Origin of the sequence: Nostoc sp. CHAB 5836 (genome assembly GCF_020829445.1) — a bacterium.
In the GTDB taxonomy this organism is placed as follows: Bacteria; Cyanobacteriota; Cyanobacteriia; order Cyanobacteriales; family Nostocaceae; genus Nostoc.
Map to the genome: position 1 here is coordinate 1 of NZ_JAIVFV010000001.1, position 57,671 is coordinate 57,671.

Below are 57,671 nucleotides of genomic sequence, written 5' to 3' on the forward strand. Positions count from 1 at the left end.
TCCATTTATATACTATACAGCACTATAGCTATATAATATATAAATTCATCTTGTATGTGGCTAAAGCCACTTATCGGCTTATCCCCATGTCTGAAGCCAGGGGCTTGCGCCTCGTTTTCCGGTCAAACGATCGCTATTCTAGCTCCTGAATCATGACGACTTCTTCCTCAAAAAAGTTCAAACCCTCGATCACTGCATCGGAAGTTTAAAATGTCATTACCGACAGTTATTTTGCCTGGATATCTAGAAAGTGCCATCGCTTACCGCCAACTAGAACAATCTCTACAGCAGTTAGGTTTTCGCACCGTTACAGTGCCACTGCGACGGCGCGACTGGCTCCCCACTATTGGAAGAAGACCCGTAACATCAATTTTGCAACAACTTGATCACACGATTAAGCATACATTGCATCAATATAATGCTACTCAAATTAACTTAATTGGTCACTCAGCCGGAGGTTGGATATCCCGCATTTACATGGGAGAAAAGCCTTATTTGGCAGGTGGTAATATCAAGCCGTTTCTCTGGGAAGCGCATCCCCTAGTTGCTACTTTCATCACCTTGGGTACACCCCATATTAGCCAAGAACGCTGGACACGCTCTAATCTAGATTTTGTCACCAACAACTACCCAGGAGCTTTTTATAAAAACGTTCGTTACGTTTGTGTGGCTGGCAAAACTATCTTTGGACAAAGGCGCCCTGGTAGTTGGTTAGCTTATAATAGTTACCAATTAACCTGTGGTAAGGGTAACACTTGGGGAGATGGAATCACACCCATTGAAGCTGCTCATTTAGAGGGGGCGGAAAATCTGGTAATTGAAGGTGTGAGGCATTCTCCGAGAAATCCTGGAATTTGGTATGGCTCACCAGAACCTTTAAAAGCTTGGGTGAAATATTTGATTTAAAAAACTTGATCTTAATACAACATTTATTAATATTTCTTAGCTAAAATCGTAATAGTAATAAATACTTAGTTAAGAACAGGAGGGGTGAGCCATGCAAAGCACCCAGTTCGATAAGATTTTGCGACGAGTAGCGACGATATTATCAGTCGTGATTCTGACTCTGTGTTTTATTTATGTATCTACGGGATTTTTGCTTGCTTTTTACTATGAACCAACAGCAGGCGGAGCTTATAACTCCTTAAAGATGATTAATACACAACTGCCATACGGGTGGTTGTTTCTGAGAGCGCATGATATTGCTGGTAACGCGGTAATTGCGATCGCTCTAATTCAAATTGTGGTGATGTTTTTAGGTCGGCAATTTCGCAAGAGTTGGCTGGCCGCTTGGGTTAGCGTGATTTTGTTGACCCTAAGTGCGATCGGGTTGGATTGGACAGCGATGATTTTAGATTGGACTCAGGAAGGATACTGGCGTTTTAGCATTGAGCTAGGAACCATCGAAGCTATTCCTTTCATTGGTGGGCAACTGCGCGACATCCTAACTGGCGGTGGAGCCATTAACACAATTACCGTCCAACACCTTTACACAATACACAGTTATCTGATTTCAGTGGCGACGCTAATTTTTGCCATAGTGCATTTGTCGGCTTTGGTGTGGCAGGAATCGGAAGCGGAGTTAGGAGTTAGGAGTTAGGAGTTAGGAGTTAGGAGTTAGGAGTTAGGAGTTAGGAGTTAGGAGTTAGGAGTTAGGAGTTAGAGTTTGGAGTTTGGAGTTTGGAGTTTGGAGTTTGTAGAGACGCGATTAATCGCGTCTGTGAATTACGAATTACGAATTACGAATTACGAATTATTCTCCCCCTCATCCTCCAGGAGCCTCACTAGTAGAAAGTTGAGATAATTGGGCGAGGGATAAATCTTCAACTTCTGGTAACTTTTCTAAAGAGAGGGGAGTGGATTGAGTAGCGCCAGATAAGCGTTTTAAAAGGCTAGGTCTGGGGTCATGCAATAGGTAAATAATCCGATCGCCAATTTCCCACTCTTGGTTAGCTGGCATTACCTGTAAGCGTTCTTCTCGTTCTACCAATAAGGTTATTAATGCCCCAGTCCGAATCTTTTCTTGGATGCGATCGCATTGAGTAGAAAATTCAAATTCATTCAGTGTAGTTGTTCCTAACTTCACTCGCCCGTCATTCAAATACTCATTCCAAGTTTTAATCGCTAAGTCTGGAATAAAAGCTTGATTAACTTTATTACTAGCTGAGATATTTGCTTGCGGATCACGAGGGAAAACAGCTAAGACGCGGGGCGGATTAAACTCCTCAGCTGCTCGTTGAGCTAAAACAAAATTCACCTCACCGTTACTTGTCATCGCCAAAAAAGTACCCATAGAGGCCAGTCCCGCCTCTTCCAAAACAGCAGCATCTAGCGCACTGCTGGCAATCACCCGGAGATTTTGGGCCTCAGCTTGGACAAGACATTGGGGGTCAGTATCAATCATCACCACGTTTTCTCCCCGTTCTTGAAAGAATCGGGCAATCAAAAGACTCAAGGGATTACAACCCACAATTACTGCCCCAGTTGCATCTTTGGAGGTGATTTGCAGCCATTTAGCTACCCAACCAGCTGTTAGCCCTTGGCAGACAACAGTCATAATAATTGTGAGGAATACTAAAGCTTTGATGGAATCACCGCCGTTAATGCCGCGCTGTGTGAGCGAAATCGCAAAAAAAGAAGCTACGGAGGCAGCAACAATTCCTCTAGGTGCAACCCAGCTTAAAAATACTTTCTGTCGCCAGTTTAGATCACTATTCCAGGTACACAAGAGGATGTTAATCGGGCGAACGACAAACATCAGTACCAAAACAGTGAATAAACTACCCCAACCCAAAGCAAACACGCTAGCAATAGATAGGTCAGCAGCTAATAAGATAAATAGCACCGAGACACTGAGAATTGTCAACTGACCCTTAAAGCTGCGTAACAGACGTTCTTCTGGGACTGAGGAGTTCGCAAATACTGCCCCTGCAACTACTGTTGTCATTACTCCCGATTCACTGCGGATCATTTGGGATAGGGTAAACAGGCTCCAAAGGATCGCCAGCACCACTAAGTTTTTTAGCTCAAATGACAGAAAACTGGCACGTTTGAAAATCAAACTCATCAGATAACCGCCAGCACCACCAATTGCCGCACCAACACCCAGGCGCATCAGTAAACCAACGATCGCATTAATGGGGTCAGCATCGCCGTTCAAAATCGTATCGAGGACAACGAAGGCGAGGATCGCTCCTACAGGATCAATTAAAACCCCTTCTCCTTCCAAAAGTGTTGCCACTTGCCGATCTACATTGATTTGTTTCAGCAAAGGGCCAACGACAGTTGGGCCTGTCACCACGATTATGGAAGCATAGAGAAAAGCTATGTTCCAAGGAAATTCACCCAGCCAATGGGCAGCCATACTTCCACCCAGCAATGTGATTAGCGTTCCTTGAGTGACCAGCAATTGCAAACTGACTGAAACCCTGCCTAATTCTCGCAGATCCAAGTTAAGTCCACCTTCAAACAAAATTATTGCCGTTGCCAGGGCGACAATAACTTCTAGCCCAGTGCCCAGGGAATGGGGATGCAATAGGCCTATACCATCAGAGCCAAACAAAATGCCCAACAGCAGTAACAAGACGATGCTGGGTACACGAAGGTATGCAGCCAGCACTTGGGCGCTAATGCCTGCAAAGACAGCGATCGCCATCTGTAGGGTGATTTCAAAAGATGCTTCCATGTTGTAGATTTTGAGCGATTTATTTCAAAATCTTTTGTAAAAAACCGTAGATGTTAACTTTACACGGTACAACATCATACCCTTTGTCCATTGCTGAATTTAGCGTTTTTTTACCGGTAGTCCCTAAATTCCGAGTTCCAGACATTGACGCACCCTGCGGCTTCTTTGAGAAGCATCTAGGGACTTTTTTGTGTGTCTCCATCATGTCTTTGTATCCTCTTCAAGCTTTGGCCTCCACTCAGTTTAGCTCCCACAAACTTTTTTTTCCAAAACTTGTTGACAACCGCCAGGAAATTGGTTAACTTATAAAAGGTCTGACTCTGATGCCCCCATCGTCTAGAGGCCTAGGACACCTCCCTTTCACGGAGGTAACGGGGATTCGAATTCCCCTGGGGGTACTTGAAAACAGTAAAAAGCGAATGCTTTTCTGTTGTGAATTTACGAATCAAAACCATCATCCAGTAACTATTATGGGGAGCATCCCAAATGTGCCATTCCCTTGATAGACCTCATCCCCTTCTCCCATCTTTGGGAGAAGGGGAACTAGAATTATGTCTCCCCTCTCCCATCTTTGGGAGAGGGGCTGGGGGTGAGGGAAAAGATTTAAGCTTGGATTGGGATGCTCCCATATTATGAATGATGATCTAACTAAGTAAGTCGGCGCGAAAAAATCAGAGTATGTTACGAAACGTAAATAGCCTTAAAATCTTTACCAATGACAAAGGACAAATGACAGCCTTAGCCAGTTAGCTTTAATTGCGCCGACCTACTTATAGATACGGCTCTTTGCTGGCTAACTCTTCTACACGTTGGTGAATAGCTCGGAGATTTAACCGCAAATCTTTACTGAGGCGATTTTCAATGATTCCCACTGGCATAGTCAGTTTAGGCCAAACTTGAATTGTATAGCACAAATTGGTGCCGATATACTCACCGAGGGAATAAGGCTCTAAGCACCAGCTACCAGAAAAGCCTTTGAAATCTCCCTCTATCATACGGAAATTAATTTCTTTGGGGAAGTATTCTTCCAAATCTAGAACTACCCGCGCACAAAAGTTGAAATTTAGTAAGCGCTGGGAGCCTACTTGTTCCAGGCGAATCCCACCACTGGGATGCTCGATGAGGCGACTCTTGGCAAGGTTGGGGATGAAGTCAGGTAAGGCTTCATAATCTGTCAGAACCCTCCAGATTTGTTCTACTGATTGGGGAATTTGGACTTTAGCACTGATTTGCCGTTGTCGCTCTGCTATTTTCTCAATTTTAACTTCTACCTTAGCAGGCAAATCCCCTTCTAGATTGATGTCATCACTAGGAGACTGCAAATCAGGGTTATCTGTTGTGTTCTGTTTTTTAGTCACTTTCAGAATTATGGTTTGCTTTCGTCAGAAAATTGGGGCAGAGTCAGGGTGAAGCAAATTTCGCTTTGTTCAGAATCCGAGATTGGGAGACTTTCAACTGCGATCGCTCCATTCAGATGCTGCACTAAAGACTTGACTAGAGCAAGTCCTAAGCCAGTCCCTGGAGTCCAACGCCCTTTTCCGCGACGGAATTTGTCAAAGATGTAGGTCGCTTCTTCTTCAGAGATGGCGCGTCCTGTATTCGTCACCTTCATGATAACTTGATCAATTTGTTGCTCAACTCGATGAGCAGCTTCAAGGCGCACTATTGTATTATGCTCTGAGTATTTACAGGCATTCGTTAATAATTCTTGCAGGATGCGGTCAAAACTCTCCAGTTCAGTTTGCAGTTTTAGCGACTTCTCTGGTAAATCTACAGAAATCTTTAATCCTTTCTCTGCAAGTTTTTTCTCAAAAGATGCTGCTATATCCTGGATTCTAGTATTTAAATCTATAGTTTCTAATTGTGGAGCCTCGTGGGGTGACTCTAGCTTTTGCAGGGTCAGCAAGTCATTAATCAAGTTGATTTCCTTTGAACATTCTTGCTCTAGGATATCCAGATATCTAGCCTGACGCTCTGGTGCTATTCCTGGCAAACGCAAATTGCGAATTGACATCAGCATATTTGTCAAAGGATAGCGCAAGCGATCGCTCATGTTACTCAAAAATTCATCTTTGAGTTCATTAAGTTTACGTAGCTGCTCAACATACTGCCGTGTTCTTTCATGCAATTTCGCTTGGAGTTCTAGACTACTCTGGAGTTTCGCCGTCCGTTCATCTACCAAAGTTTGCACTTGGCGTAATGTCTGTGACTGAATTATGGCGTTACTCAGTTGGGCACAAACCATTTCCACAAGAGTTAATTCTGCTGCTTGCCAACTGCGAATTACAGATTGCTGTAGCACTAAGAATCCTAAGATTTTACCTTGACTTTCTAATGGCACCAAAAGTACCGCAGGGAATTCCTCTATGGCAAATAATTGAGCCGCCCTCAAGATATCGTTTTCGTCTGTATAGTCATCGAAGATTACTGCTTTTCCAGAATCCATAAAGGCACGCTGGCATACACCACAGTCTGAAACTAAGAAAGACTTAGCTAAGGTGTCTAGTTCAGTAGTGCCGGACTTTTGTGTTCCCCTAGCCCATTCAACGATCACAGTCGCTTTCGCTTTGGGAATTTGTTTTTTAGCTTGAGTCCTAAATAGTGGATCTGTATATTTTAGTAATATGAGCAAACCGCGATCTGCTTGTAGAGATTCAGCAGTCGAGGCGACAACTAACTGGAGCATTTGATTAAGCTCCAAGTTGCTGCGATTCAACATAGTTAATTGCTTGATCAAGCTTTGATGCTGGTTGCTCTTTTGCACATACTGGTCTTGATGAGCAATTAGTTGAGCTTGTGCCACTCCAGAAAAAGCGATCGCGCAAGCCGACTCGACTTCTTTGAGCAATTGTTTTTCTGATTCACTCCATTCATAAGGTTGGAATTTAATCAGATTAATTACTCCATTATTATTGCCACCAAACCGGGTGGGAATTGCCAAAACAGCTTTTATCGGTAGTGGTAAATATTGACAGCCAATTACCAGACTGTTCTGAATAATGGAAATGTCTTCAATAGTTAATGGTTGGGCGGCACATTGCAGCACTGGTGAGTGCATAAGCAACTGTTCCATCGAAAACATCTCTTCGGGGTGTGGCAAGCCTAAATACTCATCAGCACACCAATTAGTAGTAGTCACTTCTGCCGATGTCTCACCCGCCACTGAAACCAAGCAGCAACAATCTACTTGAAAGACAACTCCTAGCAATTGGGCAATATCTTGCAGCATCAATGCTGTAGCGGAGCTATTGGCAATGATTTGGTTAATCTTTTGTACCAACTTGCGGGCAGGTTCTTCCTGATGCTGCATCAGCTTGACTTGGTAATGTTGTAGTCGATCTATGTTATCTATGTAATGTGGCGGCGATGATAAAGGCTTGTTCATTCTTGGCACGCTCTCGGATAATAACCCCATTGTTTTTGCACCCAACCTCTTGGCATATTCTTCACCGTTAGTTGTGTTGCGACACCTTGATAATTGACAAATCTTGGATGAAGACTTTCTCTCACCTGTTATAGCCCTTTTCTATCTCAGATGGTCAATTCCCGAATGATCAAGCAAATTGCTACATGACTAGATAAGTAATAAAATACTTAAGATATCCTATAAATGCTTCGGTTAGCTTATTTTTGATTGCTTTACGTTGAAATAATGTACTAACTTTATCCTGTCTGTAAGTACACATAAACCGTAATTTCTCTGGAGTTCCAGCAAAATTGCTCTTTAGTTCACGTAATTTTACTTAACTTACTTTATAAAATTTTGTTAACTTTAAAAAAAATCTTAGGTTTAATAAGCTACTCGTTTATCTCCGTAACTCTCAGTAAAATATTAATGAAGCTAAATTTGGGAATGCAGCCCAATTATTATTAATTAATAACCGGGCTGGATTCGTCTAAATAGTAAGACTATACAGCCAAGCTCTCGACACTCAGAGGAACCATATCGCCACTCCTGGTCAAGCCTAACAACATTGGTTGTTGGGCTGGAATTAGTTGACCTGTGAGTACGCAGCGTTCTTCCTGTTGAGATGTAGCAGGTATGCTTGCTCGAATGTCCGTTCGCGAAAATCGAGGCTTCCACTCACCTGATTTTTGCTGGACATAATTCCAAAGAATATCTCGGATCAGAGCTTGATATCCTTGATTACCAGCTATTTCTTTGAGCTTATCCTTGAGTTCCCGCTCTAGGCGGATGCTGGTAACTTCCATATCGGTGGTTGGGGTGCGGGCGATCGTATGCATCAGTTTTTCTCCTTAAAGGTACAGACGGGATAGTAATACAAGTGTAGTACATTTCGGAAAATATTCAATAGGTGAAAAAATTTTTTTTGAAACCCATTTACCCGATGTCTACTTTTTTGTGGGCTACAAATTTTAGAGCCAGTCTGGAATCAGCTCTTATGGGAGTGGAGTATTTATTGATGGGCGATGCTAGCCAAAATCATGAGCAAATCACAAAGGGTAATTAACGCCGTGTGCAACTTTCCTTCAAACCTAACCCCCAACTCCTTCCCGACTAGCGTTAGGGAGCAAAAATCAAAGCCTCTCAGGAGTGGGTGAAAGGAATGGAAGTGGAGGTTTTTGATCAGGAAGGCGTTTACGCACCCTGTTTGAGGCTGATATGCAACTGCGTACCAAACCAAAAGCACCAATCCACCCCGCAATTTCTTTAGCAGAACAGTTTTAGATAAATATACAAGCAAACCTGGAATAACAGGAGAGCATAAAGAATGCTGAAATTAACTTACACTGAAGACAGTTTTGATTTAGAATGTGTGACTCTATCGCTAGAAGAATGGGTAGCGCAGCGAGTAATTTTAGCCCTGCGAGTTGGGCAGAGTTTATGCACTGAACCGAGTACCGCTTCCTTTTTGCTTCCGATTGATTTACCAGGAGTAGAAGTACTCAGGGCTGAGGTAGAAAGAGATGAAAGAGGAATCATTGATCTCTGTGCGTGCGATGCTGAATATATGGAAGTCACCTTGCGGGGTTCTTGGCTATCAGATAGTTGTAAGAATGCTGTAGGTGTGTTTGTCACCAATATAAGCGATCGCGCTGAGTTCTTTTTGCACCAACTTTGGCAGGAAGCTCAAGAGAGCAGTGCTTCTGTCATTAGTGAATAAGGGACTTCCAGTTTAAATATATGTAGGGTGAAACGTAAAACACAGGATATGGCATTATCGAGTAGCAGGTAGTTTAACTAAAGTCAAGGTTAAAAGCGATCGCTTTTGCTAAACGCCCCCTTTAAGATCATAATTAGTGGAAATCAAAAGTAGCGATCTGACAATTAAGCAGTTAACGCACTTAGTAGGAGGTGGTTTAACTCCCCGGATGGTACGCCATTATCATCAATTGGGACTGCTACCGCAACCAGTGCGATCGCGTAGCAATTACCGTCTCTACACCCAAAAAGATGTTCTCCGGTTGCAACGGATTGTCGCACTGAAGCAGCAAGGGTTTCAGCTAAATCACATCCGCAATATTTTGGAGGTGGAACCAGCAGCTGACACAAATGTTAGCCTCATGGGACAACTCCAGCAGCAATATCGGGCGGTGATGCAACAAATTTCTCAACTGCGACAAACTGCATCAGCACTAGAAGGATTATTGGGACGCGATCGCCATTGTCAAATTATCCAAGGGGAAGTTTTGGCACAACTCAAGTTACTCGATGTCGAAACTCAAGCCGGATTAGGGGGATTGGAAAATCTCTGGAGTGGGTTGGACGCTGAAATTCATAGCCATTCAGAAGCTTTTACTGAATCGCTACAACGCTTACTACCTGATTTGTCTCACCGTTCGGAAATTGAACAGCACTTAATTTCTCAGTTAGTTTTGGCTTGTGGCGATGTCAGTTTGGTGTCCTTTATTAAATTGAGTCGGGATGCGATCGCAGCTAGTCGAGAAGCTTTATCTTCAAGCTGTCAAATTGTTGTCGATACCCAAACGGTTGCTGCTGCTTTAGATCGAACCCGATTACTTCACTTAGGATGCCACATTGAAACCTTGATTGATAGTCCCCATATTACCACTGCCACAGAAGCGGAACTTGCCTTTTGGCAACATCGAGAATGGCGAGAAAAATTGCTGCAAGTAAGTAAAGGTTGTGTATTAGTAGTTGGTTATGCTCCCTCAGTACTTCTCGAAGTTTGTAAAGCGATGTCTACGACAGGCTACGCCTACGCTAACCAGAAAATTCAGCCTGCATTAGTAATTGGAATGCCCATTGGCTTTAGCCATGCTCCCGCAGCCAAGCGGCAGCTGATGCAACAAGGGATACCTTATATTACAGTTGAAGGGACTTTGGGAGGTGGCGCTTTAGCTGCTACTGCCTTAAATGCCTTGGTTGAGTCACTGATTGATAAACCAGATTGTCATTGTTATCTCAATCAAAGTAAGTAGGTCGGCGCAATTAAAGCTAACTGGCTGTCATTTGTCATTTGTCATTTGTCATTTGTCATTTGTCATTTGTCATTCAATACAGTTCACTTAAGCATTTATTCCTTTGCGTCCTTTGCGTCCTTTGCGGTTCGTTAACAAAATTGACTTTGACAAAGAGTTTTAGCCTTAACTGAACTGTATTGATTTATCATTAGTAAGGGTTTTAAGCTTATTTACGTTTGGTAACATACTTGGGTTTTTTAGTACCAACGTACTTAATGGATAATTATATTTAAAATTATTAGTTAATAGTAGCTCTAATCCAGGGCTATTTCATTCTCATCTAGCCCGCCTCAGAATTAATTCTGAGTTTAATGGCGAAAGTCGTCTAAAGACGACTGAAAAAAGGTTATAGTCCGTTAAAACGGACTTTACCTATGAGCCAGGAACTTCAGTTCCGGGTGGTTTATGTCTACAATGAAGTAGCCCTAGCTCTAATCTTGCTGCTTTCTATAGAGAACATAGGATTTGTTACGGTAAACAACTGGTATATCCAGCCGATGTTGAATGCGAGTTACTAAATACGAAGCGTCATATTTTATCATCAATGCCTTAACCTGGTCAGTTGTCAAGTTATTGTAGCCGTCTGTAAGTAGTTTTTGATTAAACTGAGTTAATGGATCAACTCCGTTAAAGTTACCACTTAAGTCGCGCATACGTGAAAACCATTCTAATGTCCCAGCTTTAGTCTGAGCCATAAGCTTGTATTTAGCAATGGTTGGGCGCTCTGTTAGCCAGATGAAGTTAGCAAATTTAACCGGTGGAGATATGAATGTGGCATTTTTTGGGGTATTTTTTCGCACCCAAGTAGTCAGATCTTTCCACTGAGGGTCTACCTCCTGCACTTCGTTAGGAAAATTAAGTGTAGACTGAAATTGTTTCTGAAAGTCATGTAATCCTTTGACAATGCTTATACTCAGCACCAGACTACACAGCAATAACAGCACTCTTTGTTGTTTTCTCCTTGTGAAGATTTGATCCAAAGCACAAACAAATAACAAGCAGGCGTTGAGGTGCAACATTACATCACCAACGCGAAAGAGGTAATATTGTAGGAAGCTTCCTTGAGAGTCGAATGGAGCAATGACTACCCCCAGTGCATAGGGAACTAGACTAATCAGCGTAAAGTCAAATAGTCCTATACGAGCCTCGTACTCTTCAAACTGTTCAGATAGTGCTTTAGTTGGACGATTGAACCAAAGGACGCCAGCACTGCTCACAAGCATTAGAAGGAAAAATAGAGGAATTATCCACCAATGTGTAGGCCATGATAAGGGATTCAGATGGTGGGGCATCCTGAAAAAGACATATATATAAGAAATTGATATGGGGCTTGTAGGGTTTGGGCTGGACAATTCTTCGATCAGCGCTTTCAGACCGAATACACTTCCTATCAGGTATAGGGGAATAATAAACCCAATTTCTCGCAGACTAGGAAAACGATTTTTTCGTCTTAAAATCACCCACCCCAGTACAAACAGAGTTGCATAACCGCCTACCAAAATATGGAATGATGTTCCTAGCCCTAAGAGAAAAGCCGTCAGGCGATAACGTTTATTTAGCATGAACGCTATAGCTAACAAGACCATAGCATAAGCAAATATCTTCGTTTCTAGCGTTCCTACGATTCTTTCCCCAGCAGCAACACCTTGATTCCCTGAGAGAAACATTGCAACCGCTAACATTAGCAAAAGCAAATTTAATCCCAGCTTTCGACCGATGAGTACTAATCCCCAAGCTATCAAGCTATAGCAAAGTAACCGCCCTATTATCGAACTAGCCAGAAATCCCCAACTTGCTATCATCCAGCCAAATAAAGTTTGAAACAACACTCGATAAAGGGGTGGTTGATTAACAGACCAATCTCCTGGAACCCAGCTAGGATCAGCGAACTGTCTTGCTAAAGGTAGAGCGTCAATATCGTTGCTCGCCATGATATCAAACAACAATTCCTTGAGACAGAGTAATAGCAAGACTACAATGATTTCTAATGCTACCCAAGCTGTAGTTGCTAAAGTCGATTGATTGGGGAATTTTTGTTGACTCATGTCTGGCAATTTCAATAGCTTCAAATAACCTAAATTGTAGAATTATTATACGATTTAAGTAGAACCAAAATGCTTCTATAGGAATAATATTTGATTCCGGAATCACTGGTTGAGAATAAGGAATAGGGAAAAATAAATAAAGGTGTACTGAGTTTTGTTCAAAAATACGGTAGGAGTCTTATATCCTTTTTTTATGGAATCTAATAATAAAAACTTGTTGCTGGGTAGCTTTGAAAGGTTATACCAATTTAATATGAAGCTGCATAATAAAGAACCCCACCCTAACCCTCCCCGAAATCGGGGAGGGAACTGGATTTTCCCCTCTCCACTCTTCGGGAGGAGACTCAGAGGATGTTTGAAAAGTCCTATTGTAGGTATCAAAACGTTCCAGATCCCCCTAAATCCCCCAATTTATCGGGGGGTTAGGGGGGATCAACAAGTGCCTAAAATCACAGTCAAATACTTTTCAAACATCCTCTAAGGGGTGGGGTCGAATTCTATGCAACTTGACAAAGAATTGGTATCACAAAAAAGACTTACATCTAATTTTTCAAGCATGATGATCACAGGACTTATGCAAAAACTCTCTGCAACTCTTATTTCTTGGCGTACTTGGCGTACTTCTCCCTTGGCGCTAGCCTCTCCCTTTGGGAGAAGGGGAGACGCTACGCGATGGCGGTTCGTTTTTTCATGATTTTGGGTAAGTCCTATATTATTCAGTAATATTTTAGTACTAGTATAAATCCTAACAAGTACAAAACGATTTTATTTAACTAAATCTTGTCCAGCACAATGGAAATAGTTAAAATCAGACGAAGTATATAGTGATACAAATATTTACAATAACTGATAAGAAATATAACAGGGATGTATAATTAGCGCGTCTCCTGCATAATCCATAAAAAGATAATGATTAAGACTGGCAGGCTTTCTATTTTTTACTTTAATAAGGGGCATATGTGGCAACAAGAAAAAAAAGATAATTCGATAGTGAAGCTGGTATTATGGGTTGCCTTTGCTACGACCCCGATGGCAGCAATTCTGGTGGTATCAGCACCGATGCTGGCACAATCTACACCTGATACTCCCACTTTTTCACTGCCGAAAACAGTGCAGAATGGATCAATAGTGCGAATTGACGGTTCCAGTAGCTTGGGTGCCATCAACCAAAGGCTGAAAGAAAATTTTGAAAAGCAGTTTGTTGGTACAAAGGTTGAAGTTGCTGCTAACGGCACTGATACGGCACTGAAAGATTTACTAGAAGGCAAAATCGACATAGTAGCAATGGGGCGCGGGTTGACGCCAGCAGAAAAAGCCCAAGGACTAGAGCAAGTTCGCTTGCATCGTGAGAAAATAGCGATCGTGGTTGGTGCAGAGAATCCTTTCAAAGGAAGCTTGACCAGTAAGCAATTCGCCCGGATTTTCCGGGGAACAATTACAAATTGGTCACAAGTGGGAGGGCCTCCAGGAAAGATTCGGTTAATCGATCGCCCGAACACGAGTGAGACTCGCGATACTTTTCGTGCTTATCCAGCCTTCAAAACTGCTGACTTCACTACAGGACCCAACGCGACCCAACTAACTGAAGATAATACCGCAGAAATCATCAAACAATTGGGCAAAGACGGCATCAGCTATGTGTTAGCTAATCAGGTGTCAAAGCTGCAAGGTGTACGAGTTCTGCAATTACATCAAGCTTTGCCAGATGATGCTAAATATCCCTTCTCGCAACCTTTAGTTTACGTTTACAAAAAAAATCCCAGCTTAAGCACGGTCGATTTTCTCGGCTTTACCCTGGCACCCCAAGGACAGCAAGCGATAGAACAAGCTAGAACTATTGAAGCAGAGGCGATCGCAGCCGGTCTATCACAAGCTGCTGTCACCTCTTCCCCCAGTGCCCAAAGGACACCTGCTGTTACGCCTTCCCCTAGTGCTACTACTTCTGTATTTGGCGACCAGCCCTTTGTAGCTGCTCCTGCACAAAACAGTCCAATTGTAAACAGGGGAACACCATTTTGGTTGCTGCTACCTTTGCTTTTGACTCCTCTAGCTGGAGCGTTAGTATGGTGGTTTTCCCGAAAACGTCCTGAAAAAACAGACAACTTACCAGAATCAAATCCTCATCCACCCAGCAGAGAAAATGGAGGAATGGCAGTGCTTGATGGCAGCACAGCTGCCTTTGTTAACGGAGCGATGGTTGAGGAGCAGCCAGTACCGCACTTTCAAGATCAAGAAACGAGCGATCGCACTCCTTTCAACATCTATGCTCAAACACAATCTGACCTGACCCAAAATGCTACTGAGGGAACATCAAATTTAGTACAAGAGACAACTAATGATACCTCTAACCTCTATGAAGGCACAACCTCAGCCGTAGCTAATGGGTCAGAAAATAACAACTTGGGAGCCGCAGCTTTAACGGGTGGTGCGGCTCTAGCAACGGGCATCGGCGCGGCTACCTGGTCTGCCTTTAACAACAAAGAAACAGAAACTGACACGATTGATGAGACAGTAAACTCAAGTAATTACACGGATGTAAGCATTCCTGAGTCTGATGAAATTGCATGGGATATAGAAGCCCCAGCAGCCGTAGTAAATACTTCATATCCTCACTTGGCTAATATTCCAGAAGAAGCATCTAATGATGTGACAGCCCCACTCCCGCAATTACTAGATGTGCCAGAAGTAACATCAGATTTTAGTTATTGGAACACAGAAGTTGGTGAAGATCAGGTAGATGAGCAACTCCAAGCAGAATTGAACTGGCTAGAGAGTATCACCTCAACTGAAGATACAGCCTCAGTAGATGAATTGCCCTTACCAGAGTCTGGTGAAGTTGCAGCCGATGTGGAACCGTCACCCACACAAACATCCTCACTGTTAGATTTGCCAGAATTGCCAGAAGATGAATTGAATGTGGTGGCGGATGCAGCCGAACCCACTATGGATTTGCTAGAGGAAGAATCTCCAGCAGAGCCGCCTGTTGCAGAAGATGTTGCTGAAGACTCCACAGATTTTGCAGCAGCTGCGGCTTTAGCAGCAGGCGCAAGGATGGGAGTCTGGGCTACCACTTTGGCGTTAGATGGACAAACTGATATGACGGTTGACAATAAGCCAATTGCAGCCGAGACAGCGATTGGTTTGGTAGATACCGATGACGAGAGCAATATTGTCCTCACCCAGCATAGTTATACATCGGCTCATGTATCTTGGGAGATTTCCGAAGCCAAGAAAGCTGCATTTCGACAGCAGGGAGGCTCTCAATTGGTAGTGTGGCTCTATGATGTAACTGGAATTGACTTGAGTTATCAAAGTCCCCACCTGGTTCAGCATTATGAATGCGAGGAGACAGCGCACGATCGCTTTGTGGAAATTCCCATCACCGATCGCGACTACATAGCTGAAATTGGCTATGTCGCTAATGGCGATGGCTGGTTATTCATCGCCCGTTCGGCGATCGTTCATGTCTTCAGTCCTGTCCATCCAGATCCCATAGTTAATGATGTGGCGCTCACCCATGAAACAGATATTTCCTTGGTAGATACCCAAGAAGAGAGCAGTGTTGTGCTGACACCGCATACTGATACATTGGCTGATGTCTCTTGGGAAATTTCCCAAACCAAGAAAGCAGAATTGCAACAACAGGGCAGCTCTAAATTAGTAGTGCGGCTCTATGATGTAACTGGCATTGACTTGAGTTATCAAAGTCCTCAGCTTGTGCAGCAATATGAATGCGAGGAGACAGCGCACGATCGCTTTGTGGAAATTCCCATCAGCGATCGCGACTACATGGCTGAAATTGGCTATGTCGCTGATGGCGATGGCTGGTTATTCATCGCCCGTTCCGCGATCGTTCATGTCTTCAGTCCTGTCCCCACAGATCCGACAGTTGGTAATGTAGCGTTAATAAGCAAAACAGCTATTGGTTCGGTAGATGTAGAAGAAGAGATTACTCAAGAACAGATCACTGAAGAAGAGAGTAACGTTGTTCTCACACCCCGCACTCCCAAATGGGCTTATGTATCTTGGTACATTTCCCAGGCTGAGAAGGAAGCGCTGCGCCAACAAGGCGGCTCCCAATTAGCAGTGCGGCTCTACGATGTAACTGGGATTGACTTGAGTTATCAAAGTCCCCAGCTTGTACAGCAGTATGAATGTGAAGACTTAGCACGCGATCGCTTTGTAGCTATTCCCGTGAGCGATCGCGATTACATGGTTGAAATTGGCTATATTGCTGATGGCGATGCCTACGGCGGTAAACTACATTGGTTACTCATAGCCCGTTCTGCGATCGTTCGGGTCTTCAGTCCCCCCCAGGGAGATTTTTGGTTTGTAGCCGATGCTGAGTTAATTATTCACGGAGCAACCCAACCAAATGCAGCCGTAAACATTGGTGGTCATAACATCAAAATCAAACCCGATGGTACTTTCCACCTACGTCTCCCCTTTTCAGATGGTTTAATGGACTATCTCATAACAGTAGCTGCTGATGGGGAATCCCCTAGAACTGTTCATAAAAAGTTCTCTCAGGAAACTTCCGAAAGCTAACATCACCCTGAGTTATCCCCTTTCACCTTATTCTTCTCTTTACGAGGTAATAGGGAGAGGGGATTTTATTATATATAGTGGTTTTCACATGGATAGAATACACTACTCTAATCCTTAACAAAGTTTGGGGGTTTAATTCCCCTGCCTCTTGTGGCAGCAAGTTTTGTGTCGGGGTTAAATCCCCGTTACAAAACGTAATTACGAATTACGAATTGCGAATTGCGAATTGCGAATTGCGAATTGCGAATTGCGAATTGGTTTAATCCCCTAGTACAGGTCGGCGTAAATAAATAGACCATTTAAAATAGCCAGAAAGCCTAAAATTAAAGTCTTTTGACTTTTGACTTCCGCCTTGCGGTACTAGTCTCTTTCCTTTAGCAAAGTGTATTTTATACAACCGACAAGCCTTATATTTAGGTTACGCAATGCGACAGTTGTCTCTTTCTTTCGATTTGTCTGGTTCCGAGCCAATTAATACAACTTGGTTCCAAGATATTTTAGCCATTCTTAAAGTCAGTCAAGAACCAGCATGGACTGACAATTTTGGTAAATCTCTACGCCAATGGCTGATGCAACAGAGACATACTCCCATTAAAACACTCAGCTTATTTTCTGGTGGTGGTGGATTAGACATTGCATTCCATGATGCTGGCTTTGAAATCATTCAAATGGTAGAGCTTGAAGCCAAGTATGTTCAGACTTTACAAAGGAATTCTTTACCAGAAAAATGGCTAGAAGGCTCTGAAGCTGTCTGCATTGATATTAGAGATTATTTACCTGAATCTCATCTGAAAGTAGACTTTATTATTGGAGGCCCTCCTTGTCAAACTTTCTCTGCTGCTGGACGTAGATCTGCTGGAGTTTCTGGAACAACTGATGCTAGAGGTACACTATTTCAAGAATATGTTCGTATTCTCAATATACTTAAGCCGAAAGGATTCTTATTTGAAAATGTATATGGAATAACTGGTGCCAATGGAGGCAAAGCTTGGCAAGAAATTCAAAAAGCTTTTAGAGAAGTTGGCTATAATATTTATTTTCGGATTCTTGATGCCGCTGATTATGGAGTACCTCAACATCGAGAACGTTTATTTATTGTTGGATTAAAAGAAGGCGAATATTTATTTCCCTATCCTACTCATGGCCCAGATTCTCTGAATCAAAATCCTTATTATTCAGCAGGAGAAGCTCTAGAAGGCGCTGATATTTCCGAAATGGAAACAGGTCTAGGCGGACGTTTTGGACATCTACTCGAACATATTCCACCTGGACTTAACTATAGTTTTTATACAAAAGAAATGGGTTATCCTAACCCAATATTTAGCTGGAGATCAAAATTTTCAAATTTCCTCTACAAAGCAGATCCAAACAATCCAGTACGAACAATTAAAGCGCAGGGAGGACAATACACCGGGCCTTTCAGTTGGGAAAATCGGAAATTCTCGATTGCAGAGTTAAAGAGATTACAAACTATTCCTGATGACTATGATCTGATTGGTAATAGACAAATTGCTATTGAACAAATTGGAAATTCAGTGCCTCCTCAACTTGGCCGGATATTGGCTCTTAGTATTTTAGAACAAGTAATTAAATTTAAATTACCTTTCCCTATAAGTTACTTACCTGAGAATAAAAAACTAGGTTTTCGCCAGCGTAAGAGAAAGTTAACAGAAATTTATTCTCAAAAAGCTAAATCTGCAATTACAGATTTACATCAAGCTGGAAAAATCTTATCTATACCTCGGTTGAAATATGAAGATAAAGGAAAAATGATCAGATTTTTATCTGCTGATTTTTCTTGGAAAACAGAACAAACTTCTGAAGCTGTAAAAATTTATATATCCTACGCTTTGAATGATTCATGCTGGCTGTTTACAGCAGGGATCAATGATAATTGCGAAGAAGAATATCAATTCGTGATAGATGTTAATCCTTCTTGTGGTCATGATGAATGGGTTTTGGGAACGTCTTCAGTTAAGCTTTGTGCGAAAGCTCTTGATACACAGTTATATACATCTCTTTGGAAAGCTTTTGAAGAAAAGTTAACTGAAGCTACAGGAAAAGCGGATTTAGTTCAGTTATCTGGATATTATCAATACAATGCCCGAATTAGTGGAATAATAACTTTTCATCCTCAGTTGAAAGTTAAACCACTTTGGCGTGTAATCCAATGTGTGACGAGATGTATTGGTACTGCTGCTCAACTTTCAACCATAGAGCTTGCAGACCGATGGGGCGTGAAAGCAGAAGATGTCTTTTCCTATCTTCAGTCTCTGCGAGCTATGGGCTACGAAGTTAGAAATCACAACACAAACCCACAAATTTCCGAAGATGAGTATTTGATTCCTTACGCCTTTCCTACATTAAACCCTAAAAGCGTGCAACTTCGCAAAAGTCTATAAACAGATCATGAATGAGCTTGACTTGAGTTATCAAAATCCCCAGCTTGTCCAGCAGTATGAATGTGAAGATTTAGCACGCGATCGCTTTGTGGCTATTCCCGTGAGCGATCGCGATTGCATAATTAGACCATCCCTTATTTCGGAGCAACAGAAATGCTTTCCTTCCCCACAGCCCTGACTCCTTTGCCCGAAATCATTGATGGCTTACCCAATATTTCTGGTTGGGAAACAGAGGTTTTCTCTGTAGTTAACCATGAGCAACCAGTATTTTTACCAACAACGAATATCCGCTTAGAAGACGTAAATGCTGTGTTTGCGATCGCCTTACATATGCACCAGCCAACTATACCTGCTGGAAATGGCGGTACACTCATCAGCAATCTGCAATATATGTTTGAACATCCAAATGTTGGGGATAACCACAATGCAGATCCTTTTGCCTATTGTTACAGCCGCATGGGAGACTTGATCATCGAACTTGTAAATCAAGGTTGCAATCCCCGTGTGATGTTGGATTACTCTGGTAATCTTTTGTGGGGACTCAGGCAAATGGGACGCAGTGATGTTCTCGATCACCTCAAACGCATCACTTGCGATCGCACCTATCAGCCTTATGTAGAATGGCTGGGTACAATGTGGAGCCATGCAGTTATTCCTTCCACACCTATAGCAGATATTAAATTGCAGATCATCGCATGGCAACATCACTTTGCAGCAATTTTTGGCTGGGAAGCACTAGCGCGAGTCAAAGGATTTTCGCCCCCAGAAATGCACTTACCAAATCATCCTGATGCTCTCTTTGAATTTGTCAAAGCCCTGAAAGAATGTGGGTATCGCTGGCTACTTGTTCAAGAACATACTGTAGAAACAATTAGTGGTCAATCTCTTACCCACAAACATTTACCACATCGTCTGATTGCCCGTAATTCTCAAGGCGAAACAATTAGCATTACAGCCTTAATTAAAACCCAAGGTTCCGATACTAAATTAGTTGCACAAATGCAGCCTTATTATGAAGCTAAAACATTATCTAAACAACATATTGGCAGTGTATTAGTGCCACCAATAGTTAGCCAAATTGGCGATGGTGAAAATGGCGGTGTGATGATGAATGAATTTCCTAGCGCTTTTAAACAAGCTTGGCGGGATATGGTCAATAACGGGGGTGGAAAATCAGGTGTTGTTGGGATGTGTGGTACAGAATATTTAGAATTAATAGAAGCTGCTGGATGCAACCCTGAAGACTATCCAACTTGTCAGCCAGTGGGACAACATCAGATTTGGGAGCGAGTTTCAGCAGACAATAGCCAACCGGAAGCTGTAGAAAATTCGATTCGAGAATTAAAGCAAATCAATTCTAATTTTCACATGGATGGAGCTTCGTGGACAAATCATATCAGTTGGGTAAAAGGATATGAAAATGTGTTGTCTCCCATGTATCAACTAAGTAGTTTATTCCATCAAAAAGTTGATACATTACAGCAAACTGACTCAGAAGAACCTATAACCAGACAATCTCACTACCGCAACATTCTCCTACATAACCTTTTGCTGCAAACTAGTTGTTTTCGTTATTGGGGACAAGGTGCTTGGACTGATTACGCACGCGAAATTTACCAACGTGGCGAAAATTTATTGCAGTGAAAAGGGCGGTTAAAATAATTCGTACCTATTTACTCGATCGCCACTGCTACGATCGCAATCCCTCTAATCGCTAGTTTGTTGGACAAAGATGGACAATGAGTACATATTCAGCGATAGTTTTCTTATGGCTAAATATGTGAAACCAAATGAAGCAGCTAACACTCTGGGAGTTTGTTTGCGAACCCTCAGACGATGGGAAGAAGAAGGTAAAATCAGTACCGTCAAAACGCCGTCAGGTCAAAGACGGTACGACATCGAAAGGTTCATTAAGAAAGAATCAGAACCAGACGGAGGACGCGCCACTGTTGTCTATGCTCGCGTCTCTACCAGACCACAGAAAGCAGACCTTGATAGACAAGTTGAACGATTATCAGCGCTCTATCCCGGCGCTGAAGTCGTTAAGGAAGTGGGAGGAGGACTCAATATGCGGAGGAAAGGACTCATCGCTCTTTTGGGACGAGTTCTGCAAGGTGATATCGGAGTTATTGTGGTTGCCCACAAAGACCGACTTGCAAGATTCGGATTTGATATTATCGAGTGGTTATGTGAACAAAATGAGTGCAAAATCGTGGTTCTCAACCAAATCAGTCTCTCTCCACACGCCGAACTCGTTCAAGATATCGTCGCAATTCTCCACAGCTTTTCAAGCCGACTTTACTCCATCAGAAGGCTTGAAAACCAAATCAAAGAAGAGTTACAAGTCGAACCCGAGGCACAAGAAAGAAAAGAAGTCGCCTAATAAAACACTCAAAATTCGGGTTTATCCTGAACTTGGATTGCACCAAAAATGGAAATCTTGGTTATCGGCATCACGCTACTGCTACAACAAAGCTATTGCAGCATTGAAAGCAGGTGAGAAAATAACCAGCGCTTATTCTTTGAGGGATTACGTATTAGGACTAGACTTACCTGAGTGGGTCAAGTCTGCACCATCTCACCCAAAAGAGAACGCTATTTTTGATGCTTGGGACGCTTGGAAACAAGCCAAGGCGGTAAAAGGGGAGGCAAGTTTTAGAAGTTGTCGGCAACCGTCACAATCAATCAAATTTCACAAAGTTAATTTCAATGGTGAGACTTGGTTTCCATCGTTGGTCAAAGGACTTAGTTTTAAGTCTACAGAACCAATTCAAAAAACTGAATTTGCAACCCAACTCGTCAGAGATAGAAAACGGTGGTTTGCTTGTATCCCAGTAACAGAGGAGGTTGAGCCGAAAGAATTAGACAAAGTAATTGCGCTTGATCCAGGCGTGAGGACATTTTTGACTGGATACGACGGCGATTCTTTTCAAGAGTTTGGCAAGGCAGACATTGGACGCATTCAAAGATTGTGTTCTCACCTTGACTCACTTATGGGCAAAGCATCAATTGCTGGTAGAAAACAGAAACGCCGGATGTACGAAGCAGCAAACCGCCTAAGAATCAGGATTCGTAATTTAGTGGATGAATGCCACAAACAAGTAACTAATTATTTAACAAGTCAATACAAAGTTATCTTGTTGCCAACATTTGAAACATCTCAGATGGTGGTTAAATCTAAACGCAAGTTACATACCAAAACAGCTAGACAGATGCTTACTTGGGGGCATTACCGTTTTGAATGTCACTTAAAGCAAGCGGCTAAAAAACGGGGTGTTGTTGTCATTGACGTCAACGAATCCTACACCAGCAAGACTTGTACTAAATGCGGTCACAAGCACGACGAGTTAGGCGGTTCTAAAACATTTAAATGTCCCAATTGCGGTCACGAACATGACCGAGATTGGGGCGGCGCTCGGAACATTATGATTCGAGCTTTGAGGGACGGCTCCTTTGCTCTCTCTATTAGTAGTGAGAGCATCGCTATCGCGTATGATCTGTTTGTCCAGAGATGTACAGCGTAACACCGTCAGCGGAGCGTTTGGAAGAGAAGATAGGCGTTACAGTGAGTCTAGCACTGTAGAGGCACTTCCAAATTTATAATTAATTTTTGAGAAAAAGCTAAAAACTAGACTAGGCAATAAATACAGATGATCCGACCGCGTAAGGTCTTTGCTCAACATTGGCTTAAAAGTGAAAAGGCGCTTGACGCAATTATTAAAGCAGCAGAGTGTACAGAAAGCGATCGCTCCCCCAAAGGCGATCGCGTCCTGGAAATTGGGCCCGGAACTGGCATTCTGACTCGTCGTTTATTATCCTTAGTGCAATCTCTGGTTGCAGTTGAAATAGACCGCGACTTATGCCAACTGTTGTCAAAGCAGCTTGGTAAGACTGAAAATTTTTTACTGCTGCAAGGCGATTTTCTCACTCTAGATTTACCATCTTATCTGGCAGCCTTTCCCAATTTCCACAAGCCAAATAAGGTAGTAGCCAACATTCCCTACAACATTACAGGGCCAATCATTGAGAAACTATTGGGTACGATCGCTAGCCCCAACCCCGAACCATTTGACTCTATAGTCTTGCTGGTACAAAAAGAAGTCGCAGAAAGGTTATATGCTAAAGCAGGATCAAAAGCTTTTGGGGCGTTGAGTGTGCGGGTACAGTATTTGGCTGAGTGTGAGTTAATCTGCACAGTTCCAGCAGCCGCATTCCAGCCACCGCCAAAAGTCGATTCAGCAGTGGTGCGATTGCGTCCTCGAAAAATAGAAATACCAGCGCTTAATCCCCAACAATTAGAGAATTTCTTAAAGTTGGGGTTTGCTGCCAAGCGCAAAATGTTACGAAATAATTTGCAATCAGTGATAGAACGCGATCGCTTGAGCCACTTACTGGAACAATTAAAAATAAATCCCCAAGCTAGAGCCGAAGACCTCAGCGTTCAGCAATGGGTAATTTTAGCGAATGAGTTAGGAGTTAAGAGTGAGGAGTTAAGAGTGAGGAGTTAAGAGTGAGGAGTTAAGAGTGAGGAGTTAAGAGTGAGGAGTTACAGCAGTTTTCATGTATTTGAACCACAAATAGACCTCTCTGAGAGAGGCTTTGATTTTCTCCCCTGACACCAACAAAAGTTTTTCCGCTTCCCTCTCCTTGTAGGAGAGGGTTAGGGAGAGGTAGGGAAGGGGCTGGGGGTTAGGTCTCATAATTGTGGTTCATTTACCTGAAAATCGCTGTAAGAGTGAATATGTAGATGATTGCTTTGATTCAAAACCCAAAATTCACCAATTTACAACTAGCAACCTATAGCTTCTATCTTTCAAAATGCGTTCCTACAGCCTAATTGCCCCTGCTAAAATTAATTTGTATCTGGAGATCATTGGCGATGCCTCCGGCGGGCTACGCCAACGCTCTGATGGGTATCATGAGTTAGCCATGATACTTCAAAGTATTGGTCTTGCAGACCAAATTGATGTGCGTTCCATTAGCACTGACAGCATCCGTGTTCACTGCAACCACCCACAAGTACCGACAGATAAAAGTAATCTGGCATACCGTGCAGCAGAATTAATGGTGAGACAATTTCCCGAAGCCTTTGCTAAATATGGGGGCGTGGAGATTACCGTTAATAAGCAGATTCCTGTAGCTGCTGGGTTGGCTGGGGGTTCGACGAATGCAGCAGCTGTGTTGGTGGGGATAGATTTACTATGGAAGTTGGGATTAACTCAGTCAGAATTAGAGGAGTTAGGAAGCACACTCGGTTCAGATGTCCCCTTTTGTGTAGGGGGTGGAACTGCGATCGCAACAGGTAGAGGTGAGCAGCTTTCTCCACTGCCAAGTTTGGATAATATTTATATAGTGTTGGCAAAATACCGCAGCCTTGAAGTTTCCACGGCTTGGGCATACAAAACCTATCGAGAGCAATTTGGTAATTCTTATATTAGAGATAGGGACAACTTGGTAGCGCGTGCTAATGCAGTTCATTCGGGAGCAATAGTAAAAGCTATCTTGGATAAAGAGGCGGGAGAAATTGCCCAAAAACTGCGTAATGATTTAGAACGCGTGGTATTGCCAGTCTATCCCCAAGTCTTGCAACTGCGAGAACTGTTTGGAAATCAAGAAGGTGTTTTAGGAACAATGATGTCTGGTTCTGGGCCAACAGTATTTGCTCTTTTTGAGTCTCAACAGCAAGCAGAACAAGTTAAGCTGCAAGTGAGGAAAGCAATTGTTGATGAAGACTTAGAATTGTTTGTGACTCGGACAATTACACATGGTATTCAGGTAGCATCTTCAGTTTAATTCCGGTTCCCCCCTTAAAAAGGGGAGCCAGCGCGGTCTTCTCCCTTGGCGCTAGCCTCTCCCCTTGGGAGAAGGGGAGACGATGCCGCGCATGGGGGTTTCCCCCATGAGCGACTGGCGTGGGTTAGGGGGGATCGATAAGTCCCTAAAATCACAGTCAAGTACTTTTCAAACAACCTCTAAGACAAAAATTATATCTAATGCTCCAATCTAAAATCTAAAATCTTATGAATGATCAAAATTTAACACCACAAACAGATGCTAAAGAACAGGTGAGAGCGAGTCCGTTACGCTGTTTTACTGGGGCGGTGATTTCTGGGGGGATGGGATTTGCAGCGTATTCGCTGATGATTGCGATCGCTACAAATTTTGCGACTAAACCTATCCATTCAATTAATCCATTGGTGGTGAAGATTTCTTCTGCTGTCCGCACTCTGGTTGTTGGTGTAGTTGCTTTAGGAAGCGGGATATTTGGTATAGTGGCAATTGGTTTGGTGGCTTTGGGAGTGCAATTATTAGTGCAGCAACTGACTAAGCAAAAAAGTAGTGAAAGCTAGTAATCTGCTTTTATTTGGTAGAAATTTACAGGCCCAAGGAAAATTAATATTGACTTAATATTAAAAACACTGCCTGCAATAACCCTATAACAAAACCCAAAACACCACCTAGAGTGACAATTGCTTGCAATTCATTTTTGACAATCCCCTCAATTGCAGCTTCTAAATCAGCCGGTGAAGTTGATTTTACACGGTCAACTATCACTTCATCTATAGACAAAATCGGAATCACCTGCGCCACAATTGCTTCTAAATCTTTTTCCAAATACTTATCTAAAATTATAGCCAACTCTTGACTCATGACTTCTAAAGAAGTGCTTACAACAGGTGAACTACTAAGACGATTGAGCAGCACTACAGCAATATTTTCCCAATCAACAGAATCAGTTAATCCTTGTAAAAAATCACTGCCACTATTTTGCAGGTAATGACGGACACTTTCGCGGGTGGTCCTTCGTAGTTGGCGCACCGTTCCCATTGGCAAGTTTTGTAATGATAAATTTTGCAGTAATTTCCTGATGCGATCGCGCATTTGCAAATCTTGAGTAAATTCCTGCAAGCGAGTATTGGTAGCCTCCTTTTCATCCAAGCAAAAAGTCCGTAGCCGTGTGAGAGTATTACGTAAGCCAAATAAATTTGCTACTACCCAATAAGTACCACTGGTTTTTTCGCGGAAGCCATCATCGATAATTTGAATGGTGCGATCGGTCAAGAAATCAATTATCGCTTGGCGCAACATATCCGGCGGCAAAATTACTTCCAACAACCAATCAACAAGCCGCGTAGCTTGTTCTTCACTAAGTTGAAATTCCAGTAATATCTGGTCAAAAATTTGATTGATTTGCCCTTCCAAAAAGTCTTCACGTCGCGCTAAAACCTTGAGTAATCGTGGTAAGGATTCCCCTAGTAAATCGCGCAAAATTCCGGCTGCAATTTTGGCGCTGTTTTGATTTTTATCTGTTTTGATTTGTTCAATCGCCAGTTGCAACAACCAGAGAATTGCTGCTTGCACGCGTTCTGTTTGCAACAAACGCCGCGCCAGATTTTGCAATTCTTGTGGTGTCAAAAGTGACCCCATGATTGTATTAGAAATATTCTTAGCCAGACGTTCTTGATTGCCAGGGATCAATCCAGGGGTGAAGGGTACTCTTCGTCCAGCGATATAAATTGCTCGGTAAGGACGGAACAACATTTTGATGGCTATGTCATTTGTGAAATAGCCAATAATTCCACCCAGTACCGGGGGAGACACATAAAGCCAAAGATGAGACCAGTCCACAGGAAGAATTAAAAAAGTTAGGAGTTTAGGGCTTAGAGTGAGGAGTGAGGAGTTAGGAGTGAGGAGTTAGGAGTGAGGAGTGAGGAGTTAGGAGTTAGGAGTTAGGAGTGAGGAGTTAGGAGTTAGGAGTTAGGAATGATAAATGAGAATTTATCACTACTCATAACTCATAACTTCTAACTTATAACTCCTAACTTACTAAGCACTAGCACTCCCATCATACCGTTCGCAATGGGGTAGTGTGTGGCAACAGCAAAACCAACTTGACGCGCTAACTCTATTTGCTCTTTCCCGATAGGAAAGCGATCTAAGCTGGGACTGATGTAAGCATATTCTTCTTTTAACCCTAAATAGTTGGCAACTGGTACCACAAAACTGTCGAGATACCACTGTTGAAAGGTACGTAGCTGAAGATTACTCGGTCGATGAAAGTCTAAAATTGCGGCTTTAGCACCAGGTTTTAAAACACGATATAACTCTTGGAGACTGCGGGGAATATCTTTAACATTTCTTAAACCATAGCCCATTGTTGCGGCATCAAATTGGTTGTCGTCAAAGGGTAAATTGAGAACATCAGCTTCTACCCAGGTAACAGCAGGTTGAGGATACTGCCTTTGGGAGCGTTCTTTAGCAGTTTCTAGGAGGTTTGCAGAAAAATCCACTCCGTACACCTGTCCTGTTGCTCCCACGCGCCTTGCCAAACGTAAGGCTAAATCCCCACTACCGCAACACAAATCTAATGCGGTATCTCCCGATTTAGCTGCACTCCATTTCACTGTCATTTCCTTCCAGATTCTATGTTGCCCCAGACTTAACCAATGATTCAACTGGTCATAAACTGGAGCAATACGGTTAAAAATGGACTGAATTTCGTTAGTCATTGGGCATGGGGGACTTGTAGTGAGCGAAGTGAAAGTATTGGGTATGCGGCATTAGTTTTTGACAAATGACAAATGACAAATGACAAATGACAAATGACAAATGACAAATGACAAATGACCACTACAGAATGATTTGATGGTTAGCACTACTAGTCAGAGCGATCGCCACTAGTTGGGCTGATAAATTAATTAGTATTAGTTCATCTTCTCGCAAAGTGCAGGGTTGTTTCCACTGTAGCGACAATACGCCCAAGAGTTGATTCCGGTAGCTAATTGGGATTACTAAATGTGCTTGCACACCCGTATCTTGGTAGTAAATAGCATCAACTAATCTAGTATCTTTAAGTATATTTAAGGAAAGTTGCATTTGCCCGGTGGCGATCGCTTGCTTTGTTAGTAGGTCTTGAGACAGCCAATTTCCTATTGTACCTGTTTCGCTGTAAACTCCTTGAGTGGCAACCAGAGTATTTCCATCTGTAACCTGTAGGATACAGCCTTCTGCCCCAAAAGTCTCACTTACCGCTCTAGCAATTGGAGCAAGAGTTTCCTCTAAACTAGAAGCTGCTTGAGTTAGTTGCACTAAAGCGCTCAGAAGCGACATTTGAGCGTGAGTACGGCGTAATTCTTCTGTACGTTGCTTGAGCAAGTCGTAGGTTTCTGCTGCTCTTTGCACCACTGCCTTCAGTTCCCCTGGATCCCAAGGCTTGGTGATATATTTGTAGACTTGCCCTGCATTAATCGCTTCTACCAAGTCTTCAATATCAGTAAATCCGGTGAGAATGATTCTTACTGTATCGGGAAACTGAGGTACAGTCTTGCTGAGAAACTCAGTTCCTTTCATTTCTGGCATCCGTTGATCAGAGATAATCACCGCTACCTCCCCTTCTGCTGCCAAAACTTGTAGGGCATTCACCCCACTGTTAGCTTTCAGAACATTAAAGTCGCGTCGAAATGTCCGATAGAGTAGGTCAAGATTATCTGGCTCATCGTCAACTACGAGGATTTTCAGCTTTTTTGGTCGTTCGAGAGTCATCACTTGATATTGGACTTTATCAGTTTCGAGACTGGCCTTATCCATAAGATATTTCCTTTAAATATTTAATATCTTGTTATATTCCATACCAAGTTTAGTTGAGAATAGCCCAATTATAGTACGAGTTTTTACGTAGCTGTATTGCATATATCAACACAAAAATTGCCAAGCTACAGAGGAAATCTGCCTGTCCAAACATCTGAATTAGAAAAAATTTCACTATAGCAGTCGCTTTGATTTTTGAAATCATTTGCGTGGTGCGCAAGGGCGATAGACGCAACCTGTTAGAGTATTCCACAAAATTAAAGTCGAGATAAGTCGCCACAGATGAGATCAAGGCAGTAGGTCTGGGTAGTTCATAGATTAGAATAAGACTTGCTCATGAGGTGTTAATAGACCTCTCAAGTTGAAGCTCGCACTCCATTATGACTGATTTACCACCCAACGCTCAGAATCCCGAAGACGATGCTACCAGCGATGTAGCACAAGAGTTACTCCGAAAGCTGAGGCAAAAACAAGGCAACTGGGTGGAATGGGGAATGGCGATCGCCTCTTTGCTAAAATCTGGTTACAATCCCCAAGACCTTTTTGAGGCGACTGGATTTGAGCCAATTCAACAAAATCAGGTGGTTGTTGGTTCTCAAGTTTACAATTCTTTGGAAAAGTTTGGAGTATCAGAAGCAACGCGATCGCACTACAGTACACGCGGCAGTGATGTTTTATACGAACTGCGTTTGCTCACTCAAGAAGAACGCGCCGCCGCCGCCGAACTGATCTTCTTCCACAACGTTGACGCTGATGAGGCGCGGGAAGTAGCAAAAGCAATTAAAGAGTTCTCCTATTACCGCACTTTGCCAGAAGGGTTTTCTACCCATCCTGGGGATGCCGTTGCTCACCAAGTTTGGAAACTGGCACGCCAAAATACAGATTTACAACAGCGATCGCGTCTGATTGCCAAAGGTTTGCGTTTTGCTCACACGCCAGGAGCCAGGAAACAAATCGAACAGCTACTGACTGATTTTACTACCGTTCCCCAGCGTCCAGCGCCAATTTTACCCTTTTACCGTCTGGAATTTGAAGAACAATTACCCCGAATCTTGCCCGTGGTTGGCGAGTTGCCATTGTCACGCCAAGACTTGCAAGCTGTGCCTGTAGTCACGGAAATTGAACCATTTCGCATGGTCAAGTTTTCTGGAGAACAAGCTTGGGTGCCGCTACCAGGTTGGCAAGTGCTGTTGGCGGCAGAAGATCCAGTAGTAATTTTAGCGAATAGCGATCGCTTCCCCATCCAAACTCAAACCCAAACAGGGCCAGTCGTAGTAGTGATAGATCGTGCCCAACGACAATGGGATGCTTCGAGCTACTTTGTCGTTGAAAATGGTAGTGAATTAGATTTTCAGTGGTTTGAAACTGAGCCAGAAATTCCTTTATTAGGACAAATTATTATCATCGTTCGTCCTAAGAAAATTCTCGATGAAGAATTAACTAAGGATTCCTGGCAAATTGACGAATAAATTTAATTTTAGTCTGTGATCTAATCTGTTAACACTGTCCAAACATCCCATAGCAGATGGGGCATTGGTTCAATTTTTTGTTTGGCTAATGCCGCCAGTTGCTTTAACTTTCTTAACCAGAGCGACGTCCTTGGCTAAACCCTTGATATGACGTATTGTGAGAAGCAAATTGTTAAGAAATTAAGCATTTTTTTCGTGATTCTAAGTTTTCCGGTATCTTCATATTTTATCATCAGAAATATTCAGGAAAAAACAAATTCCTATTTTTTCGATTGAGTTTCATCACTAAATAAAGGCAATGGATTTCCTGTTAACAGGAATGAATTAAGCATTGTGCAACATAGCCATCACTCGTTTGTAGTTGAACAAGGAGTTTTCCAAAAATGTCTCTCACGAAGCGTTGTTTAGCCGAATTTATCGGCACATTCTGGCTTGTTTTAGGTGGCTGTGGTAGTGCTGTTCTAGCCGCAGCCTACACAGCAGATGCCGCAAAAATCAGCGAGAATACTTCTTTTCCATTGGGTATTGGATTAGTCGGTGTATCTTTGGCATTCGGGCTTACCGTCCTCACAGGGGCTTATGCTCTTGGTCATATTTCTGGTGGTCATTTTAATCCAGCAGTTTCCTTTGGGCTGTGGGCAGGTAAACGCTTTCCTGGGTCTGACTTACTACCTTACATCGTCTCTCAAGTAATCGGTGCAGTTGTTGGTGCGGGCATTATCTACCTGATTGCTAGTGGCAAAACTGGATTTTCTTTGAGTGGCTCGAACCCATTGGCTACTAACGGCTTCGGGACTCACTCTCCAGGTGGTTACACCCTGTTTGCTTGCCTGATTACTGAAGTTGTGATGACTTTCATGTTTCTGCTGATTATTCTGGGTGTAACTGATCGGCGTGCCCCGAAAGGATTTGCACCACTGGCAATTGGTTTTGGACTCACCTTGATTCACCTGATTAGCATTCCTGTAACCAATACTTCCGTTAATCCTGCCCGCAGTACTGGAGTTGCTTTATTTGCAGGTGTAGAACTATTTTCGCAAATCTGGTTGTTCTGGATAGCTCCGATATTCGGGGCTATTTTAGCAGGATGGTTGTACGCAGCCGTCTTTAGCGAATCAAGTATCGAAGAACGGCAAAATGTCAATGAGCTAGTCTGAAAGTATTTAGGACTTACGCAACTGGCATATTATTTTTAGTTTGTAGTGAGGACTTTAGTCCTCAAAATCAGGGCTGAAGCCCTTACTACAAACTAAAAGCTTTTATTTTTTGTGACACTTGCGTAAGTCCTAGTATTTTTCAAGTGTACGAGTTAGCCCAGTATTTCTGGTTTCTATAGCAGTTCGTCAAAACGAGCAATATAGGACTCCCATCTGATTTATCAACCAATACGCTTGGGTTAAGGTTAAAACTCTTTGTCAAACTTAAATTTTTTAACGTAGACGCACTCGCGTTTGCGTCTCGTTGAGAACCCGCTTGCCGCAGGCTACCGCAGAGGCACAGAGGAATCAGAGAGAAGGAAAAAATGCTTAACCCAAGCGTATTGATTTATGAACAGGATTTCAGATAGAATCCTGAGAAATGCTAATTTTACAGCATATACCACAAACTATTGAAATGGCGACTGTCAGTAGTCTCTCAGCAATTTTGATTAATAAACAAGGGGATTTTCCTAATTGATTTATGGCACAATGATACTTCGTTTATTAAAACAATGGAAGAGTTATACCAGCGAGTCAAAACCAAAAATCATCACCTCTGATTTCAGGGCTTTTTTCACTTTATTCAACTCCTCTACTTTAGTCTAAATTTGGTTTACCCTATGATTTTTATCGTTTGTTAGAAATCCGGGCTTGGAGCATCACAATCATCAGGGGCTAACCACAAGTCCCAAGTAATCATGTTGTATTTTCCAACCAGAGGACTGTGATGATACCTATTGCATAAGCGATGATATCCTTCCAATCAAATACACTTCCCAAGGCAACAGCCAGAATCTTATATTTTTGCAATCCTAAATTATTTACAAAATTAAAATATTGAAGCATTTCGATAGTACAAGAAAAGTCCTCTTGTTGGTAGCAAAAGGTTCTAGCTCACCCTAAATCCCCCGATGTTGCATCTTTCGCTTTACCTAAATACTTATAACTTACAGGATAAGTTTATGAAGTTCAAAGATGATAAGCAGTTATTAAAACTCCTCGTTGGTATTGCCTGGATTGATGGGGAACTCGAACCAGGAGAACAAGAATTTTTGCAACGGATGGCAAATGAGAAAGGACTCGCGGATGATCCGGAAATTAAATCCTTGTTGTTGGTAGATAAACCAGTACAGCCTGAAGAATGTTATGACTGGTTACAAGCCTATTTAGGGAATAATGTTGAAGACAAAGATTTTGAAGAGTTGTACGAAGCCATTAACTCCCTGATGTATAGCGATGGTGTGTTGGATAGCCAGGAAAAAGAACTTTTAGCAGAGCTTGCAGCTACAAACGTAGTGAGCGCTCCAAGTCGCAAACTTACTCTACAGCGACGATTCATGAGCATGATGCTCGATAGCAAATTCCTGGCAGGCGTAGTTCAGATGGAGCGCTCATCAATTGTTAGTCAAACAGCAATTGGGACTGGCTATTATGCTCGCGTTCCCTATCAAGTCATAAGTCGCTTCAGTACCACTGCAAGTACCAAAATTCTCGCGGACGATATGGCGAAGCTCTATTTAACTGACAACTTCGCACCAGTCAAAAAAGAAATCACTGCGGACAACCTGACAGTAGAAGGCAAACTGCCCAAAGAACTAAAAGGGGTGTTTCTCCGCAACGGCCCCAATCCGCAATTTAAGCCCATTGGACTTCATCACTGGTTAGATGGAGATGGAATGCTCCACTCTGTAGAGATTAGCAATGGCAAAGCCAGCTACCGCAACCGCTACATCCGCACAGATGGGTTTAACGTCGAGCAAACTCAAGGTAAAGCAATTTGGCCTGGGCTGCTGAATCTGCCAAGGTTTGACACACCCTACGGCTTGATGATGAAGAATACTGCCAATACTTCATGTGTATTGCACGCTGGGAAATTGTTGGCTCTCTGGGAAGCTGGCGCACCTTATCTTATCCGGCTTCCAGATTTAGAAACTATTGGTGTATATACCTTTAACCACAAACTCGCTTCTACCTTTACAGCGCACCCAAAAGTTGACCCGGTGACGGGTGAAATGATTGTGTTTGGCTTCTCACCCATTGCTCCACCTTACCTGGAATATAGCGTCGTTTCAAAAGAAGGGGAATTAAAGCAAACCGTTCCCATTAATATACCAGCCCCGGTGATGATGCATGATTTTGGCATCACTGAACGCTACACCATTTTCCTAGATATGCCGCTGACTTTCAAACCGATGCGAATTATGCAAGGTCAGCTACCCATTAAGTTTGAGGCTCAAAACTCAAGCCGTATTGGTATCCTACCCCGCCACGGGGATAATCGAACAATCCGTTGGTTTAAGGTTTCTGCCTGTATGCTCTACCATGTGGGTAACGCTTGGGAAGAAGGCAATGAAGTGGTACTCTTCGCTACCAGAACACCCGATACTTACTTATTTATCCCCCAAGAAGACAAAGGTGAAGGTGGGGAAACTGAGTTTGAACACTTCCGCCTGTATCGCTATCGGATCAACCTAGGGACGGGTGTTGTGAAAGAAGAGCCTTTGGATGATGTTGCGACAGAATTTCCTCGCATCAACGACGATTTTACGGGTCGGAAAACACGTTATATGTACGCTTCACAGCAGGCAACCTACATGAGACCCAGACTATTATTGGATGGTTTGATTAAGTATGACTTAGAAACTGGTAGCTCCCAACTGCATGAATTTGGACGGGGACGCTTTGGTGGTGATAGTGCCTTTGCTCCTCGCCCTGGTGCTGCTGCTGAGGACGATGGTTGGTTGCTGACGATGGTCTGGGATGCGGTAGCCAAGCAGTCTGAATTACTGGTTATTGATGCCCAAAATTTCACATCTGAACCTGTAGCGCGGGTACTTATGCCTCAGCGCGTTCCTTACGGTTTCCATGCTACCTGGATATCGTCGGTAGCAGCCTCAAAATCATCCCAAAAATGGTCAAGTGGCAATGAGACTAAGAAAAGGTGAAACCCTTGTCAGGGCTGGGTGTAGGAGTGTAGGCAATACGGTTCGATTAGTGATATTTTGCCCTGGAAGATCCCCCCAACCCCCCGATAAATTGGGGGGCTAAAACCTTTCCCCCCCCTTTTTTTTAAAGGGGTCGCCATAGGCGGGGAAATCTTAACCGAACCGTATTGGGAGTGTAGGGGAAGAGGGTTGTAAAATTTGTTTTGTCAAAGGATTCTCAAATTCATATCTGCGATTTGGGAATTACATTTAATATCTATTTAAAAATAAAATTTGATATGTCAGACTCTAAATTTACTACTCCTGTGGCTCAAGAATCACTGCACTCAGAATTGTCTGAGCGATCGCCTATTTCTTCTCTGCCAGAAAAAATTTTAGCAATCCGCAACAGTCTACGTCCTGGACAGCAGCAAATGGCTGACTGGCAATCTGGGCCTTTGGCTATTTCAGCCGTTCCTGGTGCAGGCAAATCTACGGGTATGGCGGCGGCGGCGGCGATCGCGATCGCCCGTCAATATGAACGTTCATCCTCCCGCCGTCAGTTGATAGTCGTTACTTTTACTCGCTCTGCTGCTGCCAATATTAAGGCAAAGATCCGTAAAGATTTAAAGAAATTATCTTTACCACAGACAGGCTTTTTTGTCTATACTCTACATGGTCTAGCCTTGAATATTGCCAGCCGCCACTCTGATTTATCGGGTTTGCAGTTAGAGAATGTCACATTAATTACACCAACCCAAAGTCACCGTTTTATCCGAACTGCTGTAGAACAATGGATTGTAAATAATCCAGATATATATTTGCGGTTATTAGAAGGTCATCAATTTGACGGAGAAGAGACCGAAAGGTTGCGTCGTCAATCGGTGCTGCGAACAGAAGTATTGCCAGAATTGGCGAATACGGTAATTCATGAGGCAAAAAGTTCTGGAATATCGCCACAATTGTTGCGGGAGTGGAGTAAACAAACCACAGACGAATATGCAATTTTGAGTATAGCGGCGGGATTATATGAACAATATCAAAACTTAATGCGATCGCGTGACTTCATTGACTATGACGATATGATTTTAGCCGCACTGCGCGTTTTAGAAAACGACAGTGCCCGTCGCATTGAGCAAAATCAAGTATTCGCCGTCTTTGAAGACGAAGCGCAAGATTCTAGCCCACTACAGACGCAGCTGTTGGAAATTTTGGCGGGTGATGAGGGAGATGAGGGAGATCAGGGAGATGAGGGAGATGGGGGAGATGGGGGAGATCAGGGAGATGAGGGAGATGAGGGAGATCAGGGAGATGAGGGAGATAACTCCTCACTTTTAACTCCTAACTCCTCACTTTTAACTCCTAACTCCTCACTTCTAACTCCTAACTCCTCACTGAATTTAGTCCGAGTTGGCGACCCTAACCAGGCGATTAACTCTACCTTCACTCCAGCCGATCCGATTTATTTCCGGCAATTTTGTGAGGAGTGCGATCGCATCGAACGATTGGCAACGATGGATCAAGCTGGTCGCAGTACTAGAATTATTATTGAAGCTGCTAACTTTGCTCTCAAATGGATCAATAATCAATGGTTAGCAACAACCAACAACAAACAACAAACTCCTGACAACGGACAAGTACCATTTCGCTTGCAGACAATTCGCCCTGTGGAAGCTGGTGATCCCCAACCTAACGCTAACCCCGCACCAGTCGGACGAGGACTAGAACTTTATAGACCGCGTGATATTCATCACACCGTTGAATTATTATCTCAAAGGGTGATTAAGTTATTTGGTGAAGACCCAACACAAAATAGTGCAGCGATTTTAGTCCGAGAAAATCGCCAAGGAAGATGGTTAGCAGAGGCTCTAACACCTGTATGCAAAGAGCATAAGATTATACTTTACGATGTAGGAGAACGCGATCGCCGTTCCCATGTTCCCCAAGAAATTTTGGCATTACTGCAATTTTGCGATCGCCCTCACTCCCCCGATTACCTCAAAGCGGCCCTCGAAGCATTAGTACAGCGCCAATTAATTCCTACTCAAGACCTGAATATTCTTGCTAGTTTACCAGAAGAGTTTTTGTATCCTGGCCCCCTAGCAGCACCGCAATCAGAAACCGTACAAAAAGCCGCCCGATTGTGTCGCAATTTACTTCGCGCTCGTTTGGAACTTCCTCTTTACCAGCTAATTTCCTTTCTCGCCTTGACCTTAAATTACGATCAAGCAGAATTAGCAACTGCTGACAAACTTGCAGAACGGGTTAACCACCAGATAGCTGGCAATAGTTCGATGGGGGGAATGCTGTCAGCTTTAAGTGAAATCGTCAGTTCGGAACGGTTTGAACCAGTGGAAACGGAGGATTCAGAAGAACGTTACACCCGTCGCGGTCAACTGACAATTATCACCATGCACAAAGCTAAAGGGCTAGATTGGGACTATGTATTTCTTCCCTTTCTCCACGAAAACTTGATTCCTGGCAGATTTTGGGTTCCTCCCCAAAGCCAATTTTTAGGCGACTTTACCTTATCAGAAGTAGCCCGCGCTCAAATTCGCGCTACTCTCCACGAAGAGTCTATCATACCGGATGTTAGTCAGGCATGGGAGGTGGCAAAGAATTTGAAAACATCTGAAGAGTATCGTTTACTCTACGTTGCCATGACACGAGCCAAGGTGCTGTTGTGGATGTCTGCGGAGGAGAAAGCCCCCTTTACTTGGAGTAAACCGGAGAATTTACAACAACAAGCGCCTTGTCCGGTGTTTCCAGCATTAGAACGCCACTTTCCTATATGTGTCGTTAATTCACCAACAGACATCTCCAGAAATTAACGTGAGTTCGACAAGTCTTGTTTGACCTTTCCCCCAGCCCCTCTCCGACGCACAGAGGGGAGTAAAAAGCTTAATTTTTCGTTACTCCTCCCTTTCCGTTTCCCAGAGGGAGGTTGGGAGGGAGAGGTTGATCGAACTCACGTTAAATTAAATTTTAGTCTGGATAAGGGTTTAAAGTATTTTTATAAATCGCAAGGAATCATGAAACTTATGAAAAGATATGTATTAACATTAGCTTTGACAAGCTTACTATCGTGGGGATTTGGGCTTACTGAAAACAATTCTGCTGGGGCTATTTCTCCCTTAGACAGCACTCAATTGTCCCAAACACTCCAGTCACAATCAAGCAATTTGCCGAGGGCGATCGCTGATAAAATTTTACGGGATGCGTCTAAGCGTTCCGGCGTACCTAAACGGGAATTACAGATTACCCAAGTGATACCGAAAACTTTTGCTAACCCCTGTCTGTTCAATTTCGGAGAAGTTTGCACCAGGGAATACAACCCCATCGAGGGCTGGGAAGTAGTTGTCAGAGTTCGGCAATATTCCTGGACTTATCATGTAGATAAATCTGGAAAACAAATCGTTTTAGATCCCAAGGTGAGCGCTTTACAGATATTGCCGAAGGCGATCGCGTATACAATTTTGAACGATGCTTCAAACCGTTCTGGGGTAGCAACTGCTGATTTAAAAATTACTCAAGCTACACCAAAAACCTTTGGAAATTCCTGCGAATTTAACTTTGGTGAAATCTGCATCCAGCTGTTCGACCCAATTGAGGGCTGGGAAGTAATTGTCAAGGTTAAAGGCCAATTTTGGACTTACCATGCCAATAAATCTGGTTCACAAATTGTTTTAGATCCCAAAGTCACCGCCACTAAAAAAAGTTAAATAATCAATGGCTTTGGCTTTTTCCCATCTCTTTACACCGTGCTTTGACCATGAAACTGACAATTCAGGTCATCTGGAAAACCTCACTTCTATTTCTCTCTTCCTTTTAGGAGAGAGACTTTGAATTTCCCCCTTCCCGCAACGGGTTGGGGGTTAGGGGGTTAGGTTTTTGGTGGACTTTTCCACATAACCTGAATTGTCAGAACCATGAAAGCACCGATGTAGTCATTTTTACCATTGGTATAAGCCTCGCGATCGCTGATCTAGAGCGATCGCAGTTGGTAAAATCCTTTATTTAATTGCAGTTATAGCAATTTTCATAGTATATAATAGTGGATCGTGTCGAATCAAAGCTAGACCATGCCTAAATTAAAGACTCGTAAAGCAGCAGCGAAGCGATTCCGTGCCACCGGCACCGGCAAAATCGTCCGTCGTAAAGCTTTCAAAAGCCACCTTTTAGAACATAAAAGTTCCGACAAAAAGCGTGGTATGCGCCAGAGTGCGCTTGTACATGAACGCGATGAACTGAACGTGCGCTTGATGCTCCCATATTTGTAAGTATTTTAGGAAATAAGTTATGACTCGGGTAAAACGCGGTAATGTAGCTCGAAAGCGCCGCAATAAAATTCTCAAACTAGCGAAAGGTTTTCGCGGTTCCCATTCAACTCTATTTAGAACTGCCAACCAACAAGTGATGAAGGCACTACGGAGTGCCTACCGCGATCGCAAAAAGAAAAAGCGCGATTTTCGTCGCCTCTGGATCACCCGCATCAACGCTGCTGCAAGGCAACATGGCTTGAGTTATAGCCAGTTGATCGGGAACTTGAAAAAAGCTGATATCCTGCTAAATCGCAAAATGTTGGCGCAATTGGCAGTCCTCGATCCAGCTAGCTTCGGCAAAGTTGCTGAATTGGCAAATCAAGCTAAAGGATAAAGGTGTTAAGGGATGTATAACAGATGTAACAGATGGCAAGTAATTACTCGGTTACATCTGGTATTATCCGCCACTATTTTTTGGTTTTTTTGCTTTTATATAGTGGCGACAGGATTAACTGCATCTGCTGCCGAAATGCCAGAAATTCAGCAGCGTGGCTATTTAAATGTTGCCGTTAAAGATAACTTGTGTCCCTTGGGATTTAAAGACGCCAATGGGAATTTACAAGGCTTAGAAATTGACTTGGCAAAGCGTTTGGCAGTTGATTTGGTTGGTAAAGCCGAGGCTGTAAAATTTCAACCTGTAGCGAATCGCGATCGCCTGTCTGTAGTCTTAGATAAGAAAGTTGATTTTGCGATCGCTAGAGTCACAGCAACCGAGTCACGCTCTCGTATAGTTAGTTTCAGTGTTCCCTACTATTTAGATAGCACTGTATTAATCACAAAAGATAACTCTGTACAGCAGTTGAGTGATTTGGCAAAACAGAAAATTGCCGTACTCAACAACTCTAGTACCATCGCTAAAGTGCAATACTATCTACCAAATGCCGAGTTGGTAGGAGTGAATTCATATCAAGAAGCGCGAGAGAAAATAGAAAATAATGCTGCTGCTGCCTTTGGCGCAGATGCTAGCATTTTGAGCGGTTGGGTGCAACAATATCCGCAATATCGACTACTGTCAACCAAGCTATCAACTGAACCCTTGTCTGTAGTCATGCCCAAGGGATTGCAATACGATGAGTTCAGACGAAATGTGAATAAAGCGATCGCTCGTTACTTAGAAGAAGGTTGGCTCCAGCAACGCTCTCAATATTGGGGTTTACCGTAAGTTGGTCATTAGTCATTAGTCATTAGTCATTAGCAAATAACAAATAACAAATGACAAAGGACAAATAACAAATGACAAATGACAAATGACAAATGACAAAGGACAAAGGACAAAGGACAAAGGACAATAGACTGATAATAGATTACGAAGCAACTTTATAATATTTGTAGCAATGGATAACAGTTTAGCCGTTGTTTATCTGTCAATTTTGGTGGTTATACTCACAATTGCAGCCGTGAGTGTTTTTCGCCAGATTTTCAAAACTCGCAAGATTGAAGGCTCTTTTGCTAGGTTGCGAAAGAAGTTAGAGAAAGAAAAGGGTACGACTCAAGAATATTATGAGTTAGGCAGTATTTATTCAGAGAAAAAAATGTATTCTCAAGCGATCGCGCTATTTCAAAAAGCTCTCAAAGCTTCCGAAGAGGAAGGAGAACAGGATATTGCCCCTATCTACAACGGACTGGGCTATATTTATTTTACCCAAGAGCAATATGACTTAGCAATTCGTCAGTATAAAGAAGCTCTCAAATCTAAACCAGACTACGTGACAGGATTAAATAATCTCGGTCACGCCTATGAGAAGAAAAAATTAACTACTCAGGCGTTACAAGCTTACGAAGAAGCACTCAAATTGTCTCCAAATAACTCTATTGCTAAACGTCGTGCTGAATCTTTACGTCGGTTGGTTTCGGCATAGATTGGATATTGGGCGTTAGGAGTTAGGAGTTAGGAGTTAGGAGTTAGGAGTTAGGAGTTAGGAGTTAGGAGTTAGGAGTTTTGTTTATCTCCCTCACTCCCTCATCTCCCTCATCTCCCTCATCTCAACCCAACCTACGCCAGTTTTAGTTTTTAGCCTTAACCCAAGCGTATTGGGGTTGGCGGTGGGGTGTTAGGGACTTTTCCAAGAGGTCTTTAGAAAATAAGGACTAAAGTCCTGACTACGAACTTGCTTACCCATCGATATTTTGCAGTCCCATCGCAATCTTACTGTGTTTTTCAATTTGCCCCATCACTTGTTTTGCTCGTTGAATAACTACGGCCGGTAAACCCGCCAATCTTCCCGCTTCAATTCCATAAGACTTATCAGCACCTCCTGGCTGGACTTGGTGCAAAAAGATAATTTGGTCGGGTAATTCTTTCACCGTCACCTGATAGTTAGCCACATTCGGTATAATGCTGGCCAGTTCATTTAACTCGTGGTAATGGGTGGCAAAAATTGTGCGTGACCGAATATCCACTGCTATATATTCTGCCACTGCCCAAGCGATGGAAAGACCATCAAATGTTGCTGTCCCACGGCCAATTTCATCTAATAGTACCAGCGACCTAGATGTGGCATGATTAAGAATATTTGCGGTTTCATTCATTTCCACCATAAAGGTAGATTGACCGGTTGCTAAATCATCTACTGCACCTACACGAGTGAAAATGCGATCGCATATTCCCAATCTAGCAAACCTCGCTGGTACAAAACTACCAATCTGCGCCATTAACTGAATCAATCCCACCTGGCGCAAATAACAACTTTTGCCACTGGCATTTGGCCCGGTAAGAATAATCAAATCGGGATTGTCATTGGTCATTTGTCCTTGGTCATTGGTCATTTGTTCTTGGTCATTGGTCATTTGTCCTTGATTATCTGCTAATGACAAATGACTAATGACTAATGACTCTTCTCCCAATTGCGTCGAATTCGGCACAAAGAAACCCGCAGGTAAAGACTGTTCCACCACCGGATGACGACCATCAACAATGTTTATCTCCCTTCCTGACAACATTTCGGGACGACAGTAACCTTGATGCACCGCCAACTGTGCTAAACCACACAACACATCTGCGGCCGCCACTGCACGAGATAGATTGCGAATTACCTCCGCCTCTTGTGCTACCTCTTCTCGCAACGCCGTAAAAATCTCATATTCCAACTGATTTAAATCATCTCGCGCCGTGAGAATGCGGGCTTCTCGTTCTTTCAAATCAGGGGTGATGTAACGTTCCTCATTGGTCAGGGTTTGCTTACGGATATAATTAGCGGGTACTTGGTCAGCTTTGCTGCGGGAAATACTGATGTAATAACCAAAAGTTTTGTTAAATCCTACCTTCAGTGTCGAAATTCCCGTCTTAGCCCTTTCATCAACTTCCAAGTTGGCAATCCATTGCTGGTCTGCTTCTACAGTTGCCTTTCTTTCATCCAACAGAGGATTTACACTGGGGCGAATTAATCCGCCTTCTTTGATTAGTATGGGTGGTGACTCTACAAGATGTGCGTGTAACTTTTGTGCCAATTCTTCCAACACACTTGGGACTTTCTGCAAAGCTTTGAGAAATGGAGAACGCGCCTCAGTTACTAAGTTGGATAATTCCGGTAAGCGTGAGAGTGAATCTGCCAAAGCTACTAAATCTCTAGCATTAGCTGTACCAGAACCCGCCCTACCTGTGAGGCGTTCCAAATCATAAATTTGGCGTAATAACTGCCGCAAATCTTGACGCAGTGGCGTATTTTCGATTAATTCTTGGATGGTATCAAGACGTGCGCGAATGCCTTTAATATCGAGTAGCGGTTGCAATAACCACCGTCGCAAAGCCCGCCCACCCATCGCTGTACTAGTTTTATCTAATGCCCAGAGTAGGGAACCGTGAAAAGTGCCGTCCCGGACGGTTTGGGTAATTTCTAGGTTACGGCGGGTTTGATTGTCAACAATTAGGTAATCAGTAAGGGTGTAGCTGCGGAGTCTTTGGAGGGTGACAGGGTTTTCTTTTTGAGTATCTTCCAAGTATTCCAGAAGACCGCCGGCTGCACGGACGGCTAGGGGAAGATGATCGCAACCAAGTCCTTCGAGCGATCGCACCTTAAATTTCTGCAATAATCTCGGTCTAGCTTCACCTTGAGAAAAAGGCACTTGCGATCGCAAACTATAGCAAAATGATGGTGGTAAACATTGGGGAAGATGTGGCGAAGTTTCTCCCGGACGCAGCAAACTACCCAAATCGGGCGCATTTGTCGGAACTAACACTTCCGAAGGTTGCAAGCGCATTAATTCTTGTGTCAAATGTTCTAAATCACTACCTTGAGTGGTAAGAAATTCCCCTGTAGAGATGTCTGCATAGGCTAAACCCCAATGATTTGCGGCAATTACCACTGCTGCTAAGTAATTATTGCGACTGGATTTGAGCATTCCCTCTTCCAGCAAAGTACCGGGGGTAATAATACGTGTTACTTCTCGCCGCACCAATCTCCCAGCAGCTTCAGAAGCATCTTCCACTTGGTCACAAATTACCACTGCATAGCCTTTTTCTACCAGCATCGTCGCGTAGCGTTCCCAAGCGTGATGCGGAACACCAGACATCGCCACCCGTCCCTGTTCTCCAGCTTGCTTACTAGTGAGAACTAATTCTAATTCTTGCGCTAGTTTCACAGCATCTTGAAAATAGCATTCAAAGAAATCTCCTACCCGATACAGCAATACGGCGTGAGGATATTTATCCTTCGTTTCGACATAGTGCAGGTACATTTGACTTAGCTTGCTGCGGTCTACCTGTCGATGGTCGGAAATAAAAGTACTCGCGTTGGGTTTGGTAGATGGAGTTTCAGAGTGAGAAGCGGTCATAGATGCTATTAGGAGCGGAAATTCCACAATATCCGATGATAACGTGATGTTATAGGCAAAGGGCGATCGCTCAAGAATATTTTACTCTTGGCTGGGATTGTTAGTTGATACACCCATTTTTGCTGTGATTGTGGTAAAAAGGCGATCGCAGTATGGCGAAGCCTGACGTACTTTGCCCACGTCTAACAATTCTAGAAGCTTCGAGGCGTGTTTGATTTTGTGGTACTCACCCTTTGTAGTGCTACGAGTTGCAGCTTTTAAGGTTGGTTCTAAACTATCTTTGTCGATAGTCTCCACATTAGTATTCTTGGAAATAGGATTTTCTTTAAATCCCTGTCCGTAAAATGTCTTCATAGTTACGATATCGCTAATAAACCAAGCTTCCATTGCTTGTACCATTAAATGGCAATGACTATCATCAACACCTGATGGTGCATCCCAATTATCCCTAAACTTCAGATGCTCCCAAGGAGACTGTGTGGTAACAGATGCTTCTGCATCCACAAGTAACACATTAAAGGCTTCTGGATGAGATTTTAAAGCATTTTTAAAATCACGTAAAGCGTTATTACGAGAACCACAGATAGTAAGATCCCATTTAACTTTTTTACTTTTAGCTATTTCTACAAGTGGTTTTAAAAATTGACTAAATCCTTGTCTAATTAAAGCTTTAGTATTCTTTCCATCTCCACCACCTTCTATATAAATCCTCACCTCACTTACCATCGATTTCCCCCAATTTCACCCATCCGCCAGAGGTCACCAAGACTATAATTTTCTAGCCAATTTTTCAGTTTATCAGGTTCAAGGCGGCGGAGGTGAGAGCCTTTTTCATCGCGTTCACACACCAGGACTGATTCAGGATATTCACTTAAAGCAGAAACTAAAGCATCAGAATGGGTAGTAACTATGATTTGAGTTCGCCCTGATGCTTCTATTAACATTTCTGCAATAGTCGGTAAAATATCTGGATGTAAACCAATCTCTGGTTCTTCAAGACAAATAAGTGGTGGTGGAGTTGGGTCAAGCAGTAAAGCCATTAAAAATAAATACCGAAGTGTACCATCAGATAAACGATTTGCAGAAATTGGTTGAATAAGTCCTTTTTCACGAATAAATATTTGTACTGTACCACCATATATTCTTACATCGAAATCCTCTGCTGATTCATAAAAAATTTTGAGCTTTTCAATAAGTTTTCTCCTACCTATTTTGTATTGTAAATCATTTGAAAACAAACCTAAATTACTCCCATCTTCTAGTAAAGGATGTTGGGGTAAGTCAGTTTTTTGAGCATTTCTTGGTTCTGAATATCGTCCCATCTGCCAGTGACGATATAAAGCAATTTTGGAAAATTCTGTGCTGAGATAAGAGAGTTCTGGATACAAATCTGGGTCTTTTATTTGAGATAAAACAGACTGATCGGGAATCAAATCTTCTCGGCGAAGAGAGCGTTTTAATGGTTCTCCATTATTCTCCATTTGGTTGATATTTAAAACGGGACGACCTCTTTGGTAACGATAGTAAAAATAGACATCTGCTTGACCTGTATATCTTTGTTCATTTTCTATAGCTTCATCCACTAACTCTAGTCTGTTAACAATTGAAGTCAGGTTCACATAATAGCGCAAATTTTGGGATCTTTGAGGATAATTTAAAGTAGCTTCTATTTTGGCTACTGGATTTTCTTGTCCACCCTTCCACAAAAATTCGCTAATGCCTCCCCCTTGCCTAAATGGGGCGGGTAAGTCTGTCGGTGTCGCCCTTAAAATTCCAATTGCTTCAATAAAATTAGATTTCCCAGAAGCATTAGATCCAATTAATACATTCAAAGGTTGCAGTTCAATTTCTTCACCCTCACTTCCATAAGAAAGGAAGTTTTCTAATCGCAGAGTGCGGATAAATCTTTTACCTTCCATTCAATTTTCCTATTTCCTATTTAGTTAATTATCTATATTTTATTAATGTCATAGATGTTAGTAACTATGCAAACAAATTCCATAACATTCAACGATAACATGATGTTAGAAGTAATTATTTTTGATTTATTCAAGAGGTCTACAGAGTTAGGACTTACGCACTCGTGACGAAAAACTAAGCCTTTGCGATTACTTCGCTCCACTCGTAATGACGTAAAATCGTAGTCCGTGCGTAAGTCCTAAGAGTAAAAAATTGCGTAATTACTCTATCTAACTGGCTATATTTCGCTAAGTTTTTGATGATTTATTTTTCTGGCGGTAAATCTACACTGTAAATAGTTTTCCCCGCCAAGTTACGCAGTGATACGGTCATCACCTTTGAATCAGCATCAATTTTAACTCCTCCAAAGAATTGCAAACCTTCACTTGGGGGTCGATTTGGTTTTGTATCTGGAGGAAGGCTTTGAAATATTAATTGTGGGCCAAAGGTATTTTCCAATTGGTTAGGCCCAAATGTCCCGGAGTTAAGAGGCCCGGCGACAAACTCCCAAAAAGGCTTAAAGTCGGTAAACTGTGCTTTAGCGGGGTCGTAATAGTGGGCTGCTGCATAATGTACGTCAGCAGTTAACCAAACAACATTCTGGATATTTTTATTTTTGATAAATCGTAGTAAATCGGCAACTTCTAGTTCTCTTCCTAAAACCGGGCCATCTCCATTAGCCCAAGCTTCAAAATCAGTGCTACCGTCTCTAATTATCAGCCCTAAAGGCATATCACTAGCAATCACTTTCCATGTTGCTTTTGATGACAGCAACTGCTTCTTCAGCCATTGTATTTGTGTTATGCCCAAAAATTCTGTTTCTTTACTTGGTACTGGCTGATTGTTGGGAGTATTTGGCCCCCGGTAGGTGCGCTCATCCAGCATGAAAATGTCTAATAATGGGCCATACTTGAAGGAGCGATAAATTCTGGCTTTGTCTGGATTATTGGTTGTATATCCAATAGGCAGATATTCTAAAAATGCTTGTCTTGCTCTTCTAGCTAGCAAGTTCACATCTTTAACTGTATATCGGTCATCGTTTTGGAGAAATTCTCCAGGATACCAGTTATTTGTGGTTTCGTGGTCGTCCCACTGTGCCAATATGGGAACTTCAGCGTAGAAACGCTTGATGTTTTCATCCAGTAAATTGTAGATATAGTTACCACGAAATTCTGTGAGAGTCTCCGCTACTTTGGATTTTTCTGGTGTAGTGATGTTTCTCCAGATTGTGCCATCGTCTAGAATTACTTCTGGTTCAATGATGCCATCGGCATAAATATTATCGCCAGAATGGATGAAGAAATCGGGATTAAGTTGGCGCATAGTTTCGTAAATTTTCATCCCACCCAAATCAGGATTAATCCCCCATCCCTGACCGGCGGTGTCGCCACCCCAAACAAAGAATACATCTCGCCCAGATTTAGGGGGAGTTCGGAAAGTGCCTTTGACAGGAGCGCTGTACGTACCTTTATAATCTAAATCTTGGAAGATTACCCGATAAAATAATTGTTGGTCTGGTGGCAGGTTCCTCAGATAAAGTCGTGCTGTAAAGTCGCTATTTTTTAAAGCATCGGGCCCCACAACTCGCCGCACATTTCTAAAAGATTCACTAGTAGAATATTCTACGATTATTTTGGCAGGGCGATCGCTCTTACTCCAGATGACAATGCTATCATTAGATATGTCTCCACTAGCTACACCATAAGATATAGCAGGGCGCATTTTCTCTGATGTGATAATTGCAGGTGCTTGGGCAAAAACTTGTGATTTTGAGACGAAATTTGTGGAAATAATTCCACCGGCTGTGATACCTGAACGTAGCAAAAACTGGCGACGGTTTAGCTTCAATGGGTGATGAGATTCCATACTAAGTAATAGCAAGCTTCAACTAAAGTATTACAATATAACTATGTACCATAGGTTGTTATGGCAAGAAGTAAAGATTGAGTTATCTGAGGATTAATAAAACATATTTAGTTTTTTGTAATTATATTTGAGACTCATATTTGATTTTTGAAATACACCTTAAGTAGAGCGACGCAAATAAAGCTAACTGGCTAAGGCTGTCATTTGTTATTTGTCCTTAGTCATTTATAAGGGTTTCAGGTGTATTTACGTTTCGTAATATAGTTTGATTTATTGTTGCCGACTTACTTAAGCGAGCCAGTGTGTTGTAGAGGGAAGCTGTTCAATGCATCTGACTTTTCCCATTAAGTGGTGAAACAACTTTCATCGCAAGGGTTTCACACTAGACATAGGAGTGAAAAAGAATTGTTTTGACGTAGCAGTGCTACGTCAAAACAAGGGTTCTGGGTTGGGAGAGGGGCTGGGGGTGAGGGAAAAGATTTAAGCAAAATTAAGATGCTCCCTTATTCTCAACAAATTAGTTTTAATGACAATAATCTACGAGAGAATAGGACTTTTGGATAGAGCTATAGTAAGCGTAGGCACAGCAGTCGTAGACATCGCTCCCTCAAGGAGATAAGGGGAAAAGTCAGCTTCAGATACAAGGACTTTTTCTCTGACGAGACGCTAGCGCGAACGCGCCACTTGGGGGCGAAAGCGCGTAGCGGGACGAAGTCCGGTTTTGAACCTTTACTTTTTTTATAAAACCGGAATGATGGTGCGTCCCCCGAATCTGGAAGATATTTTTGTGGAATTAACAAAGTAATGGGGTTTAATTCCCCTGCCTCCACAGGCAGCACGTGAAAGTGTCGGGGTCTAAATCCCCCTCAGAAAACGTAATTACGAATTACGAATTATTTTAACGGGACGCCAGTTAGATTAACCTCATCCTCCTAACTGTCGCAGCATGGCTTCTACTCTTTCTACGCCATCTGAGTCATTGCGCCGCTTGTACAAGTCACGGGCTTTCTGAAGCAAGTTGTTGGCTTGTTTGGTTTGTCGTCTCTGTTTATACATTGAACCCATCAACTCATAAGTCTGGGCGTTGTTCTTATCCAAGTCGATTGCTTGTTCGTATGCCCAGGTAGCAGCAGTATAGTCTCCCATACGCGATTGCGTCACAGCCAATCCCAAATAGGCATTAACGTTGTTACGGTTCAACTGTATGGCACGACGATAACCTTCTTTCGCCCCAGCCGTGTCGCCCAAATTGGCTTTGATGTAACCCACAGCGTAGTAAAAATCACTGTTGTTAGGGTTGATGGCGATCGCCCGACGATAAGCTGTTAATGCTGCCTGGTAATTTCCCTGTTGAGCGTATAAGTAGCCAATGCCTGAATGGATTTTAGCATTCTTTTGATCTAGCCTAGCTGCTTGCTGATAAATTGCGATCGCACCACCATAATCTCCAGTATCTACTAATCTCCGTCCTTCTTCTAGCAGTTGCTTTAACTCTGGGTTTTTGGCTTGTGCCATTAATACCTGAGCCTGAGCTACTGAAGGTATGGTGAAGGCAAAATATCCTAGTAACACCACACTAAACACGAATGATGTTGGCTTGTACACAGTAAATTTCCTGAAATTTTAGAGAACTTTTTTTCTTGTACATTAAAACAAAAATATGGACTTTTGAAAACTGTATTTATTCGTATTAATTAAGATATTAATAGTTCATCTACTTTTCCTTTACAATCAGCACTGTCTAACCGAGTTTTTACTGAATAATCAAGTATCAGCTATCAAGGTTCAAATCAAGTTACCCGACAGGTAAATCAGTACAGCCGCAAAATGGCACTTTTTTTAGTCCGTAGTTATACCTGACAATTCAGCTTATGTGGAAAAGTCCACTAAAAACCTAACCTCCTAACCCCCTTGCCGATGCTTTAAGGGGGAAAATCAGAGTCTCTCTCCTTAAGAAATAGAAGTCAGGTTTTCCAGATGCCGTAAAAAGTCAGAGTAGTTATACGTGTTAACCGGAAAATCTCAACAGGCATCTGACTTAATTCTAGATGTTGATGCGCCAAGTTGATAGGGTTTGTCATTCATTCCTGTTTTTTATTGAATTTAAGAATTTGGTGATTCTGTATCCAATTTGTCTCACATTTTTAGTCTTTGATATTACCCTTTGAGAAGTCGTCATCCCGGCGTTCATACTCTTTTTGGTCATTACACGGTAAGATAAATTTAGTCAGTAAAATGTTCCTTTAAGTCATGGTTGATGTTGAGGACAATACTAAAGGTCGAAGCACAATCTAAAATTGTGTAACATAATATTTACCAAACTGGTATTCTGTCATCAAAGTTACAATTGCTCAAGTATTTTGATCAACTTTGAATAATAAATATTAACTTATATTATTTCTAAGAGGTTAATTTATGATTATAACTACCACTGATGTGATTCAAGGAGCAGTCATTGAGTCATATTTAGGTATTGTGACAGCAGAAATAGTCTACGGCAGCAATTTCTTGCGGGATTTTTTGGCTGGTATTCGAGATATTATCGGTGGACGCACTGGTAGCTATGAGCGTCTCTTTGAGCAGGGTCAACGCAAGGCATTAGAAGAATTAGAACAACGGGCACAACGTTTAGGAGCAAATGCTGTAATCGGAATTGAAATTGATACTGGCACAATCAATCTTGACCAGTCAGGAGTTCTTTTGCTGATTACTGCTACAGGTACTGCTGTTAAAATAATTCGTAATAAGTAAGTCGGTGAGAATAAATCAAACTAGATTAAGTAATGTAAAAAATCTTGATATTAGTTTGTAGTGTTCGCATAGCGTCTCGTAGAGAGGGCTACCCTACGGGAACGCTCCGCGAACAGCCCTCAAATGAGGACTAAAGTCCTTACTACGAGACGCTACGCCAACACCAATACTACTCGGTTAATAATATTTGTAGGTTGGGTTGAGCCAATGCGAAACCCAACAAATCACGCTCTTCGGTTGGGTTTCGTTCCTCAACCCAACCTACACATTTTTTATTTTTTTGCCAAAACCTACGCAGTATTACCTTGACTTCCCTCGGCACAAGGGAAGTAATGACGCTCTCTACGAGAGGTTCCGCCAGCGCGGACTTGCTTTACGTGACGTTAACGTAATTCGTAATTTAGTCTTGTTTTAAGTTTAATTGCATACACTACTAAAGCTGGTTTGTTGTGGAAGTTAATAATTTAATTTTAATTTACAAACTTTCAAAATAAGAATTTATAAATAATTATTGAGATTCTAAATAAATCATAAACTGTATTAAAAAGTTGCCAAATAAAGTCTATTTTTTCTAACTAAAGATAGAGTAATTAACTCTTTCTATTGATAGATATTAAAGCATATGGTTTAGTTATTTAATTATAGGTATAAACATGAATATACCTGAGCAGGAACTTTGCTGAAAAAGCAGTGGAGAACATAAGCGATGTCATACGTAAATCGGACAGGTAATGACGTTATTCCTACTGACACTGTAGTAACAGGTCGAGTAGCTGAATATCATGATCGTGTTCGCTGGGGGCCGATTATTGCTGGTTTGTTAGTTTCTTTAGCTACACAATTAATTTTGAGTTCTATAATTGGTGCGATCGCAGCTGGTACAGTTGCAGGTTCAGCTGCGCCTAGAGCAATTGCCTCTAACGCTGCGGGTAATGCGGGACTTTGGTCAACTGTCGCTTTACTAATTTCCTTATTTACTGGTGGTTGGGTTACAGCCCGTGCTTGTGGGCCGATGAACCGCAATACAGCTCTTCTTAACGGCGCAATTCTTTGGGCAACGACTTTGGCAGTTAGCTCATGGCTTTTAGCAAGTGGAGTATCGGGTGCTTTTGGTGTTGCTGCTTCCAACGCTGGGGAAGTCATAAACCAGGTACAACAGCAAGGTGGTATTAATGTACCACAAGCAAACATCAGCACCCAACAAGCTCGTGAAACGGCAGCTAACTTACGTTCTGGATTGTGGTGGTTTGTGTTTGGTTCTTTGTTGGGTTTAGTAGCTGCAATGATAGGAGCCGTAGCTGGCGCTCGCAGTCCTCGTGCTAACAATTACAATCCTTAAATAATTGTTTGAAAAATCAAATGTTATCAAGCAGAATTCAGGAGTCAGGAGTCAGAATTCAGAACGAATTTTGTACGACTGGCTCTTGAATAATCTTCGATTAAGAATATTCGTAGGTTGGGGAGCCACAGCGCCCTTGCGGGTTCCCCGACTTGAAGCACGTGGCGTTTGAGGAACGAAACCCAACATTTTCTTTCTCTTTTAGGACTTACGCAATAACTTTCTGAAACTCTTATTCCTTTGTGTCCTTCTCCCAGAGGGAGACGCTGCGCGAATGCGGTTCGTTTTTTGATTATTTTGCGTAAGTGCTGTCTTTGTTGGGTTTCGCTTACGCTCAACCCAACCTACACATTTTTATTTTTAGTCTTAACCGAACCGTATTGCCCAGATATGGGATTCGGGGAGCTAGAATTTCAAAATCCCTGTCCCAGATCTGGGAGAGGGATTTAGGGTGAGGGCGAAAACTACGGTTCTCAACTTAGATGAGGTTTATATCCCTAATTCACCATTTCAAATATGAACTTTCAATTCCCTGCTCACGTCGAATTTTACCATCTTTTTCAAACCAAGCAATTACTTGCTGTGCTGTCAAATCTTCAATAGCAATTCCGTACTCTTGAGCAATATGCTTTAAAAGCTTCAGTGATGAAATTGTCAATCTTGTTAAAAACTTTTCTGAGGAAGACAACAAAGCCGCGTCTACTTTTGCTGACTCTTCCAAGGTTAAAAATTGTGCTGATGGTTGCTGTGGTAGTACGTCCATAAACGCTATTTCAAACTCACTTGGGCATTAGGCATTGGACATTAAAAAAAGACAAAATGAAACTTCTACTTGCGAATTTGTACTAAATAGCCACAACGGTGTTCGCCATCAATAATCCAGTGGGTGCGTTCTACGGTACAATCGGGTAATACGGCTGCAAACATTTCTAATTCGTGACCACAGATACTAGGAAAAGACTCAGCAACGTTAGAAATGGCGCAGTTATGCTCCATTAAGATAAAGCGATCGCTCTCAAAGGAGTCATTCACATCGGCCGGGTAATACTCCGCCATGAAGCCTTCCGCTTTTCTTAACTCTACTAAGTTGGCTACCCGTTCTGGCAGTGAGCCATTACCGACGCGATCGCGGTATTCTAGAGCTTTGCGCTGCCACTGTTTCTCTAAAATCGATTTAAATTGATCGTGTCCCACCGTTTCGGCTAAGGTGTCTAGCAACGAAACCGCAAAATTGCCGTGGCCATCACCAAAGCGATCGCTCACTGTGCGATGCAGGCGATCGCGTCCTTGACGACTCAATTCATAAAGATGCTGCGGACGCCCCATCCCCGCCGCCTGTAATGCTGATGAATACAAAACTAGCTCCTCCGTCTCCAAATCTTTAAGATGGCGACGGATCGCTTGGGGGGTAACGTCTAAAACTTCAGCTAGCTCCAAAGCCGTTGCTTTTTCGTGTTTGTGCAGATACTCTAGGATATCTTGCTTGGTTGAGGACTGGTAGGTAGTCGCCATCTTCATTTGGTGCGAGACGTTCAGCGAACGTCACAAAAATTTTTTTGAAAATTGGACTTTGACAACATTGTTGTTGTTAATTTAGCGTAAAATGAAGATAATTAAAACAACAATGAAGTTGTTTTAGTCTCCACCACTATTCTAGCAGCCGTGCAACCATTCCGTAACCGGAGATGGAAATCGGCTAGAGAAAAGCCCGCCTCCCATCCTAAAAGAGTTCTGAACACGAGAGATTATTACTGATGAGTGCCACTGTCAAAACCTTAGTCAACCAACCCTACAAGTACGGCTTTGTCACCGATATTGAAGCCGACACAATTGAGCGTGGACTAGACGAGGACGTTATCCGCTTGATCTCCTCTAAGAAGAACGAGCCACAGTTCATGTTGGACTTTCGCCTCAGAGCTTATCGCCAGTGGCAAAAAATGACGGAGCCAACTTGGCCCAATGTCAAGTATCCGCCAATTAATTATCAGGATATCATTTACTACTCAGCGCCGAAACAGCAGAAAAAAAAGCTCAATAGCTTGGACGAAGTTGATCCAACCCTTTTAGAAACCTTTGAAAAGTTAGGCATTTCCCTATCTGAACAGAAGCGACTGGCAAATGTTGCTGTCGATGCGATTTTCGATAGCGTCTCTGTCGCTACTACATTTAAAGAAAAGTTAGCGGAAGATGGTGTTATTTTCTGTTCGTTTTCGGAAGCGTTGCAGGAACACCCAGAACTAATCAAAAAATACCTGGGTAGCGTTGTTCCCATCGCTGACAATTATTTTGCGGCCTTGAATGCTGCCGTATTTAGCGATGGTTCTTTTGTCTATATTCCTAAAGGTGTAAAATGCCCAATGGAACTGTCTACTTACTTCCGCATCAACTCTGGTGACACGGGACAATTTGAGCGGACTTTGATTGTCGCCGAGGAAGGTAGTTATGTTTCTTACCTGGAAGGTTGCACCGCACCTATGTATGATAGCAACCAGTTGCACGCCGCAGTTGTGGAACTCGTTGCTCTGGACAATGCTGAAATTAAATACTCCACTGTCCAAAACTGGTACGCTGGAGATGCTAACGGTAAAGGCGGTATTTACAACTTTGTCACCAAGCGCGGTTTGTGTCAGGGCGTAAATTCCAAGATTTCCTGGACTCAAGTAGAAACAGGTTCGGCAATTACTTGGAAATATCCTAGCTGTGTGTTGGTGGGTGATAATTCTGTGGGTGAGTTCTACTCGGTGGCGCTGACCAATCATATGCAGCAAGCTGATACGGGTAGTAAGATGATTCACGTTGGTAAGAATACCCGCAGTACAATTATTTCTAAAGGAATCTCCGCAGGTAAATCTAGTAATAGCTACCGGGGTTTGGTGAAAGTGAATCCGACGGCGATTGGGGCGAGAAATTATTCTCAGTGTGACTCAATGCTGATTGGAGATAATGCCCATGCGAATACTTTCCCTTATATTCAGGTGCAAAATAAGGCTGCGAAGGTGGAGCATGAAGCTTCTACTTCTAAGATTGGGGAGGATCAGTTGTTTTACTTTGCTCAACGGGGTATTTCTTCGGAAGATGCTATTTCGATGATGATTAGCGGTTTCTGTAAGGATGTTTTTAATCAGCTACCGATGGAGTTTGCTGTGGAAGCTGATAAGTTGTTGAGTTTGAAGTTGGAAGGTAGTGTTGGATAGGTGGAAGTAAGGATAAACATAGATATATAGGCGTTCTGTGTTTATCTTTAGGAAGAATAACGAACCGCAAAGGGCGCAGAGAGCGCAAAGAAAGAGAAGGGAGAGAAGATGATTATTGAAAATAGTGAAGTTGTGCTGTCGGTAAGGAATCTGACGGCTAATGTTGATGGGACACCGATTCTTAAGGGTGTGAATCTGGAGGTGCGATCGGGTGAAATTCATGCGATTATGGGGCCGAATGGTTCTGGTAAGAGTACTTTTTCTAAGGTGTTGGCTGGACATCCGGCCTATGAGGTGACTGGTGGTGAGGTGATTTTTCAGGGGCGAAATCTGCTGGAGTTGGAGGCGGAGGAACGGGCTAGAAGTGGTGTGTTTTTGGCGTTTCAGTATCCGTTAGAAATTCCGGGTGTGAGTAATTTGGATTTTTTGCGGGTGGCGTACAATTCTCGACGGAAAGCGCAAGGTTTGGAGGAAATAGACGCTTTTGATTTTGACGATTTGATTGAGGAAAAGCTGGATGTGGTGAAGATGAATCCCAGTTTTCTCAGTCGAAGTTTGAATGAAGGGTTTTCTGGTGGTGAGAAGAAGCGGAATGAAATTCTGCAAATGGCGCTGCTGGAACCAAAGTTGGGAATTCTCGATGAAACTGATTCGGGTTTGGATATTGACGCGCTCAGAATTGTGGCGAATGGGGTAAATCAACTGGCAAGTCCAGAAAATGCCACAATTTTAATTACTCACTATCAGCGATTACTTGATTATATTGTGCCTGATTTTGTCCATGTGATGGCACAGGGGCAAATTATTACCAGTGGCGGTAAGGAACTGGCGCTGGAGTTAGAGTCTCGCGGTTATGACTGGGTGCTGGAAGAATTTGCTGCTGCTGAGGTGGGTGTGTAATGAGTATTCAAGTATCTCCTAGTCCAATTCCTAATTCCAATTTAGTCAGTTTGACATCGACTCTGTTGGATAGAGATGATTATCTGACTGGGTTGTTAAATCAAGTAACTGCAACGAAAGCAGAAGGTTGGTTGCAGGAATTACGCCAAAGTGCTGCTAATTGGGTACGTCACTCGACTATCCCCACTACCGGCGAAGAGGAATGGCGGTTTACTGATTTGTCGTCTCTGCGAAAGCTGCAATTTAATGATGTAGAGACGTTGCATGCAACGTCTCTGCATGCAACGTCTCTACAATTTGATATTTTGCCAGAAGCGGCTAATAGTCGTTTGGTATTTGTTAATGGCGTTTTTGCACCGGAGTTATCCGCAGTTTCAGATTTGCCATCTGGTATTGTGGTGAGTAATTTGGCTGGTTTGTCTGCGGTTGAGCAGGAGGGTGTACGCCAGTATTTAGCTCACGCTGAGGGAGCGCAGGAGGTTTTTACTGCTCTGAATACGGCTGGAATAACTGATGCTGCTGTGGTGTGGGTGAAGAAGAATGTGGTGGTTGAAACGCCAATTCATTTGGTGTTTATTTCTGGTGAGAGGGCGACGATTTCGCAGCCGCGTTGTTTGGTGGTGGCGGAAGGTGGTTCGCAGGTGAGGTTGGTTGAGGAGTATACGAACCGCAGAGGCGCAGAGAGCGCAGAGAATGAGGGAGTGTATTTTACTAATGCGGTTACGGAAGTTTGGGTGGGTGATAATGCTGAGGTGAGTCACACTAGGGTTGAGTGGGAAGGTGGGGAGGCTTTTCATATTGGGAAGACTGCGATCGCTCAATCTCGTGATAGTCGATATACAAGTCATGCCATAACTTTAGGTGGGAAGTTGTCACGGCATAATTTGGAGATTTTGCAAACTGGTGAGCAGACGGAAACTACTCTCAATGGTTTGACGATCATTTCTGGTAAGCAGTTGGCTGATACTCACAGTGCGATCGCACTTAATTATCCTCACGGTACGAGTAAGCAATTGCATAAGTGTATTGTAGGCGATCGCGCTCATGCGGTGTTCAATGGTAAAGTTTTGGTTCCTAAGCCGGCGCAGTTGACAGATGCAGCCCAGTTGAATCGAAATTTACTGCTATCGTCTAAAGCCAGGGTTGATACTAAACCCCAATTGGAAATTACTGCTGATAATGTCAAATGCGCTCACGGTGCTACCGTTAGCCAATTGGAAGATGACGAAATATTCTATCTGCAAAGTCGAGGAATTGATGAAAATGATGCTCGTAAGTTGTTAATTAACGCCTTCGCCGCCGAAATCATCAACCAAATACCAGTTCCCTCTCTGCGAGAAATCCTTTTAAACACAGTTAATAATCTCAAGTCCCTGACTAATGACTAATGACTAATGACAAATGACTAATAACTAATAACTAATCTACCAATGACTTTCACCTCTACCAAAACCCTTGCTGATCAAGTTCGCGCTGACTTCCCAATTTTGCACCAAGAAGTAAACGAGAAACCCCTGGTTTATCTTGATAATGCTGCGACATCCCAAAAGCCTTTGTTGGTGTTAAATACCCTACGCAATTACTACGAGCAATATAATTCTAATGTGCATCGAGGTGCCCATACGCTAAGTGCTAAAGCTACTGATGCTTATGAAGGTGCTAGAGATAAAGTTGCCAAATTCATTAATGCTGCATCGCGTCAGGAAATCGTCTACACCCGCAACGCAACTGAGGCGATTAACCTCGTAGCTTACAGTTGGGGTATGAACAATTTGCAGCCTGGGGATGAAATTATCCTGTCGGTGATGGAACACCACAGTAATATTGTACCTTGGCAATTGGTAGCCCAAAAAACTGGTGCAATACTGAAGTTTGTGGAACTGACACCAGAAGAAATTTTTGATTTGTCACAGTTTAAAATGCTGATTTCTGACAAAACTAAATTGGTGTCGGTGGTGCATATTTCTAATACTTTGGGTTGTATTAATCCCGTAGAAGAAATTGGTGCGATCGCTCACAAATATGGTGCTAAATTCTTAGTTGATGCTTGTCAAAGTGTCCCTCATGTGCCTGTAGATGTACAGCAAATAGATTGTGATTGGTTGGTAGCTTCTGGCCATAAGATGTGCGCCCCAACTGGGATTGGATTTTTGTATGGTAAGTTGGAATTGCTAGAATCAATGCCCCCATTTTTTGGTGGTGGTGAGATGATTGCAGAGGTGTATTTAGATCATTCTACTTATGCAGAATTACCGCACAAATT

44 protein-coding genes, 1 tRNA gene and 1 pseudogene (1 of these 46 running past the window's edge) are annotated in these 57,671 nt (G+C 42.7%); 30 read left to right on the plus strand and 16 right to left on the minus strand.

Features of this window, described 5'->3' with window-relative positions:
• Positions 1 to 210: 210 nt before the first annotated feature.
• Together LC605_RS00005 and LC605_RS00010 are read left to right on the plus strand one after the other, a co-directional pair.
• The gene (locus tag LC605_RS00005; RefSeq protein WP_229545530.1) at positions 211 to 906 is read left to right on the plus strand and encodes a triacylglycerol lipase; all 696 of its coding nucleotides are present in this window, start codon (positions 211 to 213) and stop codon (positions 904 to 906) included.
• Between the two features lie 91 nt (positions 907 to 997).
• Positions 998 to 1,600, plus strand: coding sequence for a cytochrome b N-terminal domain-containing protein (locus tag LC605_RS00010; protein ID WP_229545531.1), 603 nt, complete (start codon positions 998 to 1,000; stop codon positions 1,598 to 1,600).
• Positions 1,601 to 1,765: 165 nt separating this feature from the next.
• On the opposite strand, the gene LC605_RS00015 is transcribed toward LC605_RS00010, so the two are convergent.
• Positions 1,766 to 3,685 carry a sodium:proton antiporter gene (locus LC605_RS00015; protein WP_229545532.1) on the minus strand — a complete coding sequence of 640 codons (1,920 nt, stop codon included), beginning with the start codon at positions 3,683 to 3,685 and terminating at the stop codon, positions 1,766 to 1,768.
• Between the two features lie 325 nt (positions 3,686 to 4,010).
• Here LC605_RS00015 and LC605_RS00020 point away from each other — a divergent pair.
• Positions 4,011 to 4,083 (plus strand) — tRNA-Glu (locus LC605_RS00020).
• A 372-nt stretch (positions 4,084 to 4,455) separates the two neighbouring features.
• On the opposite strand, the gene LC605_RS00025 is transcribed toward LC605_RS00020, so the two are convergent.
• The 3 genes from LC605_RS00025 to LC605_RS00035 form a co-directional block, all read right to left on the minus strand.
• The gene (locus LC605_RS00025) at positions 4,456 to 5,043 is read right to left on the minus strand and encodes an SRPBCC family protein (protein ID WP_229545533.1); all 588 of its coding nucleotides are present in this window, start codon (positions 5,041 to 5,043) and stop codon (positions 4,456 to 4,458) included.
• An 8-nt stretch (positions 5,044 to 5,051) separates the two neighbouring features.
• Positions 5,052 to 7,070 carry a GAF domain-containing protein gene (locus LC605_RS00030; RefSeq protein WP_229545534.1) on the minus strand — a complete coding sequence of 673 codons (2,019 nt, stop codon included), beginning with the start codon at positions 7,068 to 7,070 and terminating at the stop codon, positions 5,052 to 5,054.
• Between the two features lie 524 nt (positions 7,071 to 7,594).
• On the minus strand, positions 7,595 to 7,930 hold the full coding sequence (locus LC605_RS00035) for a ribbon-helix-helix domain-containing protein (RefSeq protein WP_229545535.1): 336 nt from the start codon (positions 7,928 to 7,930) through the stop codon (positions 7,595 to 7,597).
• Between the two features lie 358 nt (positions 7,931 to 8,288).
• Between LC605_RS00035 and LC605_RS00040 the strand changes: the two are divergent.
• The 3 genes and pseudogenes from LC605_RS00040 to LC605_RS00050 all read left to right on the plus strand — a co-directional run.
• A pseudogene (locus LC605_RS00040) lies at positions 8,289 to 8,375 on the plus strand (HNH endonuclease); the annotation flags it as partial.
• Between the two features lie 43 nt (positions 8,376 to 8,418).
• Positions 8,419 to 8,811, plus strand: coding sequence for an alr0857 family protein (locus LC605_RS00045; RefSeq protein ID WP_229545536.1), 393 nt, complete (start codon positions 8,419 to 8,421; stop codon positions 8,809 to 8,811).
• Positions 8,812 to 8,953: 142 nt separating this feature from the next.
• Positions 8,954 to 10,090: a precorrin-8X methylmutase gene (locus tag LC605_RS00050; RefSeq protein WP_229545620.1), complete on the plus strand. Its 1,137-nt coding sequence runs from the start codon at positions 8,954 to 8,956 to the stop codon at positions 10,088 to 10,090.
• Positions 10,091 to 10,563: 473 nt separating this feature from the next.
• On the opposite strand, the gene LC605_RS00055 is transcribed toward LC605_RS00050, so the two are convergent.
• Complete coding sequence (locus LC605_RS00055; RefSeq protein ID WP_229545537.1) at positions 10,564 to 12,177, minus strand: DUF6798 domain-containing protein; 1,614 nt, start codon at positions 12,175 to 12,177, stop codon at positions 10,564 to 10,566.
• Between the two features lie 957 nt (positions 12,178 to 13,134).
• Between LC605_RS00055 and LC605_RS00060 the strand changes: the two genes are divergently transcribed.
• The 9 genes from LC605_RS00060 (at position 13,135) to LC605_RS00100 (ending at position 25,477) form a co-directional block, all read left to right on the plus strand.
• On the plus strand, positions 13,135 to 16,725 hold the full coding sequence (locus LC605_RS00060; protein WP_229545538.1) for a DUF4912 domain-containing protein: 3,591 nt from the start codon (positions 13,135 to 13,137) through the stop codon (positions 16,723 to 16,725).
• 425 nt (positions 16,726 to 17,150) lie between these two features.
• Positions 17,151 to 19,127, plus strand: coding sequence for a DNA cytosine methyltransferase (locus LC605_RS00065; RefSeq protein ID WP_229545539.1), 1,977 nt, complete (start codon positions 17,151 to 17,153; stop codon positions 19,125 to 19,127).
• 7 nt (positions 19,128 to 19,134) lie between these two features.
• Positions 19,135 to 19,305 (plus strand): hypothetical protein, encoded by a 171-nt coding sequence (locus LC605_RS00070; RefSeq protein ID WP_229545540.1) that lies wholly within the window; start codon positions 19,135 to 19,137, stop codon positions 19,303 to 19,305.
• A complete protein-coding gene (locus LC605_RS00075; protein ID WP_229545541.1) occupies positions 19,281 to 20,771 on the plus strand; it encodes a glycosyl hydrolase family 57 in 1,491 nt (496 codons plus the stop codon). The genes LC605_RS00070 and LC605_RS00075 overlap by 25 nt, the downstream gene beginning before the upstream one ends.
• 124 nt (positions 20,772 to 20,895) lie before the next feature.
• A complete protein-coding gene (locus tag LC605_RS00080) occupies positions 20,896 to 21,510 on the plus strand; it encodes an IS607 family transposase (protein WP_229545542.1) in 615 nt (204 codons plus the stop codon).
• A gap of 13 nt (positions 21,511 to 21,523) precedes the next feature.
• Positions 21,524 to 22,651: a transposase gene (locus LC605_RS00085; protein WP_309143251.1), complete on the plus strand. Its 1,128-nt coding sequence runs from the start codon at positions 21,524 to 21,526 to the stop codon at positions 22,649 to 22,651.
• Positions 22,652 to 22,777: 126 nt separating this feature from the next.
• Positions 22,778 to 23,635, plus strand: coding sequence for a 16S rRNA (adenine(1518)-N(6)/adenine(1519)-N(6))-dimethyltransferase RsmA (gene rsmA / locus LC605_RS00090; RefSeq protein ID WP_229545544.1), 858 nt, complete (start codon positions 22,778 to 22,780; stop codon positions 23,633 to 23,635).
• 310 nt (positions 23,636 to 23,945) lie between these two features.
• Positions 23,946 to 24,920, plus strand: a complete 975-nt coding sequence (gene ispE / locus LC605_RS00095) for a 4-(cytidine 5'-diphospho)-2-C-methyl-D-erythritol kinase (protein ID WP_229545545.1) — start codon at positions 23,946 to 23,948, stop codon at positions 24,918 to 24,920.
• Between the two features lie 227 nt (positions 24,921 to 25,147).
• Entirely contained in the window at positions 25,148 to 25,477 is a 330-nt protein-coding gene (locus LC605_RS00100) for a DUF3082 domain-containing protein (RefSeq protein WP_229545546.1), read from the plus strand.
• 43 nt (positions 25,478 to 25,520) lie between these two features.
• Here LC605_RS00100 and LC605_RS00105 read toward each other — a convergent pair whose 3' ends face one another.
• From LC605_RS00105 to LC605_RS00115, 3 genes are all read right to left on the minus strand, one after another.
• Positions 25,521 to 26,756: a DUF445 domain-containing protein gene (locus tag LC605_RS00105; RefSeq protein WP_229545547.1), complete on the minus strand. Its 1,236-nt coding sequence runs from the start codon at positions 26,754 to 26,756 to the stop codon at positions 25,521 to 25,523.
• A gap of 176 nt (positions 26,757 to 26,932) precedes the next feature.
• Positions 26,933 to 27,637 carry a bifunctional demethylmenaquinone methyltransferase/2-methoxy-6-polyprenyl-1,4-benzoquinol methylase UbiE gene (gene ubiE / locus LC605_RS00110; protein WP_229545548.1) on the minus strand — a complete coding sequence of 235 codons (705 nt, stop codon included), beginning with the start codon at positions 27,635 to 27,637 and terminating at the stop codon, positions 26,933 to 26,935.
• Positions 27,638 to 27,758: 121 nt separating this feature from the next.
• Positions 27,759 to 28,715, minus strand: coding sequence for a response regulator (locus LC605_RS00115; RefSeq protein ID WP_229545549.1), 957 nt, complete (start codon positions 28,713 to 28,715; stop codon positions 27,759 to 27,761).
• Positions 28,716 to 29,095: 380 nt separating this feature from the next.
• On the opposite strand from LC605_RS00115, the gene LC605_RS00120 reads away from it, so the two are divergent.
• Complete coding sequence (locus tag LC605_RS00120; RefSeq protein ID WP_229545550.1) at positions 29,096 to 30,184, plus strand: RuBisCO accumulation factor 1; 1,089 nt, start codon at positions 29,096 to 29,098, stop codon at positions 30,182 to 30,184.
• 383 nt (positions 30,185 to 30,567) lie between these two features.
• Positions 30,568 to 31,341, plus strand: coding sequence for an aquaporin Z (aqpZ, locus tag LC605_RS00125; protein ID WP_229545551.1), 774 nt, complete (start codon positions 30,568 to 30,570; stop codon positions 31,339 to 31,341).
• Positions 31,342 to 32,079: 738 nt separating this feature from the next.
• Here aqpZ and LC605_RS00130 read toward each other — a convergent pair.
• Positions 32,080 to 32,235 (minus strand): DUF2809 domain-containing protein, encoded by a 156-nt coding sequence (locus LC605_RS00130; RefSeq protein WP_309143252.1) that lies wholly within the window; start codon positions 32,233 to 32,235, stop codon positions 32,080 to 32,082.
• Between the two features lie 110 nt (positions 32,236 to 32,345).
• Between LC605_RS00130 and LC605_RS00135 the strand changes: the two genes are divergently transcribed.
• The 7 genes from LC605_RS00135 (at position 32,346) to LC605_RS00165 (ending at position 40,488) form a co-directional block, all read left to right on the plus strand.
• A complete protein-coding gene (locus LC605_RS00135; RefSeq protein WP_306426831.1) occupies positions 32,346 to 34,328 on the plus strand; it encodes a carotenoid oxygenase family protein in 1,983 nt (660 codons plus the stop codon).
• 278 nt (positions 34,329 to 34,606) lie between these two features.
• Complete coding sequence (locus LC605_RS00140; RefSeq protein WP_229545553.1) at positions 34,607 to 37,138, plus strand: ATP-dependent helicase; 2,532 nt, start codon at positions 34,607 to 34,609, stop codon at positions 37,136 to 37,138.
• A 201-nt stretch (positions 37,139 to 37,339) separates the two neighbouring features.
• Positions 37,340 to 38,029 carry a hypothetical protein gene (locus LC605_RS00145; protein WP_229545554.1) on the plus strand — a complete coding sequence of 230 codons (690 nt, stop codon included), beginning with the start codon at positions 37,340 to 37,342 and terminating at the stop codon, positions 38,027 to 38,029.
• A gap of 360 nt (positions 38,030 to 38,389) precedes the next feature.
• Positions 38,390 to 38,587 carry a 50S ribosomal protein L35 gene (gene rpmI / locus LC605_RS00150; protein ID WP_069069782.1) on the plus strand — a complete coding sequence of 66 codons (198 nt, stop codon included), beginning with the start codon at positions 38,390 to 38,392 and terminating at the stop codon, positions 38,585 to 38,587.
• 19 nt (positions 38,588 to 38,606) lie between these two features.
• Positions 38,607 to 38,963, plus strand: a complete 357-nt coding sequence (gene rplT / locus LC605_RS00155; protein WP_229545555.1) for a 50S ribosomal protein L20 — start codon at positions 38,607 to 38,609, stop codon at positions 38,961 to 38,963.
• 12 nt (positions 38,964 to 38,975) lie between these two features.
• Positions 38,976 to 39,791 (plus strand): transporter substrate-binding domain-containing protein, encoded by an 816-nt coding sequence (locus LC605_RS00160; protein ID WP_229545556.1) that lies wholly within the window; start codon positions 38,976 to 38,978, stop codon positions 39,789 to 39,791.
• 172 nt (positions 39,792 to 39,963) lie between these two features.
• Positions 39,964 to 40,488 carry a tetratricopeptide repeat protein gene (locus LC605_RS00165; protein ID WP_229545557.1) on the plus strand — a complete coding sequence of 175 codons (525 nt, stop codon included), beginning with the start codon at positions 39,964 to 39,966 and terminating at the stop codon, positions 40,486 to 40,488.
• Positions 40,489 to 40,741: 253 nt separating this feature from the next.
• On the opposite strand, the gene mutS is transcribed toward LC605_RS00165, so the two are convergent.
• The 5 genes from mutS to LC605_RS00190 form a co-directional block, all read right to left on the minus strand.
• A complete protein-coding gene (mutS, locus tag LC605_RS00170) occupies positions 40,742 to 43,399 on the minus strand; it encodes a DNA mismatch repair protein MutS (protein WP_229545558.1) in 2,658 nt (885 codons plus the stop codon).
• A gap of 81 nt (positions 43,400 to 43,480) precedes the next feature.
• Complete coding sequence (locus tag LC605_RS00175; protein ID WP_229545559.1) at positions 43,481 to 44,125, minus strand: DUF4276 family protein; 645 nt, start codon at positions 44,123 to 44,125, stop codon at positions 43,481 to 43,483.
• On the minus strand, positions 44,119 to 45,318 hold the full coding sequence (locus tag LC605_RS00180) for an AAA family ATPase (RefSeq protein WP_229545560.1): 1,200 nt from the start codon (positions 45,316 to 45,318) through the stop codon (positions 44,119 to 44,121). The genes LC605_RS00175 and LC605_RS00180 overlap by 7 nt, the downstream gene beginning before the upstream one ends.
• A gap of 304 nt (positions 45,319 to 45,622) precedes the next feature.
• Entirely contained in the window at positions 45,623 to 47,224 is a 1,602-nt protein-coding gene (locus LC605_RS00185; protein ID WP_229545561.1) for an alkaline phosphatase, read from the minus strand.
• Positions 47,225 to 48,148: 924 nt separating this feature from the next.
• Positions 48,149 to 48,829: a tetratricopeptide repeat protein gene (locus LC605_RS00190; protein WP_229545562.1), complete on the minus strand. Its 681-nt coding sequence runs from the start codon at positions 48,827 to 48,829 to the stop codon at positions 48,149 to 48,151.
• 810 nt (positions 48,830 to 49,639) lie between these two features.
• Between LC605_RS00190 and LC605_RS00195 the strand changes: the two genes are divergently transcribed.
• Together LC605_RS00195 and LC605_RS00200 are read left to right on the plus strand one after the other, a co-directional pair.
• Positions 49,640 to 49,975: a YbjQ family protein gene (locus LC605_RS00195; RefSeq protein ID WP_229545563.1), complete on the plus strand. Its 336-nt coding sequence runs from the start codon at positions 49,640 to 49,642 to the stop codon at positions 49,973 to 49,975.
• Positions 49,976 to 50,681: 706 nt separating this feature from the next.
• Positions 50,682 to 51,314 carry a hypothetical protein gene (locus LC605_RS00200; RefSeq protein ID WP_229545564.1) on the plus strand — a complete coding sequence of 211 codons (633 nt, stop codon included), beginning with the start codon at positions 50,682 to 50,684 and terminating at the stop codon, positions 51,312 to 51,314.
• A 502-nt stretch (positions 51,315 to 51,816) separates the two neighbouring features.
• Here LC605_RS00200 and LC605_RS00205 read toward each other — a convergent pair.
• Together LC605_RS00205 and sufR are read right to left on the minus strand one after the other, a co-directional pair.
• A complete protein-coding gene (locus tag LC605_RS00205; RefSeq protein ID WP_229545565.1) occupies positions 51,817 to 52,077 on the minus strand; it encodes a hypothetical protein in 261 nt (86 codons plus the stop codon).
• Between the two features lie 65 nt (positions 52,078 to 52,142).
• The gene (gene sufR, locus LC605_RS00210) at positions 52,143 to 52,826 is read right to left on the minus strand and encodes an iron-sulfur cluster biosynthesis transcriptional regulator SufR (protein WP_229545566.1); all 684 of its coding nucleotides are present in this window, start codon (positions 52,824 to 52,826) and stop codon (positions 52,143 to 52,145) included.
• Between the two features lie 242 nt (positions 52,827 to 53,068).
• On the opposite strand from sufR, the gene sufB reads away from it, so the two are divergent.
• The 4 genes from sufB to LC605_RS00230 all read left to right on the plus strand — a co-directional run.
• Positions 53,069 to 54,508 carry a Fe-S cluster assembly protein SufB gene (sufB, locus tag LC605_RS00215; RefSeq protein ID WP_229545567.1) on the plus strand — a complete coding sequence of 480 codons (1,440 nt, stop codon included), beginning with the start codon at positions 53,069 to 53,071 and terminating at the stop codon, positions 54,506 to 54,508.
• A gap of 108 nt (positions 54,509 to 54,616) precedes the next feature.
• On the plus strand, positions 54,617 to 55,408 hold the full coding sequence (sufC, locus tag LC605_RS00220; RefSeq protein ID WP_229545568.1) for a Fe-S cluster assembly ATPase SufC: 792 nt from the start codon (positions 54,617 to 54,619) through the stop codon (positions 55,406 to 55,408).
• Positions 55,408 to 56,796 carry a Fe-S cluster assembly protein SufD gene (gene sufD / locus LC605_RS00225; protein WP_229545569.1) on the plus strand — a complete coding sequence of 463 codons (1,389 nt, stop codon included), beginning with the start codon at positions 55,408 to 55,410 and terminating at the stop codon, positions 56,794 to 56,796. Before sufC ends, sufD begins: the two co-directional genes overlap by 1 nt.
• 42 nt (positions 56,797 to 56,838) lie before the next feature.
• Positions 56,839 to 57,671 carry the 5' portion of a cysteine desulfurase gene (locus LC605_RS00230; protein ID WP_229545570.1) on the plus strand. 430 nt of this gene lie beyond the right edge of the window, so 833 of the gene's 1,263 nt are visible here — the first part of the coding sequence; its start codon is at positions 56,839 to 56,841; its stop codon lies beyond the right edge, outside the window.

Bases quoted from the DNA above. Each gene is read 5' to 3' on its own strand.
- LC605_RS00005 (WP_229545530.1), top strand. From the start codon at position 211: ATGTCATTACCGACAGTTATTTTGCCTGGATATCTAGAAAGTGCCATC.
- LC605_RS00010 (WP_229545531.1), top strand. From the start codon at position 998: ATGCAAAGCACCCAGTTCGATAAGATTTTGCGACGAGTAGCGACGATA.
- LC605_RS00015 (WP_229545532.1), bottom strand. From the start codon at position 3,685: ATGGAAGCATCTTTTGAAATCACCCTACAGATGGCGATCGCTGTCTTT.
- LC605_RS00030 (WP_229545534.1), bottom strand. From the start codon at position 7,070: ATGAACAAGCCTTTATCATCGCCGCCACATTACATAGATAACATAGAT.
- LC605_RS00035 (WP_229545535.1), bottom strand. From the start codon at position 7,930: ATGCATACGATCGCCCGCACCCCAACCACCGATATGGAAGTTACCAGC.
- LC605_RS00045 (WP_229545536.1), top strand. From the start codon at position 8,419: ATGCTGAAATTAACTTACACTGAAGACAGTTTTGATTTAGAATGTGTG.
- LC605_RS00055 (WP_229545537.1), bottom strand. From the start codon at position 12,177: ATGAGTCAACAAAAATTCCCCAATCAATCGACTTTAGCAACTACAGCT.
- LC605_RS00060 (WP_229545538.1), top strand. From the start codon at position 13,135: ATGTGGCAACAAGAAAAAAAAGATAATTCGATAGTGAAGCTGGTATTA.
- LC605_RS00065 (WP_229545539.1), top strand. From the start codon at position 17,151: ATGCGACAGTTGTCTCTTTCTTTCGATTTGTCTGGTTCCGAGCCAATT.
- LC605_RS00070 (WP_229545540.1), top strand. From the start codon at position 19,135: ATGAATGAGCTTGACTTGAGTTATCAAAATCCCCAGCTTGTCCAGCAG.
- LC605_RS00075 (WP_229545541.1), top strand. From the start codon at position 19,281: ATGCTTTCCTTCCCCACAGCCCTGACTCCTTTGCCCGAAATCATTGAT.
- LC605_RS00080 (WP_229545542.1), top strand. From the start codon at position 20,896: ATGGCTAAATATGTGAAACCAAATGAAGCAGCTAACACTCTGGGAGTT.
- rsmA (WP_229545544.1), top strand. From the start codon at position 22,778: ATGATCCGACCGCGTAAGGTCTTTGCTCAACATTGGCTTAAAAGTGAA.
- ispE (WP_229545545.1), top strand. From the start codon at position 23,946: ATGCGTTCCTACAGCCTAATTGCCCCTGCTAAAATTAATTTGTATCTG.
- LC605_RS00100 (WP_229545546.1), top strand. From the start codon at position 25,148: ATGAATGATCAAAATTTAACACCACAAACAGATGCTAAAGAACAGGTG.
- ubiE (WP_229545548.1), bottom strand. From the start codon at position 27,637: ATGACTAACGAAATTCAGTCCATTTTTAACCGTATTGCTCCAGTTTAT.
- LC605_RS00115 (WP_229545549.1), bottom strand. From the start codon at position 28,715: ATGGATAAGGCCAGTCTCGAAACTGATAAAGTCCAATATCAAGTGATG.
- LC605_RS00120 (WP_229545550.1), top strand. From the start codon at position 29,096: ATGACTGATTTACCACCCAACGCTCAGAATCCCGAAGACGATGCTACC.
- aqpZ (WP_229545551.1), top strand. From the start codon at position 30,568: ATGTCTCTCACGAAGCGTTGTTTAGCCGAATTTATCGGCACATTCTGG.
- LC605_RS00135 (WP_306426831.1), top strand. From the start codon at position 32,346: ATGAAGTTCAAAGATGATAAGCAGTTATTAAAACTCCTCGTTGGTATT.
- LC605_RS00140 (WP_229545553.1), top strand. From the start codon at position 34,607: ATGTCAGACTCTAAATTTACTACTCCTGTGGCTCAAGAATCACTGCAC.
- LC605_RS00145 (WP_229545554.1), top strand. From the start codon at position 37,340: ATGAAACTTATGAAAAGATATGTATTAACATTAGCTTTGACAAGCTTA.
- rpmI (WP_069069782.1), top strand. From the start codon at position 38,390: ATGCCTAAATTAAAGACTCGTAAAGCAGCAGCGAAGCGATTCCGTGCC.
- rplT (WP_229545555.1), top strand. From the start codon at position 38,607: ATGACTCGGGTAAAACGCGGTAATGTAGCTCGAAAGCGCCGCAATAAA.
- LC605_RS00160 (WP_229545556.1), top strand. From the start codon at position 38,976: ATGTATAACAGATGTAACAGATGGCAAGTAATTACTCGGTTACATCTG.
- LC605_RS00165 (WP_229545557.1), top strand. From the start codon at position 39,964: ATGGATAACAGTTTAGCCGTTGTTTATCTGTCAATTTTGGTGGTTATA.
- mutS (WP_229545558.1), bottom strand. From the start codon at position 43,399: ATGACCGCTTCTCACTCTGAAACTCCATCTACCAAACCCAACGCGAGT.
- LC605_RS00175 (WP_229545559.1), bottom strand. From the start codon at position 44,125: ATGGTAAGTGAGGTGAGGATTTATATAGAAGGTGGTGGAGATGGAAAG.
- LC605_RS00180 (WP_229545560.1), bottom strand. From the start codon at position 45,318: ATGGAAGGTAAAAGATTTATCCGCACTCTGCGATTAGAAAACTTCCTT.
- LC605_RS00185 (WP_229545561.1), bottom strand. From the start codon at position 47,224: ATGGAATCTCATCACCCATTGAAGCTAAACCGTCGCCAGTTTTTGCTA.
- LC605_RS00195 (WP_229545563.1), top strand. From the start codon at position 49,640: ATGATTATAACTACCACTGATGTGATTCAAGGAGCAGTCATTGAGTCA.
- LC605_RS00200 (WP_229545564.1), top strand. From the start codon at position 50,682: ATGTCATACGTAAATCGGACAGGTAATGACGTTATTCCTACTGACACT.
- LC605_RS00205 (WP_229545565.1), bottom strand. From the start codon at position 52,077: ATGGACGTACTACCACAGCAACCATCAGCACAATTTTTAACCTTGGAA.
- sufR (WP_229545566.1), bottom strand. From the start codon at position 52,826: ATGGCGACTACCTACCAGTCCTCAACCAAGCAAGATATCCTAGAGTAT.
- sufB (WP_229545567.1), top strand. From the start codon at position 53,069: ATGAGTGCCACTGTCAAAACCTTAGTCAACCAACCCTACAAGTACGGC.
- sufC (WP_229545568.1), top strand. From the start codon at position 54,617: ATGATTATTGAAAATAGTGAAGTTGTGCTGTCGGTAAGGAATCTGACG.
- sufD (WP_229545569.1), top strand. From the start codon at position 55,408: ATGAGTATTCAAGTATCTCCTAGTCCAATTCCTAATTCCAATTTAGTC.